At 68.4% G+C, this 57,118-nt stretch carries 43 protein-coding genes (1 of these 43 cut by a window edge); 22 read left to right on the forward strand and 21 right to left on the reverse strand.

Annotated elements, in window-relative coordinates; translation table 11 throughout:
• Positions 1 to 153: 153 nt before the first annotated feature.
• The 4 genes from J7U46_RS17705 to J7U46_RS17720 form a co-directional block, all read right to left on the reverse strand.
• A complete protein-coding gene (locus tag J7U46_RS17705; RefSeq protein WP_282828217.1) occupies positions 154 to 807 on the reverse strand; it encodes a hypothetical protein in 654 nt (217 codons plus the stop codon).
• 21 nt (positions 808 to 828) lie between these two features.
• The gene (locus tag J7U46_RS17710) at positions 829 to 1,764 is read right to left on the reverse strand and encodes an MBL fold metallo-hydrolase (protein ID WP_282828218.1); all 936 of its coding nucleotides are present in this window, start codon (positions 1,762 to 1,764) and stop codon (positions 829 to 831) included.
• Positions 1,761 to 3,464: a long-chain-fatty-acid--CoA ligase gene (locus tag J7U46_RS17715; RefSeq protein ID WP_282828220.1), complete on the reverse strand. Its 1,704-nt coding sequence runs from the start codon at positions 3,462 to 3,464 to the stop codon at positions 1,761 to 1,763. Before J7U46_RS17715 ends, J7U46_RS17710 begins: the two co-directional genes overlap by 4 nt.
• A gap of 63 nt (positions 3,465 to 3,527) precedes the next feature.
• Positions 3,528 to 4,262: a hypothetical protein gene (locus J7U46_RS17720; RefSeq protein WP_282828222.1), complete on the reverse strand. Its 735-nt coding sequence runs from the start codon at positions 4,260 to 4,262 to the stop codon at positions 3,528 to 3,530.
• A gap of 37 nt (positions 4,263 to 4,299) precedes the next feature.
• On the opposite strand from J7U46_RS17720, the gene J7U46_RS17725 reads away from it, so the two are divergent.
• Positions 4,300 to 5,181, forward strand: coding sequence for an alpha/beta fold hydrolase (locus J7U46_RS17725; protein ID WP_282828224.1), 882 nt, complete (start codon positions 4,300 to 4,302; stop codon positions 5,179 to 5,181).
• 102 nt (positions 5,182 to 5,283) lie between these two features.
• Here the strand turns inward: J7U46_RS17725 and hppD are convergent, their stop codons facing one another.
• A complete protein-coding gene (hppD, locus tag J7U46_RS17730) occupies positions 5,284 to 6,408 on the reverse strand; it encodes a 4-hydroxyphenylpyruvate dioxygenase (RefSeq protein ID WP_282828226.1) in 1,125 nt (374 codons plus the stop codon).
• A gap of 129 nt (positions 6,409 to 6,537) precedes the next feature.
• Here hppD and J7U46_RS17735 point away from each other — a divergent pair, with 129 nt between their 5' ends.
• The gene (locus J7U46_RS17735; protein ID WP_282828228.1) at positions 6,538 to 7,020 is read left to right on the forward strand and encodes an Lrp/AsnC family transcriptional regulator; all 483 of its coding nucleotides are present in this window, start codon (positions 6,538 to 6,540) and stop codon (positions 7,018 to 7,020) included.
• 16 nt (positions 7,021 to 7,036) lie between these two features.
• Here J7U46_RS17735 and J7U46_RS17740 read toward each other — a convergent pair whose 3' ends face one another.
• From J7U46_RS17740 to fusA, 5 genes are all read right to left on the reverse strand, one after another.
• Positions 7,037 to 7,879, reverse strand: a complete 843-nt coding sequence (locus J7U46_RS17740) for an HDOD domain-containing protein (protein WP_282828230.1) — start codon at positions 7,877 to 7,879, stop codon at positions 7,037 to 7,039.
• A gap of 96 nt (positions 7,880 to 7,975) precedes the next feature.
• On the reverse strand, positions 7,976 to 8,206 hold the full coding sequence (locus J7U46_RS17745) for a hypothetical protein (protein ID WP_282828231.1): 231 nt from the start codon (positions 8,204 to 8,206) through the stop codon (positions 7,976 to 7,978).
• A 54-nt stretch (positions 8,207 to 8,260) separates the two neighbouring features.
• Positions 8,261 to 8,485: a hypothetical protein gene (locus J7U46_RS17750; protein ID WP_282828233.1), complete on the reverse strand. Its 225-nt coding sequence runs from the start codon at positions 8,483 to 8,485 to the stop codon at positions 8,261 to 8,263.
• Between the two features lie 328 nt (positions 8,486 to 8,813).
• Positions 8,814 to 9,413, reverse strand: a complete 600-nt coding sequence (locus J7U46_RS17755) for a hypothetical protein (RefSeq protein WP_282828234.1) — start codon at positions 9,411 to 9,413, stop codon at positions 8,814 to 8,816.
• A gap of 60 nt (positions 9,414 to 9,473) precedes the next feature.
• Complete coding sequence (gene fusA, locus J7U46_RS17760; RefSeq protein ID WP_282828780.1) at positions 9,474 to 11,501, reverse strand: elongation factor G; 2,028 nt, start codon at positions 11,499 to 11,501, stop codon at positions 9,474 to 9,476.
• 242 nt (positions 11,502 to 11,743) lie between these two features.
• On the opposite strand from fusA, the gene J7U46_RS17765 reads away from it, so the two are divergent.
• The 4 genes from J7U46_RS17765 (at position 11,744) to J7U46_RS17780 (ending at position 16,598) form a co-directional block, all read left to right on the forward strand.
• Complete coding sequence (locus J7U46_RS17765) at positions 11,744 to 12,622, forward strand: DUF2785 domain-containing protein (protein WP_282828236.1); 879 nt, start codon at positions 11,744 to 11,746, stop codon at positions 12,620 to 12,622.
• A 129-nt stretch (positions 12,623 to 12,751) separates the two neighbouring features.
• Positions 12,752 to 14,548 (forward strand): CpXC domain-containing protein, encoded by a 1,797-nt coding sequence (locus J7U46_RS17770; RefSeq protein ID WP_282828237.1) that lies wholly within the window; start codon positions 12,752 to 12,754, stop codon positions 14,546 to 14,548.
• 89 nt (positions 14,549 to 14,637) lie between these two features.
• Positions 14,638 to 15,807 (forward strand): PQQ-dependent sugar dehydrogenase, encoded by a 1,170-nt coding sequence (locus J7U46_RS17775; protein ID WP_282828239.1) that lies wholly within the window; start codon positions 14,638 to 14,640, stop codon positions 15,805 to 15,807.
• The gene (locus J7U46_RS17780; RefSeq protein WP_282828241.1) at positions 15,804 to 16,598 is read left to right on the forward strand and encodes an alpha/beta fold hydrolase; all 795 of its coding nucleotides are present in this window, start codon (positions 15,804 to 15,806) and stop codon (positions 16,596 to 16,598) included. The genes J7U46_RS17775 and J7U46_RS17780 overlap by 4 nt, the downstream gene beginning before the upstream one ends.
• Here the strand turns inward: J7U46_RS17780 and J7U46_RS17785 are convergent.
• The 5 genes from J7U46_RS17785 to J7U46_RS17805 all read right to left on the reverse strand — a co-directional run bounded on the left by J7U46_RS17785 (position 16,595) and on the right by J7U46_RS17805 (position 22,205).
• Positions 16,595 to 18,226 carry an acyl-CoA dehydrogenase family protein gene (locus J7U46_RS17785; RefSeq protein WP_282828243.1) on the reverse strand — a complete coding sequence of 544 codons (1,632 nt, stop codon included), beginning with the start codon at positions 18,224 to 18,226 and terminating at the stop codon, positions 16,595 to 16,597. The genes J7U46_RS17780 and J7U46_RS17785 overlap by 4 nt on opposite strands.
• Complete coding sequence (locus J7U46_RS17790) at positions 18,207 to 18,776, reverse strand: GNAT family N-acetyltransferase (RefSeq protein ID WP_282828245.1); 570 nt, start codon at positions 18,774 to 18,776, stop codon at positions 18,207 to 18,209. The genes J7U46_RS17785 and J7U46_RS17790 overlap by 20 nt, the downstream gene beginning before the upstream one ends.
• Positions 18,777 to 18,791: 15 nt before the next feature.
• Positions 18,792 to 19,367 carry a GNAT family N-acetyltransferase gene (locus J7U46_RS17795; RefSeq protein ID WP_282828247.1) on the reverse strand — a complete coding sequence of 192 codons (576 nt, stop codon included), beginning with the start codon at positions 19,365 to 19,367 and terminating at the stop codon, positions 18,792 to 18,794.
• A 94-nt stretch (positions 19,368 to 19,461) separates the two neighbouring features.
• Entirely contained in the window at positions 19,462 to 20,625 is a 1,164-nt protein-coding gene (locus tag J7U46_RS17800; RefSeq protein WP_282828249.1) for a GGDEF domain-containing protein, read from the reverse strand.
• A gap of 68 nt (positions 20,626 to 20,693) precedes the next feature.
• The gene (locus J7U46_RS17805; protein WP_282828251.1) at positions 20,694 to 22,205 is read right to left on the reverse strand and encodes an AMP nucleosidase; all 1,512 of its coding nucleotides are present in this window, start codon (positions 22,203 to 22,205) and stop codon (positions 20,694 to 20,696) included.
• A 169-nt stretch (positions 22,206 to 22,374) separates the two neighbouring features.
• On the opposite strand from J7U46_RS17805, the gene J7U46_RS17810 reads away from it, so the two are divergent.
• The 4 genes from J7U46_RS17810 (at position 22,375) to J7U46_RS17825 (ending at position 32,953) form a co-directional block, all read left to right on the forward strand.
• Positions 22,375 to 25,953, forward strand: coding sequence for an alpha-1,6-glucosidase domain-containing protein (locus J7U46_RS17810; protein ID WP_282828253.1), 3,579 nt, complete (start codon positions 22,375 to 22,377; stop codon positions 25,951 to 25,953).
• A gap of 137 nt (positions 25,954 to 26,090) precedes the next feature.
• Entirely contained in the window at positions 26,091 to 27,209 is a 1,119-nt protein-coding gene (locus J7U46_RS17815) for an HD domain-containing phosphohydrolase (RefSeq protein WP_282828255.1), read from the forward strand.
• Positions 27,193 to 31,869, forward strand: coding sequence for a PAS domain-containing protein (locus J7U46_RS17820; protein ID WP_282828257.1), 4,677 nt, complete (start codon positions 27,193 to 27,195; stop codon positions 31,867 to 31,869). The genes J7U46_RS17815 and J7U46_RS17820 overlap by 17 nt, the downstream gene beginning before the upstream one ends.
• A 58-nt stretch (positions 31,870 to 31,927) precedes the next feature.
• The gene (locus J7U46_RS17825; protein WP_282828259.1) at positions 31,928 to 32,953 is read left to right on the forward strand and encodes a beta-propeller fold lactonase family protein; all 1,026 of its coding nucleotides are present in this window, start codon (positions 31,928 to 31,930) and stop codon (positions 32,951 to 32,953) included.
• A 2-nt stretch (positions 32,954 to 32,955) separates the two neighbouring features.
• Here the strand turns inward: J7U46_RS17825 and J7U46_RS17830 are convergent, their stop codons facing one another.
• Together J7U46_RS17830 and J7U46_RS17835 are read right to left on the reverse strand one after the other, a co-directional pair.
• Positions 32,956 to 33,438, reverse strand: a complete 483-nt coding sequence (locus J7U46_RS17830) for a CreA family protein (RefSeq protein ID WP_282828261.1) — start codon at positions 33,436 to 33,438, stop codon at positions 32,956 to 32,958.
• Positions 33,439 to 33,464: 26 nt separating this feature from the next.
• Positions 33,465 to 34,349: a diacylglycerol kinase family protein gene (locus tag J7U46_RS17835; protein WP_282828263.1), complete on the reverse strand. Its 885-nt coding sequence runs from the start codon at positions 34,347 to 34,349 to the stop codon at positions 33,465 to 33,467.
• A gap of 100 nt (positions 34,350 to 34,449) precedes the next feature.
• Here J7U46_RS17835 and J7U46_RS17840 point away from each other — a divergent pair, with 100 nt between their 5' ends.
• The 3 genes from J7U46_RS17840 to J7U46_RS17850 all read left to right on the forward strand — a co-directional run bounded on the left by J7U46_RS17840 (position 34,450) and on the right by J7U46_RS17850 (position 39,145).
• On the forward strand, positions 34,450 to 35,631 hold the full coding sequence (locus J7U46_RS17840) for a GGDEF domain-containing protein (protein ID WP_282828265.1): 1,182 nt from the start codon (positions 34,450 to 34,452) through the stop codon (positions 35,629 to 35,631).
• A 44-nt stretch (positions 35,632 to 35,675) separates the two neighbouring features.
• Positions 35,676 to 37,328: a hypothetical protein gene (locus J7U46_RS17845; protein ID WP_282828267.1), complete on the forward strand. Its 1,653-nt coding sequence runs from the start codon at positions 35,676 to 35,678 to the stop codon at positions 37,326 to 37,328.
• Between the two features lie 119 nt (positions 37,329 to 37,447).
• Complete coding sequence (locus J7U46_RS17850) at positions 37,448 to 39,145, forward strand: ATP-binding protein (RefSeq protein WP_282828269.1); 1,698 nt, start codon at positions 37,448 to 37,450, stop codon at positions 39,143 to 39,145.
• Positions 39,146 to 39,238: 93 nt separating this feature from the next.
• Here J7U46_RS17850 and J7U46_RS17855 read toward each other — a convergent pair whose 3' ends face one another.
• Both J7U46_RS17855 and J7U46_RS17860 read right to left on the reverse strand, forming a co-directional pair.
• Complete coding sequence (locus J7U46_RS17855) at positions 39,239 to 39,844, reverse strand: YdeI/OmpD-associated family protein (protein WP_282828271.1); 606 nt, start codon at positions 39,842 to 39,844, stop codon at positions 39,239 to 39,241.
• Positions 39,845 to 39,916: 72 nt separating this feature from the next.
• Positions 39,917 to 40,684: an SDR family oxidoreductase gene (locus tag J7U46_RS17860; RefSeq protein WP_282828272.1), complete on the reverse strand. Its 768-nt coding sequence runs from the start codon at positions 40,682 to 40,684 to the stop codon at positions 39,917 to 39,919.
• 168 nt (positions 40,685 to 40,852) lie between these two features.
• Here J7U46_RS17860 and J7U46_RS17865 point away from each other — a divergent pair, with 168 nt between their 5' ends.
• On the forward strand, positions 40,853 to 41,230 hold the full coding sequence (locus J7U46_RS17865) for a rhodanese-like domain-containing protein (RefSeq protein WP_282828274.1): 378 nt from the start codon (positions 40,853 to 40,855) through the stop codon (positions 41,228 to 41,230).
• A gap of 15 nt (positions 41,231 to 41,245) precedes the next feature.
• Here the strand turns inward: J7U46_RS17865 and icmF are convergent, their stop codons facing one another.
• Positions 41,246 to 44,536: a fused isobutyryl-CoA mutase/GTPase IcmF gene (icmF, locus tag J7U46_RS17870; RefSeq protein WP_282828277.1), complete on the reverse strand. Its 3,291-nt coding sequence runs from the start codon at positions 44,534 to 44,536 to the stop codon at positions 41,246 to 41,248.
• A gap of 188 nt (positions 44,537 to 44,724) precedes the next feature.
• On the opposite strand from icmF, the gene J7U46_RS17875 reads away from it, so the two are divergent.
• The gene (locus J7U46_RS17875) at positions 44,725 to 45,102 is read left to right on the forward strand and encodes a hypothetical protein (RefSeq protein WP_282828278.1); all 378 of its coding nucleotides are present in this window, start codon (positions 44,725 to 44,727) and stop codon (positions 45,100 to 45,102) included.
• 43 nt (positions 45,103 to 45,145) lie between these two features.
• Here J7U46_RS17875 and J7U46_RS17880 read toward each other — a convergent pair whose 3' ends face one another.
• A complete protein-coding gene (locus J7U46_RS17880) occupies positions 45,146 to 45,859 on the reverse strand; it encodes a winged helix-turn-helix domain-containing protein (RefSeq protein ID WP_282828281.1) in 714 nt (237 codons plus the stop codon).
• Positions 45,860 to 46,149: 290 nt separating this feature from the next.
• On the opposite strand from J7U46_RS17880, the gene J7U46_RS17885 reads away from it, so the two are divergent.
• The 7 genes in view from J7U46_RS17885 to ccmC are tightly spaced (at most 49 nt apart) and all read left to right on the forward strand, a layout consistent with a single transcriptional unit that may run on beyond the window.
• A complete protein-coding gene (locus tag J7U46_RS17885) occupies positions 46,150 to 47,043 on the forward strand; it encodes a hypothetical protein (RefSeq protein WP_282828283.1) in 894 nt (297 codons plus the stop codon).
• Positions 47,044 to 47,092: 49 nt separating this feature from the next.
• Positions 47,093 to 48,865 carry a cytochrome c3 family protein gene (locus tag J7U46_RS17890; RefSeq protein ID WP_282828285.1) on the forward strand — a complete coding sequence of 591 codons (1,773 nt, stop codon included), beginning with the start codon at positions 47,093 to 47,095 and terminating at the stop codon, positions 48,863 to 48,865.
• Positions 48,862 to 52,602, forward strand: a complete 3,741-nt coding sequence (locus J7U46_RS17895; RefSeq protein ID WP_282828287.1) for a cytochrome c3 family protein — start codon at positions 48,862 to 48,864, stop codon at positions 52,600 to 52,602. The genes J7U46_RS17890 and J7U46_RS17895 overlap by 4 nt, the downstream gene beginning before the upstream one ends.
• A complete protein-coding gene (locus tag J7U46_RS17900) occupies positions 52,593 to 55,070 on the forward strand; it encodes a hypothetical protein (RefSeq protein WP_282828288.1) in 2,478 nt (825 codons plus the stop codon). Before J7U46_RS17895 ends, J7U46_RS17900 begins: the two co-directional genes overlap by 10 nt.
• A complete protein-coding gene (gene ccmA, locus J7U46_RS17905) occupies positions 55,060 to 55,686 on the forward strand; it encodes a heme ABC exporter ATP-binding protein CcmA (RefSeq protein ID WP_282828290.1) in 627 nt (208 codons plus the stop codon). The genes J7U46_RS17900 and ccmA overlap by 11 nt, the downstream gene beginning before the upstream one ends.
• Entirely contained in the window at positions 55,683 to 56,429 is a 747-nt protein-coding gene (gene ccmB / locus J7U46_RS17910) for a heme exporter protein CcmB (protein WP_282828292.1), read from the forward strand. The genes ccmA and ccmB overlap by 4 nt, the downstream gene beginning before the upstream one ends.
• Positions 56,430 to 56,436: 7 nt before the next feature.
• Positions 56,437 to 57,118, forward strand: the 5' portion of a protein-coding gene (gene ccmC / locus J7U46_RS17915; RefSeq protein WP_282828295.1) for a heme ABC transporter permease CcmC. 107 nt of this gene lie beyond the right edge of the window; 682 of the gene's 789 nt are visible here — the first part of the coding sequence; its start codon is at positions 56,437 to 56,439; its stop codon lies off the right edge, out of view.

Consider the following 57,118-nt stretch of genomic DNA (forward strand, 5'->3'; position numbering starts at 1 on the left):
GTGAAAGTAGGTCATCGTCAGGCTATTTACCCCGCGAAACCCTCCAGCTCACAAGAGCTGGAGGGTTTTTGCTTTTGGGGAATTCTGGATTCAACTACGAGGCAAGGCACCGAGCATTTGAATGCTGGGATTGGGCGGGTTGTGGCAATCCTTTCAATTCCCAGGACCGCCAGTGACAGACTGCGATGGCCCCAGCAGAGGCCATTCCCTGATCCACTGATGATGGCTGAGGCCAACGTGACTGAGCAGCAGGACGAAGCGGGATGCGGTCCACTGAACTGACTCAATAGGCTGCTTAGCATCGAGCGCGCAGCCATAGAGCGCCGTCATGTGCGGCTTCGAAGCTTGCGGCTTCAGGCCGGCCTTTCGCAGAGCGACGGCCAAAGAGTTTCGCAATGCCGTGATTCGGCGCGTCGCAGGCTCATCTAGGCAAAAGACGAGTGCGCCGGTGCGGCTAGAAGCCGATATGCGGTTGATCGTGATCGTGATACCAAAGCGAGGTGCCGCGCAACTGGCCGCATTGATGACGGCGCCTATTGGCGCGCGAGGTACGAAATCGGGTTGGAACGACTCGATCGCGAGCAGCGTGACATGCAGACGATCGGCCGATTGGCGGCCCTTGGCGAGGCCGTATTGCCGGCAAACCTGGCCTGCAACACTGTCGATTCGCCGCGCATCCTCCGTCGGCGGAGCGATGGCCCGGTAGTGGTCGTAGCTCATCAGCCGGCCGTGCGGGTCGCCAACAGGGTCAAGCTCGAATGCCTCTTCGGAGACTTCCAGGCCAGGCAGCCCCAGTTGTTCTCGCATGCACATGACGGTCGGGTGCCCCTAAGTGCAGTGAATCATCTCACCGTCAAGTTGGAGCGCCGCGGCCCGCACCAGTTCCTGCAGCAACTCCTCAGTCCAGGTCTGAAGAGACTTTGCGCCAAAGTACTGCCGCCACATGACGGCATGTATGGGAGTGCGCTCCAGCCAGCTCAGCAAGTCGGCGCGCGAGCTCTCGCCGCGCTCGAGCATGTGGAACATGAGCAAGGCCTTTGCGGCATGCCTCGCGTGCCGGTCTGGATGCAGGCGGAAGAAGGCGAGGCGGCTGCGTGCCTCGGCCAGAGCCGTTCCGACCCCGCTGAATACGGCGCCATGGCCTGGGATGACAAGGCGGACGGGGAGAGATTCGATCAGATCCAGGCTCTGCTCGACTTCGTCGAAACCCGACACCCCGTCGATTTCCGGGAAGACGATGCCGAAGCCATGCTCCCAAAGGGCGTCTGCCGAGATCAGGACGCCTGAGCGCCGCTCGAACAACATGACCGCGTCCGGATCATGGCCCGGCGCCGCGAGGATCTCCCATTCGCGCCCAGCCTGCGCCAGCACCGTCCCGGGTTGCATGATGCCGTCGGCCTGGAAGCGCGGGCAGCGTTGGCCAGTGGGGCGGTAGCTGAGCCGCTCTTCGTCCCAGGACTGGACGGCATCGAATTGCCCCGGCGGGATCAGGACGGGGCAGCCATGCAATTGACGCAGCCGCGCGTTGCCGCCGCAATGGTCCGAGTGCAGGTGGGTGTTGACGATGAGGCGCAGCGATTCGCCAGCCTCGGCCAGCTCATGGGCTATCAGGGTTTCAGTTTGGTCGACGTGACTGCAGTAGCCAGTGTCGACGAGCACTGCACCGCGTGGATCGCCAGTCATCAGCACCGAGTTCGACGACAGCCAGCCGCGCTCCAGCACCCGCAGATCAGCAGGCAGCAAGGCGGCGGCGGCCGGGCTCATGCCGTGTTGCTGCGCAGCTCGCGGCGGAGGATCTTGCCGACATTGGTCTTGGGCAGGTCGTCGCGGAACTCGATGTACTTGGGCCGCTTGTAGGCCGTCAGCTGTGCTGCGCAGAAGCTGGCCAGATCTTCCTCGGCCAGCGTCGGGTCGCTCTTGATGACGAAGAGCTTCACCGCCTCGCCCGAGCGGGCATCGGGGATGCCGACGGCCGCGCACTCGAGCACGCCCGGGTGCATGTTGACCACCTGCTCGATCTCGGTCGGATAGACGTTGAAGCCCGAGACCAGGATCATGTCCTTCTTGCGGTCGACGATGCGCACATAGCCTTCGTCGTCCATGACGCCGATATCGCCGCTCTTGAAAAAGCCATCGGCCGTCATGACGTTCGCGGTCTCGTCGGGGCGTTGCCAGTAGCCGGCCATCACCTGCGGGCCGCGGATGCAGATCTCGCCGCGCTCACCCAGCGGCACATCCTTGCCATCGTCGTCGCGGATAGCGATGTCGGTCGACGGCATGGGCAGACCGATGCTGCCGTTGAAGGTCGCGATGTCCATTCGATTGATGGTGGCCACCGGTGAAGTCTCCGAGAGCCCGTAGCCTTCGACCACCGGGCAGCCGGTGATCTTCAGCCACTTCTCGGCCGTGGCCTGTTGTACGGCCATGCCGCCGCCGTTAGAGATCACCAGCTCGCTGAAGTCGAGCCGTGCGAAGGCGGGGTCATTGGCCAGCGCATTGAACAAGGTGTTCACGGCTGGGAACAGGTTGACGCGGTACTGGCGCAGCGTGCTGATGAAGCCGGGGATGTCGCGCGGGTTGGGAATCAGCAGGTTCATCATGCCGAGGCGTGCACCCAGCATGTAGCAGGCCGTCAGGGCGAAGATGTGATACAGCGGCAGCGCGCAGACGGTGGTCAACGGCTTGCCGCCCAGCTTGTTGAGCATGGGTTGGAACCAGGCTTCGGCCTGCAGGATGTTGGCCACCACATTGCGATGCAAGAGCGTGGCACCCTTGGACAGGCCCGTCGTACCGCCCGTGTACTGCAAGAAGGCCACGTCGTCCGGCCCGATCTCCACCCGTCGCAGCTGGCCGCGCTCGCCTTCCTCCAGTGCCTTGTTGAAGCGCAGGACCGTACGGCCGTCGCCGGTGGGCAGGCGGAACTCCGGCACCATCTTCTTGACGTGCCGCACCGCGAAATTGATCAAGGGTCCGCGCCACCAGCCCAGCAGGTCGCCCAGCGAGGCCAGCACCACATGGCGCACGGCGGTCGATGCGATCACCTCTTCCAGCGTGGCCGCAAAGTTCTCGAGCACGATGATGGCCTCGGCCCCCGAGTCCTTCAGTTGGTGCTCCAGCTCGCGCGGCGTGTAGAGCGGGTTGACGTTCACCACCGCGTAGCCGGCGCGCAGGATGGCGGCGATGGCCACCATGTACTGCAGGACGTTGGGCATCATGATGGCCACTCGGGCGCCGCGCTCCAGGCCCTTGCTTTGCAGATAGGCGCCGAGGGACTGGGACATGCGGTCCACATCGGCGTAGGTCAGCCGCTGCTCCATGCAGGCGGCCGCATCGCGCGAGGCATATTTGCGGAAAGCCTCTTCCAGCAGTTCGACCAGCGAGTGGTAGCCATCGGTGGCCAGTTCGGCCGGGACTTCGGGAGGATAGCTTTTCAGCCAGGGCTTCATCGCTGCGTACTGCACCATGTCTCCAATCTTTGTGTGTTTCTCTTACCGGACTGACATGGTCGGGAGCGCAGCCGGGGGCGCCTAGGGCAATTTCCCTAGGGGATCGTCACCGACGGGACAGAGCGCCTGCGGCTCGCACGCAAACAGTGCGCTGGCCAGTGCTTCCTCGCGTGAGCGCACGGTGTCGAGGAACTCAGCGGCACCTCGCATCTCCCGGAAGGTGTCGAAGCCCGATTCCAGGAACTGCTGCAGTTCCTGCATGCCGGCGGCGCTGGCCGGGCCTCGCATCATGCGCAGCGCCTGACGCAGCAGCGGCTTGCGTGTGTAGGCCTCCAGTGCCTCACCGATGGCGATGGTCAGCTCGATCTGCTGCTGCCGCTCGGCCGCCATGCCGCAGGCCTGCCAGGCCTCGGCATAGCTGCGGCGGGTGATGGCTGCAGCGCCATCCTTCATCAACCGACCCATCTGACTGTCCAGCCGCTCCGACAAGGCATGCAGCTCGGCCAGATGCGCCACCGTGCGCACCACCTCGCGCGGGAACAGGCGGGCCAGCGCCGGCACCACGCGGGCGAACTGGGCGTCGCGGCGGCTGAAGTCGCCGGGGCCGTAGAGTTCCTCGAGAAAGAAGCGCGCCGCGTGCTGGTAGCGTGTGCTGGCCAGCAGGTCGGCATAGGTGCGGGCGAAGCGCTGCTGCTGGTAGGCCTTGATCGCCTCGACGCGCTCGCCCAGCGCGGGGTCGGCGGCGCGCTGGCGCCGTTCGGCATCGACCGTGGCCAGGTGGGCCAGGATGGTGGTGGCGGTGCTGTCTTTGTCCATGCTCCGGCCCGATTGTGCCCGCCCCTACACTGGCTTCATGAACGCGCAACTGCAACGTTGGGGACTGCTCGTGAGGCTGCTGCTGGGGGCTGCCGGCTGGATGCTGGGCTGGCGTCTCGGTGGCTGGCCGTCAGCCCTGCTGCTGGCGCTGTTGATGCTGAACCTGCGCAGCCTGAGCCTGCTGCTGCTCTTCCTGAGTCTCGCGCGTATCAACCGCCAACATCGGCCTGGGCTGTCGGCGCTGCTGAAGGCCTGGTGGATCGAGGCTGGGGCGCTGGAACTCAGCTTCGGTTGGCGCCAGCCCTTCGCCGCCCAGCATCACGAGGACTATCTGCCTGCCGCGAATGCGGTGCGCGGCGTCTTGCTGCTGCACGGCTTCAGCTGCAACCGCGGGCTCTGGAATGGCTGGATGCCCGAGCTGCAGCGCCTATCGATCCCGCATGTCGCGCTGACGCTGGAACCCATTCATGGCTCGATCGACAGCTATGCCGCCGCTATCGAGCAAGCCGTCGCGCGGCTAGAGGTCGCCACCGGCCAGCCGCCGCTGCTGCTGGCCCACAGCATGGGTGGGCTGGCGGCGCGTGCCTGGTGGCGGCGCCATGGGCGCGAGGGGCGGGTTGCCGGACTGATCACCTTGGGCACGCCGCATGCAGGCACCGTGATGGCCTTCGCCGCACCGATGCTGAACGCCCGGCAGATGCGCCGCCACAGCACCTGGCTGCAGGAGCTGGCTGGCGGCGAGGGACGGCTGCCGCCGCTGCATTGCTTCTTCAGCGATTGCGACCAGATCGTCTGCCCGGCCGAGACGGCCACGCTGCCCGGCGCGCGCAACGTCCACCTGCCGGGGCGCGGCCACCTGCGCCTGGTCGACGACCCGCAAGTCCGCGCTGAGGTGCTGGCCCTGCTGCAGGCGCGCTGAGTCGCCGAAGGCGGGCGACAAAAAAGGCCCCGGGCCTTGCGACCCGGGGCCCCTGGTCTGCCCCGTCAGCAGTGCGACCAGTCCCTCGTCAGGCTTCGGCCCTCACGCCTCGGCCTTCAAGACTCCTCGGCGGATCTGGTCGAGCTCAATGCTCTCGAACAGTGCCTTGAAGTTCCCCTCTCCAAAACCTTCGTTGCCCTTGCGCTGGATCAGCTCGAAAAAGATCGGGCCGATCACTTCCTTGGTGAAGATCTGCAGCAGCAGCTCGTGCGGCGCGCCTTCATGGGCGGCACCGTCGATCAGGATGCGCAGCTCGCGCAGGCGTTCCAGGTCTTCGCCATGCTGGGGCAGGCGCTTGTTGACCAGGTCGTAGTAGGTGGCGATGGTGTCCTGGAACACCACGCCGGTCTTGCGCATGCCCTCGACCGTGCCGTAGATGTCGTCGGTGCCCAGGGCCACGTGTTGGATGCCTTCGCCGCTGTACAGATCCAGGTATTCGGCGATCTGGCTCTTGTCGTCGCTGCTCTCGTTGATCGGGATGCGGATCTTGCCGCAGGGGCTGGTCATGGCCTTGCTCTTCAGGCCGGTCAGCTTGCCCTCGATGTCGAAGTAGCGCACCTCGCGGAAGTTGAAGAAGCGCTCGTAGAACTCGGCCCATTCCTTCATGCGGCCGCGGAACACGTTGTGCGTCAGATGGTCGATGTAGGTCAGGCCATGGCCGACCGGGTTGGAATTGATGGGCTTGCCCTCGGCATCGCGCAGTGGCACGAAGTCCACGTCGTAGATGCTGATGTTGCCGATCTCGCCGGCGCCCGCGCCGTTCTTGCCCTGCCAGCGGTCAACAAAGTAAATCAGCGAGTCGCCGATGCCCTTGATCGCCGGGATGTTGAGCTCCATCGGGCCGGCCTTGTTGTCAAAGCCCCAGGCGCCCAGTTCCAAAGCGCGCTTGTAGGCGAAGGCGGCGTCCTTGACGCGGAAGGCGATGGCGCAGATCGAGGGGCCATGCAGGCGGGCGAAGCGCTGAGCGAAGGAATCGTGCTCGGCATTGATCAGGAAGTTCACATCGCCCTGGCGGTACAGGGTGACGTTCTTGTGCCGGTGCTGGGCCACGGCGGTGAAGCCCATGGTCTCGAACAACTGGCCCAGGGCAGCGGGATCGGGGGCGGCGAACTCGATGAACTCGAAGCCGTCGGTGCCCATCGGGTTGTCCCAGGGGGTGAATGCCATTGCGTGAATCTCCTGCTGTCTAGCGGTCTTGAGCTAGGGCAAGACTGTAGGGGGGCGCTGTCGCAGGAATCCTGCTAATTCGAGCGCCGTCTCTGGCGGTGGCGCAGGAATCCTGCAAAACTATCGGCCATGCAAGCCGATCCCCAGCTGGAAACCATTGATCGACGCATTTTGAGGGCGCTGCAAATCGATGGCCGCGTGACCTACGACGCGCTCGCGGCCGAGGTGGGCTTGTCGCCCTCGGCCGTGCTGCGTCGCGTGCGCCGGCTGGAGGAGAGCGGCGTGATTGCCGCCTATGTGGCCCTGGTGCCGCCCGAGAAGGTGGGCCTCGGCCTCACGGCCTATATCAACGTGCGGCTGGAGAAGCACACCGAGAGCCACAAGCGCAATCCGATGGACCTGTTCCGTGCGGCTGTGCAAACCTGGCCGGAGGTGGTCGAGTGCGTGGCACTGACCGGTGAGATGGACTACTTGCTCCGCGTGCTGGTGCAGGACATGGCGCATTACGCCCGCTTCATCAGCGAGACCCTGCTCAAGCATCCCAGCGTGCAGGACTGCAAGACCAGCTTCATGCTGGACCGCGTGAAGGGCACGACGGCTGTGCCGCTCTGAGCCTGCCTCGGCGCTTTCAGTCGAACTCGTGCAGCAGCCGCTCGGTGGCGGCCACGTCGAGGTTCAGCAGGTGGGCGATGTCGCGGAAATCGTCCGGCAGGGCCGCGTTGTCCCAGCCATCGGCCGAGTGCCGGGCCAGGCGAACAGCCAGGCGCACACTCAGCACGCGCGCGTCGTTGCCATGCTTGTCGTCGGTGATCTGGGCCAGCAGCTCGGGCAGGCGCCAGGCCTGCATCAGCGACTGCTCCAGGTCATCGAGCTCGATGTTCAGCACCGCGCGCTGCACCTCGGCGCTGCGCAGCGTTCGGTCGGCGCGCTGTCGATTTCGGATCTCGAGCGCCAGGTCGGGGGCATGCACCCACAGCAGCATCTCGGCAAAGTCGTGCAGCAGGGCAGCGCTGTAGATCACAGCCGCATCAGGGTCCATGCGATGGGCCGCAAAGCCCAGCGCAAAGCGGGCCGAGCGATCAGCCCGGCGCAGCACGCGCTGCAGGCCTTCGAGGGCATCGGGCCGCTCGGCCAGATGCGCCTCCACCGTGGGTTGCGGCCCGAAGGCGCGGAAGAAAGGCGGTATGCCCATCAGCACCAGCGCGGCCGTGACCGTCTCGGCATCGGTCACCAGCCGGCTGCTGCGATGGGCAGCTGCATAGGCCAACAGCTTCAGCGTCATCAGCGGATCGGTGGCGATCAGCTCGCCCAGCATGTTGGCGTCGACCTCGTCCTCGTTGGCCCGCATCTCCTCAAGCGACTCGGCGGTCGCCGACAGCACAGGGATTTCGGCCTGGCGGAAATAGCCTGTCCAGCGTGCCAGGTCCGGCAAGGCCTGGCGCAAGGGGGCGGCAGAGAGGGGCGTGGTCATGACGCGGCATTTGGAGCTTGGCTTGATCGTATATCGGCGTCTGCGCCCCGAGCTTGAAGGTGGCTAGAAGCAGGGCGAGCACGAGCATGAACTGCTTCACAGCGGCCCCCTGTCTGGATGGCCGGGCAGTGGCCCGGGGACGTAAAGCGCACCTTCTGGGGCTGCGGCCTCGGCATAGAAGGCCAGCTCGGGTGGGCTGCTCCGGTGCGGGCGCAGGCCGCTGAAAGCGCGGGCGGTGAGGGCCAGCAGCGCGGCGATGCGCTGTCTCCAGGCCCGGTGGGTTTCGGCAGGGTCGGGGGCGCCCTGAAATTCATCCAGTCTCAGCATGAGGGGTCTCCTTGGCGACCCCGGCGGCGCTGCGGCCCGGGGTCGGCGATCTGTTCATGGGCTGCGGTCGGGCTGTCCGAGCTGCAGCAACTCCTTTCGCAGGCGTGCCTTGGCCTGCTGGCGCTGGGCGCCGGCGCCGTGGCGGCCGGCCTGGCGCATCAGCGCCGGCGCAATCAGTGGATTGCGCGGTTTATTCAGGCGCAGCACATTCGGGCGGGGCGAGGTGAACTGGGGCATCTGGATCTCCTTGTGCGAGCGGACTCGCTTCGTTTTGGCCATGCGGCGGCGCCACTGTGGGCGTCACAGCGTTTCGGGAATGCAGCGGCTCCAGGGGCGAGCCGGGTCTATCAGGGTGCAGGCCCGGACGCCGGCAGATGGCGCGGGCGGGTCTTGCGGCAAAGGGGTGCTGGCCTCGGGTCTCGCGGCTGGCCTTGCGCCGGTTCAGACGCAAGTCATCGGAGGTCTCGGCCGGGCAGCCCCGGGGTTGAAGGTGGGAGGTCTTGCTACGCCACGGTGAACCAGGCCGCGACTTGCGCAGATGATAAACAATTGATTATCTTGCGCAAGTACTTTTTATCTAACTTGATAAACAAGTTAGGGGGCGGTGTCAGCGCTTTTTGGGCTTCAAGGGCGCGATGCCCTGTTGCAGGCGGCGCCATTCGTCCACGTCCGAGGCCTGGACTGCGGTTGCGCTGCGCGTGGCCGGTGGTGGCAGGGGCTTGCCGGCGGCAGCCGCGATGGCTGCTGGGCTTGCGGCCAGCGAGGGGGCTGCCGAAGCAGCGGGTGTGAGCACCTCGCCGAGCAGGTCCAGCAGGCGCGTGCGGGCGCGCTGCGGGTGGCGGCGGTAGTAGGTCAGCACCAGGCCGACGATGAAACGCTCGTCGTCGTCTTGTGGCAGGTTGGGCAAGTTGTCTTGCTCAGAAAGGGCAAGAGCAGCCGACGCCTGGTGCTCCTGGTCCATCCAGCCCTGCGGCTTGTGGCACAGCTGCTCGAACTGCCGCGCGAGGCGCTCGCCGATCTGGCGCGAGCGGCCCTTGATCTGGCTCCAGTAGCTGGGCTGGATCTGCAGGCGCTCGGCAAAGCGCCGCTCCAGGCCGCGCAGGGCGGCGGCATCGGGGTGCTTGACGGTGGCGGAGACGAACTCCTCGAACAGGAGCAGGGCGTTGTCCAGACGGATCTGGGCAACGTCGCGGTGCGCGGTTGACATGGGGCGCAATGATAAAGCTCCCTGATAAAGCTTCCTTGAGCAGGAGCTAATCCGGGCCCATCAGTCCTCGTCCTGTGTGCGGTGGGCCGCCACCAGGGCCGCCTGCGTGTTGGGTGGCACCGGCTGGTAATGGGCGAGCGCCACCGTGTAGCGGCCCTGGCCGCTGGTCATGGCGTTCAGCCGGGTCTGGTAGCTGGCCAGCTCGGCCAGCGGCGCGAGGCCTTGCACGCTGATGATGCCGGGCACATTGGCGCGCGTGCCATTGACCTGGCCACGCCGCGAGGCCAGGTCGCCGGTGATGTCGCCCATGGCGTGTTCCGGCGCGCTGATCTCGATCTGAACGATCGGCTCCAGCACCAGCGGCCTTGCTTCGCGCACGGCGGCCATCAATGCCCGCTTGCCGGCGGTGAAGAAGGCGATTTCCTTGCTGTCGACCGAATGGTGCTTGCCGTCGAACACCGTGACCCTGATGTCCACGAGCGGGTTGCCCGAGACCACGCCGCTCTCGAGTGCCGCGCGCACGCCCTTCTCGACGGCCGGCATGAACTGCCCCGGTATCGTGCCGCCCTTGACCGCGTCGACGAACTCGAAGCCCGCGCCGCGCTCCAGCGGCTCGATGCGCAGGTAGACCTCGCCGAACTGGCCCGCGCCCCCAGACTGCTTCTTGTGCCGGTAATGCCCTTCGGACGGGCTGGAGATGGTCTCGCGGTAGGCGATGCGCGGTGGCTGGGTGTTGACCTCGAACTTGTAGGTGTCGCGCAGCCGCTCGAGCAGCATGCGCAGGTGCAGTTCGCCGAGCCCATAGACCACGGTCTCGTTGGTGGAGGCCGTGCGCTCGACCTTGAGGCAGGGGTCTTCATCGATCAGCCGCGTGAGGATCTCCCACATGCGCTGCTCGTCGCCATGGCGTGCGGGGCTGATCGCGAGGCCATGCACGGGTACTGGGAATTCCAGCGGTTTCAAGTGGATGTGCTCGTCTTCCGGCGCATCGTGCAGCACGGCGTCGTAGTGCAGCTCGTCGACCTTGGCGATGGCGCAGAGATCGCCGGGCAGAGCTTGTTCGATCTCCATATGCTCCTTGCCCTGCAGCATGAACAGATGACTCACCTTGAAGGGCTTGCGCGCATGGCCCACCAGCAGCTGTGCGCCCTTGCGCAGCGTGCCCTGGTGCACGCGCAGGATGCCGAGCTTGCCGAGGTAGGGGTCGGCATTGATCTTGAAGACATGGGCCAGCACATGGGCCTCGGGATCGGGCGCGGCCTGCAGGGGCACGGCTTCCGGCCCCTCGCCTACGAGGAACTGCGGCGGGTTCCCCTCGGTCGGGTTGGGCAGCAAGCGCTCGATCACGTCCAGCAGTTCGGCCACGCCCGCGCCATTGCGAGCCGAGGTGAAGCAGACCGGGATCAGATGGCCTTCGCGCAGCGCCTGCTCTAGCGGCGCGTGCAGCTCGCTGGCATCGACGTCGCCTTCATTCAGGTAGCGATCGACGAAGGCGGCATCGACCTCCACCACCTGCTCCACCAGCGCCTGGTGCGCCTCCGCCACCGAGGAGAAATCGGCCTCGCCCGTGCGGCTGAAAAAGCAGTCCTGCACGCGGCTATTGCCTGCTGCGGGCAGGTTCAGCGGCAGGCACTCGCGGCCGAAGGTCTCGCGCAGTTGTGCCAGCAGCTCGGGCAGCTTGACACCGGGCGCGTCGATCTTGTTGATCACGATCAGCCGGCACAGGCCGCGCGCGGCGGCGGTTTCCATCAGGCGCGAGGCCATCAGCTCGATGCCGTTCTGCGCATTGATCACCACCACGGCCGTGTCCACGGCCTCCAGCGCCGGCAGTGACTGGCCGGTGAAATCTGGCGCGCCGGGGGTGTCGATGGCATGGATGCGAAGGCCGCCATGCTGCATGTGGACCAGGGAGGCCTGCAGCGAGTGCTGCATGCGCTTTTCGAGCGGGTCGTGATCGCTGACCGTGTTGCCGCGTTCCACGCTGCCGGGGCTTTGCAGGGCGCCGGCCTGGTGTAGCAGCGCTTCCACCAGGCTGGTCTTGCCCGCGCCGGCCGGTCCCACCAGGGCCAGGGTGCGGAGGGCCGCCATCCCCGGGTGGTTGCCGCCGGCGCCGCCTGGGCTGCCGGTGCTGGCGCTCCCGCGGGAGCCGTTGCTGGGGTTGGACATGGTGTGCTCCTTTGCCTGCGGACCCAAGCTGTGCGGGGCGCGCGGCCCGGCTTGCGGCCAGCGTAGGGCATGCGCGCGGGCCGCACAAGAGGATCAAGCCGTGTGCCGCCGGCGCTCCATCACAATGCCTGCCGGCCCTGCTTTCACCGTTGGAGATCCCGCCGATGCATCGCCTGCTGATCCTGCTTGCCTGCCCGCTGCTTGCTGCCGCTGCGCAAGCGGCCTGTCCCGCCGCCTCGGCCTCGCAGTTGCGCGAGGCCTTGAAACCCGAGGCCAACGAGGCCGAACGGGCGGTGCTGCAGACCCATGCGCTCAACCTGGCCAGTTGCCTGGCCAACCCCGACCCGGCGCTGCGTGACGGCCTCGGATTCGAGCTGCTCTCGACCTGGATGCGAGCCAAGGCCTTGAAGCCGGAGACGCTGCAAGTCCTGCGCGCGCGGCTGCTGCCGGTGCTGAGCGGGCCCGACATCACCTCCGGCTTTCACGCGCCCTTTGCCGCGCTGACGCTGGCCGAGATCGCGCGGGTCGACCGCCTGCAGCCCTTTCTGAGCCCGGCCGAGCGTCTTGACCTGCTGGAGCGCGCCTGCGCCTACCTGGCCGGTGTGCGGGACTATCGCGGCTTCACCCAGGATGAGGGCTGGCGCCATGGCGTGGCCCATGGCGCCGACCTGCTGATGCAACTGAGCCTCAACCCCGCGCTCGACGCAGCGGCCCAGCGCCGCATCCTGCAGGCCGTGGCCAGCCAGGTGCTGGCTGCAGGCGGCCAGGCCTACCAGTTCGGCGAGGGCCAGCGGCTGGCGCGGCCGGCGCTGTTCGCGGCCGCGCGCGGTGAGATCTCGGCCGAGGACTGGCAGCATTGGCTCACCAGCGCGCTGGCGGCAGCTACCCCGAACGCCAACCCGGACGCCGCCCTGCTGGCCCGCATCCACAACGCCCGCGAGTTCCTGTGGCCGCTCTATGTGAGCCTGAGCGAATCGCGCGACGAGACGCTCAAGGCGCGGCTGCTGCCGGCGTTACGCGCCGCTCTGCAGAAGCTGGGCTGAAGCAGGGCCCAGGGACCCTTCACCGGGTCTCACGCTTCCTGGGGATGGCGGTTCCGCCGGCCTTGTCTATCTTCGGTCGCGCCGGGCGCGGGCCCGGCTGCCCCAATCCGACCCCACACCGAGGATGCCATGGCTGTCTTTCACTCCCTCCAAGTCCAGTGTTCCTGCGGCCACGCCTTCAGCGCCGATGCCGCGCGCAGCGTCAACATCCGGCGCAACCCGGCGGCTCGAACGCTGATCCTGGAGGGCAAGTTCCACCGCGTGAATTGCCCGGCCTGCGCCAAGCAGCTCGTCATCGAGCGCCCGTTCTATTACTCGGATCCCGGACGCAGCGCCGTGTTCCTGGTGTTGCCGCGCGGCGAGCGCGTCAACCATGGGCGCGACGGCCAGACCCTCACCGCGCAGAAGCGCAGCTGCCAGCTGATCAATCGTGGCAAGCTGCCCAAGCAGCTGCGCGTGATCTACGGCCTTGACGAGCTGCGCGAGAAGCTGGTGGCGCAGGACGCCGGCCTCGATGACCGCCATGTCGAGCTGCTCAAGCTCTTCGTGCTGCAGGAGCATCCCTTCCTGATGCGCACGCCGCGGCTGCAGCTCGTGCTGAGCGAGAGCACGCCCACGCAGCTCGGCTTCACCGCCTACCACCACAACCAGCCGCGCAACTACGCGGTGCAGCTGAGCCGCTTGCTGGCCGACAGCTTCCTGAGCCAGCCGAATGAGCTCAAGCAATGGTTGGATGGCGCCGGACACAAGGCCAAGCTGTTTGCACCCGAACGGCGCTGGGTCAACTTCCGCCGCTGGACCACCCGCTACTCCGCGCTCGACGCCCTCAAGGCCTACGCCGCCACCGTGCGCGCCGGCGGCAAGATCGACCTGAAGTCGGCCGACTTCGCCACCATGTGCGCACAGCTGCCGCACGCCGCCAGCCTCTCCGGCTCCGCCAAGGCTGACCTACAGATCCTGTTCACTTACGCCAAGCGGGTGAACGACGGCGCTGCGCAGGACCAGCTTCTCGAGGTGCGGTACGGCATCAAGCTGGAAGACGAGTGGGCCACCAACCAGAACAAGACCGACATCGACACCATCTGGAACCTGCTGCGCAACGTGCCACCCAACAACATCGAGGGCAATGTGAACTTGAAGGAGATCGAGCTGGTGCCTGGCGGTGGCGGCACCTACCAATGGTCCGGGGTGATCCAGATCGGCAGTGCCGAGCTCTCGCAGAAGGAGCGCTTCGAAGATGTGCTGCGACACGAGGTTGGCCATGCCGTGCATGCCGACAAGGCGGCCGTGGTCGACCCCTGGCTGCAGGCCGAGTTCGGCTGGCAGCGCTTCAAGCCGACCCGGGCCTCCATCGACGCCTGGGTTGCCCTGATGGGAGGCTGGAACGCCTGGGGGCCGGTCACGGCCTCGCAGCGTGTCGAGATGAGCAACGCCGTAGTGCAGGCCCTGGGTGATGGCGGCAGCTGGGATCCCGGCGCGCGCCCCTCGTTCCCGGCCGCTCACCCCTGGAACCGCCCAGGCTTCGGCCCCCGCCTGGCGGTGGAGGGCAGCCTCGCCAACTGGTACTCGACTTTCGACCAGTGGTACCGGGTCAATGGCCTCGCCTTCTTCCTCAACTACTGGTACGCCGAACCGCTGGTGGTCAAGGCCTCCACGCTGGACCTGATTCAGCAGATGCCCGACCGCTACGCCGCCATGTCGCACTTCGAGTTCTTCGCCGAGCTGTATGCGCTGTACTACGACGTCGACGATCCGGACCGCAAGCTGATCCCCAAGAAGGTGGCCAATTGGCTGGATGCCAACATCGGCAAGCCGGTGGCGAGCGCGCCCCCAGCGCCCAAGCCAAAGAGCAAGCCGGCCGCCGCGAAGACGGTCACAAAGAAGGCGGCCGCGAAGAAGACGGTCAAGAAAGCGCCGAAGAAGTAGAAAGGCCGCCGCGCTACGCTTGGTCACCAACCAAGGCAGGCAGCTCGCCTAGACTGCCGCATCGCCTCCCGGCTTTGCTGCATGCCGCCATGAAACAAGCCCGCCGATCTGCCTGGACCTTGTTGCTCAGTGCCCTCTGGTTGTTCGCCGGCTGCGGCGGCGGTGGTGGCGCAAGCGCCGGTACGCCGCCCACACCTACGCCGCCCACGCCGCCGCCCCAGCTCAGCACGCTGCGCAGCGACCTGCAAAGCCCCTGGGGCCTGGCCTTCCTGCCCGACGGCCAGATGCTGGTGACCCAAAAGGGCGGCAGCCTGGTGCGACTGCCGGCCAGCGGCCAGGGGACTGCCGTCGCCATCAGCGGCTTGCCGGCCGTGGCTTCGGCCGGGCAGGGCGGCTTGCTGGACGTGGCCATCGACCCCGACTTCGCCAGCACGCCCTGGGTCTATCTCAGCTTCTCCGAGCCCGGCGTCGGCGCCGAAGCCGGCAAGGCCGGCACCTCGGTGGCGCGCGGCCGCCTCGTGGGCACTGCGCTGCTGGATGTGACCGTGATCTTCCGCCAGGCGCCCAAGGTGGCGGGCAGCGGCCACTTCGGTTCGCGCCTGGTGTTCGGCCGCGACAAGACGCTGTTCGTGACCCTGGGCGAGCGCCAGCTGGGCTCGCCCGCGCAAGACCTGGCACAGACGCTCGGCAAGGTCGTGCGCATCAACCGCGACGGCAGCCTGCCGAATGACAACCCGGCCTTCGGCGTGGGTGCTCGGCCCGGCATCTGGAGCCTCGGCCACCGCAATCCGCAGGGCGCGGCCCTGCACCCCACGACCGGCGAGCTGTGGGTCAGCGAGCATGGGCCGCAGGGCGGCGACGAGATCAACATCGCGCGGGCCGGTGCCAACTACGGCTGGCCTATCAAGAGTTATGGCTGCAACTACGGAGACCCGGTCGGCGATGCCTGCCGGCTCGGCAGTGGCGTGCATGCACCGACCTATGTGGAGCCGCTGACCTACTGGGTACCCACGTCGATTGCGCCGGCCGGTTTGGCCTTCTATACCGGCCCCATGTTCCCCGAATGGCAGGGCCAGCTGTTCTCCGGATCGCTGGCCGGCCAGGCCTTGTGGCGCCTGCAATTGAGCGGCAACACAGTGACGGCACGAACCGCCATGTACGCGGATCTCGGCGAGCGCATCCGCGACGTGCGGCAGGCGCCGGATGGTGCCCTGCTGCTGCTGACCGACAGCGGCAAGCTGCTGCGCATCTATCGATGACCGCCTGGCTGCTGCGCATGGGCCTGGGGCTGGCCCTGCTGTTGCTGGCGGCGCTCACCTGGGTCTGGCTGCGCCAGGAGCGATTGCTGTTCTTCCCGGAGCCTTTGCCGGCGGAGCATCGTTTCGACTTCGGCGCCGATGTGCAGGAGCTGCAGATTCCGGTCAGTGGTGGCGCGGTGCTGTCGGCCCTGCATCTGCGCCATGCCGAACCCAAGGGCCTGGTTTTCTACCTGCATGGCAATGGCGGCAATCTGCAGAGCTGGTTCGCCACGGCCGATTTCTACCGCCGCGCCGGCTACGACCTTTTCATGCTGGACTACCGGGGCTACGGCAAGAGCAGCGGCCGCATTGAGAGCGAGGCGCAGCTGCGTGCCGATGTGCGCGCTGCCTGGGACGCCGTGGCGCCGCGCTACGCGGGCAAGCGCCGCGTGATCATCGGGCGCTCGCTGGGCACGGGCCCGGCGGCCGAGCTGGCGCTGCAGGTGCAGCCCGAGCAACTGGTGCTGGTCTCGCCCTACCTGCGCATGGTGGCCCTGATGCGCCAGCATTTCCCGCTGCTGCCGACCTGGCTCCTGCGCTATCCGCTCGACACAGCCGCCTCGCTGCGGCGATGGCAAGGCCCGCTGCTGCTTCTGCACGGCGAGCGCGACGAGCTGATCCCCGCCGAGCACAGCAAGCAGCTGCAGCAGCTCGCGCCGCAGGGCCGGCTCGTGCTGATACCGGGCGCCGGTCACAACGACCTGCAGCTGCACGAGCCCTATCTGCAGGCGATCAAGCAGGTTCTGCCCTAGCCTGGAAAGGCTCGCTGCAGCAGCGGCGCGATGGCGGCCGGGTCGAGCTGAAGGGCGCCGTAGACCCGGCCGCTCGGGGCGGCGATGCGGCTGGCGATGAAGGCATCGGCCACCACCGCCGGCGAATGCCGGCGCAGCAGCACGGCCTGGGCCAGCAGCACCAGGCGCTGGCAGAGCAGACGGGCCTGCGGCTCGAGCAGCGCCGGGTCGCCGGTCAGCAGCGTCTGCAAGACATCGGCCTCGGCGCGCAATACGGGCTCGGCATCGCTGCGCCAGTCGTCCAGCAGGGCCAGCAAGGCCTCGGGTTCGCGGGCGAAGGCGCGCAGCACGTCCAGGCACATCACATTGCCCGAGCCTTCCCAGATCGAGTTGACTGGCGCCTCGCGGTAAAGGCGCACCATAACGCCGTTATCAACATAGCCATTGCCGCCGAACACCTCGATGGCCTCGCCGGTGAATTCAATCGCCCGCTTGCAGACCCAGAACTTGGCGGCCGGCGTGAGGATGCGCTGCCAGCCGCGCTCGCCGTTCTCGAAGCCTTGCGCCAGGCGCAGCATCAGCACGGTGGCGGCTTCGCTTTCCAGCGCCATGTCGGCCAGCACCGACTGCATCAGCGGCTGCTCCGCGAGCCGGCGGCCGAAAGCCCGGCGGTGGCGCGTGTAGTGCAGAGCCTGGACCAGGGCCTGGCGCAAGATCGCCGCGCTGCCGATCACGCAGTTGAGCCGCGTGTAGCCGGCCATCTCGATGATGGTCGGTATGCCGCGACCTTCCTCGCCGACCAGCAGGCCGTGGGCGTCCAGGAACTCGACCTCGCTGCTGCTGTTGCTGCGGTTGCCGATCTTGTCTTTGAGGCGCTGGATCTGAACCGTGTTCTTCGTGCCGTCGGGCCGCCAGCGCGGCACGAAGAAGCAGCTGACGCCGGCCTCGGTCTGCGCCGTCACCAGGTGGGCATCGCTCATCGGCACCGAGAAGAACCACTTGTGGCCGCGCAGGCTGTACTCGCGGCCACCGAGTGGCGTGGCGCGCGTGGTGTTCGCCCGCACGTCCGAGCCGCCCTGCTTCTCGGTCATGCCCATGCCTATCCACAGCGAGTGCTTCTGGGCCATCGGCAGGTCGCGCGGATCGTGCAGGGTCGAGCGCAGCTGCGGGAGCAGGGCGGCGAGTTGCGGGTCGCGGGCCAGCACGGGGATGGCGGCCTGCGTCATCGTCGCGGGGCACAGCGTGCCGGCCTCGACCTGGCCATGCAGGTAGAAGCCGGCTGCAAAGGCGCTCCAGCGGCCCGCGCGCTCTGCCTCCTCGAAGCTCCGCGAGACCAGGCCCTGGCCGCGATACAGCGCGAGCAGTTGGTCCCAGGCCGGATGGAAGTCGACACGGTCAATGCGGCGGCCGCGCGCATCGTGCGTGCGCAGCTCGGGTGTGTGGCGGTTGGCCTGCTCGGCCAGGGCATAGGTTTCGGCGCGGCCCAACTGTTCGCCATAGGCTTGCAGCTGGGGCAGGGCCCAGGCTGCACCCTGGCGCTCCAGGCCTTGCTGCAGCGCCGGGTCGGTGGCCAGCAGCGAATAGCCGCTCAGCTCATCGACCTGGTTCGTGACCTCGTGCGTGCGCCCTTCATCGTTGCTGCTGCTCACTGCCCACTCCAAGCTTCAGGAGCTTGAAGTAGAGCGCAGTCGTGCGCAGCTCGCCATCCGGGCTTGCGGCAAAGGCTGGTATCTCGCCGGCGTGGCTCCAGCCGAGGCGGCGGTAGACGGTCTCGGCCAGCGAGCCGGCCTCGGTGTCCAGCACCAGCAAGGTCCGGCCTTCGGCGCGGGCCTCGGCTTCCACGGCGCGCATCAGGCGCCGGCCATGGCCCTGGCCGCGTGCGCTGCTGTGCACGAAGAGCTTCTGCACCTCGGCGCGATGCCGGGCATTGGCGCGGCTGCACAGGCTCAGCTGCACCGAACCCAGCAGCCGCTGTCCATCGATCAACAGCACCAGGCGCTGCTCATGACCGAGCCGGGCCAGCACGTCTTCCCAGTAGTCGTTGGCCTCGTCGAGGCTCAGCGGCGCCATGAAACCTATCGAGGCACCTTGCTCGACGGCATCGACCAGCAGTGCATTCAGCCGGGGCAGCCAGGCGCGGCCCAGCTTGCTGCCGGCGATGCTCAGCAACTGGGGTGTGGTGGATTTCAGGTCTTCCATCGAGGGATTCATCATTCAATTCGGGTGCTGCAGTCGCTTGTAGTACAGGGCGGCGGCCAGCAGCTCACCATCGGCGCAGGCGCTGTGGCCGGGGATCTCGCCGGCGCGCTGCCAGCCCAGGTGCAGGTAGACGGCCTCGGCCTGGGTGCCGGCCGGTGCATCCAGCACCAGAAGCGTGCGGCCCTGGGCCAGGGCGGCGCATTCGACCCGGGCCATCAGGCGACCGGCCCAGCCCATGCCGCGGGCGCGGCTGTGGACCATCAGCTGCTGGACTTCACCCCGGTGATGGGCGTTGGCGCGCGGGCACAGCGAGAGCTGCACGCTGCCTTGCAGGCGCTCGCCCTCGCAGGCGATCCAGAGCTGCTGGTGCGGGCCCAGGCGGGCCAGCACCTGGTGCCAATAGTCCTGGGCGGCAAAGCGCGACATCGGGGCCAGAAAACCCAGGCAGGCGCCCTGATGGACGTTGTCCACCAGCAGCTCGGCCAGGGCCGGCACCCAGTGCTCGTCGGCGGCGCCGAGCTTGAGGATCTGGGCCGGCTGGGTGTCTCGTGAGACGACAGGAACTTGCTGAGGGCTGGCGAAGTGCAGCATCGGGACTCCCGGGATTCGATGAGAACCCCCGTGCAAACCCCATGCCAGGCCCGCCCTGCTTGGGCGAGCAGCGCCTGTTTCTTGCCTGCCTTGCTTACTCTTCCAGGCCCGGCTCGGCCATCAGCCGGCCCTTGCCGGCCTCCTTGGCCGCATAGAGGGCGGCCACGGCGCGCGGCATCAGGTCCTCGATGCTGCGGTCGCCCGGGCGCAGCTTGGCCCAGCCGGCGCTGAAGGACAGGGCAAAGCCCAGCTCTTTGGGCGCGCGCTCCTCCAGTGCCTTGCGCATGCGCTGGTCCAGGGCCTGCGGGCCCTGCGCGTCGCAGCGCGCCATCACCACGGCGAACTCCTGGCCGCCGACGCGGGCCGCCAGGTCACCGAGGCGCATCTGCTCCTGCAGGCAACTGCCGAACAGCGCGATGGCCTGCTCGCCCGCCGCCTCGCCATGCTCGGCATTGACGGCCTTGAAGTTGTCCAGGTCCAGCTTCATCACGGCCAGCGGTTCGTTGTGGCGGCGGGCCATGGAGATCATGTCGACCGAGCGCTGGCCGAAGGCGCGGCGGTTGCACAGCCCGGTCTGCGCATCGGTCTGGGCCAGGCGCTTGAGGGCCATCTCGGTCTCGGCGCGCCAGGCCACCAACACCGACATCGCGCAGGCCAGCAGGGCCACATGGCTCAGCACGGCGGCGGTGATGTTGAGCGGATGCTCGGCGTTCAACTCCAACGGCATCTCGGGCGACTGCAGGCCCAGCACCGCGCGCCACGCGGTGAGGGCGCCCACGGCCAGCAAGGCGAGCAGCAAGAGCGTGCGCCAGCGCCGGCTGGAGCGCTCCAGGTTCTTGGCCGGCCAGGCCAGGGCCAGGCAGATCAGGCCCAGCTGCAGGGCCACCACGCCATTGGCCCAGAGCAGGCGAAAGCCGTGGTGCTCGTAGCCGATCCCATAAAGCACGGGCAGCGCCACCGGCAGGCCCATCATCAGCCAGCGTCCGGGCCGCTGGCCCACCCAGGCCTGCAGTGCCCACCACAGCGCGCTGAAGCCGGCGCTCAGGAAGAGCAGCGAGCCGCCATAGACCCAGCGCCCCGGCCATTGCCCGGCCAGCACGATGCCGGCCCAGCCCAATGACTGCAGCACCGCCGCCGCCTGCACATAGCGGGCCGCCAGGCTCACCGCCCGCCAGCCCATCAGCACCGGCAGCATCACGGCCAGCATCAGGGCCTGGATCAGCAGCAGGCTGAAGAGGGTGTTGACGTCGAATTGCATGGAGGGCGTTGTCGGCGGCTGGGGTGCGGCGATTGTGGTGGCAATCCGGCCCGCCGCCTATGGCGCAATCACTGAAACGCCACCTCCGCAAAGCTCCTCAGCTTGCGGCTGTGCAGGCGGCTCAAGGACGCGGCGCGCAGCAGCTCCACCGTACGCAGGCCGATGCGCAGGTGCTGGTCGACGCGCTCGCGGTAGAAGTGGTTGGCCATGCCGGGCAATTTGATCTCGCCGTGCAGCGGCTTGTCGCTGACGCAGAGCAAGGTGCCGTAGGGCACGCGGAAGCGGAAGCCGTTGGCGGCGATGGTGGCGCTCTCCATGTCGAGCGCGATCGCCCGGCTCTGGCTGAAACGGCGCTCGGGGCCGCCCTGCGCATTGTTGGGCAGCAGCTCCCAGTTGCGGTTGTCGGTCGAGGCCACGGTGCCGGTGCGCAGCACGCGCTTGAGCTCGAAGCCTTGCAGCTGGGTCACTTCGGCCACGGCGGTCTCCAGCGCCACCTGCACCTCGGCCAGCGGCGGTATCGGCACCCACAGCGGCAGCTCCTCGTCCAGCACATGGTCCTCACGCACATAGCCATGGGCCAGCACGTAGTCGCCGAGCTGCTGGCTGTTGCGCAGGCCGGCGCAGTGGCCCAGCATCAGCCAGGCGTGGGGCCTCAGCACGGCGATGTGGTCGCTCATGGTCTTGGCATTGGCCGGGCCCACACCGATGTTGACCATGGTGATGCCGCTGCTGTCGCGGCGCAGCAGGTGGTAGGCGGGCATTTGCGGCAGGCGGGGCGGCGGCGTACCTGCGGCATCGCCGGGTTCGGCCGCCAGTCCCGCGCGGCGGGTGATCACATTGCCGGGTTCGACAAAGGCGATGCAGTCGTCCAGCGGGTCGGGTCTCGCCGGGTCGGGCGGCGCGGCCATCAGGGCGCGGCCCATGCGCACGAACTCGTCGATGTAGAACTGGTAATTCGTGAAGAGCACGAAGTTCTGGAAATGCGCCGGCGAGGTGCCGCTGTAGTGGCGCAGGCGCTGCAGCGAGTAGTCGATGCGCGGCGCGGTGAAGAGCGAGAGCGGCTGCGGCGCGCCGGGCGCTGCTTCGTAGGTGCCGTTGGCGATGCCATCGTCCATGGCGGCGAGGTCGGGCAGGTCAAAGATCTCGCGCAGCCGCGCGCGCTGCGCTGCCGTCAACTCGCCTTCGATGTGGGCCTCCTCGCCGAGCGCGAAATGCAGCGGGATCGGCTCATGGCTGCTGCCCACCTCCAACGGCGCGCCATGGTTGCTCAGGAGCAGCTGGAACTGCTCGCGCAGGTAGTTGCCGAACAGGCGCGGCTCGGTCAGCGTGGTCTCGAACACGCCGGGCCCGGCCACGAAGCCCCAGGCCAGGCGCGCGTCGGTGCGCTGCACGCTGGCGGCGCGCAACCGCACGAAGGGGTAGCAGGCGCGCACCCGTCCGGGGTCCTGTCCCCGACCAAAGGCGCGCAAGGCCTGCCTTAGGTGCTGGACGCCGGCCTCGTAGATCTGCTGGACCTGGGCCAGGGCGGCCTCGGCATCGCCGAAGGACTGGGGCGGGAAAAAGGGGGCGGCTGGGCTCATGTCAGCCATTGTGGCGCCGCTTGATGATGTAGTTTAGGTACTGAAATATTGGGTGTTACGAGTGAGTTTCAAGAAATTCAGCGGGTAAATCCGATCTATTGAATGTAGTTTTGCTTCACTACGATGCGAGCAAATCAAACCAGGATGACCTGGAACGGAGACATTCCCGATGCTCGCCACCCCCACCCGCTCGCCTTGCTGGGCCCGGACAGCCCGCCGTCTGGCCCTGCTGATCGCCACGACCGCCTGCCTCGCTGCCTGTGGTGGCGGAGGCGGGGGCAGCAGCAGCGGCACGACCACGCCGGTCACACCGGCGCCGGTGGTGGACCCGTTGCTGGCCCAGGGTAATGGCGAGGGCTTCCAGACGCTCTTGCAAGCCCAGGCCGCCAACCCGGCCAGTGGTGGTGGCAGCGGTGGCGGCAGCACCGAGACGCCCACGACCCTGACCGTGCACTACCGCCGCACGGCGGCCGACTACAGCGGCTGGCAATTGCACAGCTGGGGCGCGGCCAAGGACCCGGGCTGGGGCTTGGGCAACAACTACGTCAGCACGGATGGCTTCGGTGCCGTCTACGAGGTGCCGCTTGCGGCCAGTAGCGGCGAGGTCGGCTATCTGTTCCACAAGGGTGACGACAAGGACCACGGCGGGACCGACCAGAAGTACACGCTCAAGGCCGGCAAGAACGAGATCTGGCGCATCCAGGGCGATGGCGCCACCTACGCGGCCAACCCGCTGGGTGCGGCCGCACCGGACCTCACCTCGATCCGCGTGCACTACAAGCGCTTCGACGGGACCTACACGGCCTGGGGTCTGCATCTGTGGAATGGCAGCGGCCTGGATGCGACCAAGCTGCCCGGCGTGGCGATCGAGCAATGGGGCGCGCCGGTCGCTTTCAGCAAGTTGCCGTCCTACAGCGCCGGCACGGGCGAGGTGGTGTTCGACATCCCGGTGCTCAATCCCAAGGCGGACGCCAGCCGCAAGTCGCTGGAATTCATCATCCACGGCCTGGCGCCGAACGAGAACGACAAGGACGGCCGCAGCGACAACATTCGCATCGATTTCGGCGGCCTCGTGATCAAGAACCAGCAGGCCGAGGTCTGGCTGGTCCAGCAGGACGCCACGGTCTACCTGGCCGCGCCGGATACCCGCTCGGTCTCGACCACCGACGCCCGCGCTTTCTGGCTCAACAAGCAGCTGATCCAGTGGCCGCGCGTCGACGGCAGCGGCACGGTCAAGCTGTACTACTCGGCCACCGGCCAGGTGGTGGCGCCCAAGGACGGCAAGGTCGCGGGCGCCGAGGGCTCGATCACTCTGGAGCGCCATGCCAGCGCCGTGCCGGCGGCCGTGGCCGAGCGCTTCAAGTGGATCGCACCCGGTGCGGTGATGAGCGTGAAGGCTGTCGATCAGGCGCAACTGCCCGAGCTCCTGAAGAAGCAGCTCGTGCTGGTGCAGGAAGACGCCAGCGGCAACGTGCAGAACGCGACCACGGCGCAAGCGGCCGGCGCGCTGGACGATCTCTATGCGGCAGCAGCGAACGTGAACGACTTGGGTGCGCGCATTTCCGGTGGCAACACGAGCTTCAAGCTGTGGGCACCGACGGCGCAATCGGTCACCGTGTTCACCTATGCCAACGGCACGGCCGATGCGAGCACGGCCGACAAACTGAGCTTCGACGCTGCCACCGGCGTCTGGAGCGTGAGCAAGAGCGGCGATCTCTCCGGCAAGTACTACAAGTTCGCCGTCGAGGTCTTCGTGCGCGGCGTGGGCCTGGTGCGTAATCTGGTCACCGACCCTTACTCGCTGAGCCTCTCGGACAACTCGCGTCGCAGCTACATCGCCAACCTCGACGCCGCAGCGCTGAAGCCCGCCGGCTGGGACCAGAGCGTGCCGCCCGCCAAGGTGGCGGCCTCGCCCGACATGACGATCTACGAGCTGCACCTGCGCGACTTCTCCGCCAACGACGCGACGGTCAGCGCCGTCAGCCGCGGCAAATACCTGGCCTTCACCGAGGCCAGCAGCAACGGCATGAAGCACCTGAAGGCGCTGGCCGATGCGGGCCTGACCGACATCCACCTGCTGCCCGTGTTCGACCTGGCCAGCGTGCCCGAGCTCGGCTGCACCACGCAGAGCCCCAGCGGTGCGGCCGATGCCGAAACCCAGCAGGCCGCAGTGGCCGCCACGGCGAGCGGCGATTGCTTCAACTGGGGTTACGACCCCTATCACTACACCGCGCCCGAAGGCAGCTATGCCAGCGACGCGAGCGATGGCGCGAAGCGCATCGTCGAGTTCCGCCAGATGGTGCAGGCGCTCAATGCGGCGGGCCTGCGCGTGGGCATGGACGTGGTCTACAACCACACGACGGCCTCGGGCCAGAACGCGAAGTCGGTGCTGGATCGCATCGTGCCCGGCTACTACCACCGCTACAGCGCGACCGGTGCCATCGAGACCTCGACCTGCTGCGACAACACGGCCACCGAAAACCTGATGATGGGCAAGCTGATGACCGACTCCACGATCGTCTGGGCCCGTGACTATCACATCAGCAGCTTCCGCTTCGACGTGATGGGCCACCAGCCACGCGCGGTGATGGAGCAGCTGAAGACCAAGGTCGCGGCCGCTTCTGGCCGCCCGGTGCAGCTGCTGGGTGAGGGCTGGAACTTCGGCGAAGTGCAGGACGGTGCGCGCTTCGTCCAGGCCTCGATGTGGAGCCTCAACGGCACCGGCATCGGCAGCTTCAATCCCTTCATCCGCGACGCGGTGCGCGGCGGCAGCCCCTTTGATGCCGGCAATACCCTGATCGCCAACCAGGGCTGGATCAACGGCCTCTGGTACGACCCGAACGCGCAAGGCACGGGCAAGAGCAAGACCGACCTGATGTGGCAGGGCGACCTGATCAAGGCCAGCCTCGCCGGCTCGATCCGCAGCTTCCCCTTGAAGACGCACTGGGATGCCAGCGTGACGCTGGATCAGCTGAACAGCGCCGGCTTCGTGACCGACCCGTCCGAGGTCGTCAACTACGTGGAGAACCACGACAACCAGACCCTGTTCGACACCAACGCCTACAAGCTGCCGCTCTCGACCAGCCGCGAGGACCGGGCGCGCGTGCAACTGCTGGGCGCGGCGCTGACGATGTTCAGCCAGGGCATCCCGTACTTCCATGCCGGTGTCGACACCTTGCGCAGCAAATCGCTGGACCGCAACAGCTACGACGCGGGCGACTGGTTCAACCGCCTGGACTGGAGTTACCAGGACAACTTCTTCGGCACCGGCCTGCCGATGAAGGCCGACAACCAGGACAGCTGGGCCGTCATGAAGCCGCTGCTCGCGAATGCCGCAATCAAGCCGACGGCGACCGAGATCGCCTGGACCCGCGATGCCTTCCGCGACCTGCTCAAGATCCGCGCCAGCTCCATGCTGTTCCGCTTGCGCTCGGCCGAGGACATCAAGGCGCGCCTGTCCTTCCTCAACACCGGCTCGGGCCAGGTGCCCACGGTGCTGGCCGCGCGCCTCGATGGCTTGGGCCTTGCCGGTGCCGGCTTCAAGGAGATCGTCTACCTGGTCAATGCCGACAAGCAGGCGCAGAGCCTGACGGTCGATGCCCTGAGAGGGCGCGGCTATCAGCTGCATCCCGTGCACCTCGCGGCCACGGCCGCCGACAGGCGGATCGCCGCCGAAGCCCGCTTCGACGTGGCGACCGGCCGCTTCAGCCTGCCGGCTCGCTCGGCCCTGGTCTGGGTGCTGAACTGAAAGGATTGGTGCGGTATTCGCCCATTCGACGAGGGCATGCGGGACTTGAGCGCAGTCAAGGCCTAGGCTAGTCGCTCATGCTCTGATGCGTTGGCTTCAAGACGCCCGGGTGGCGCGATGAGGCTGGGAGGAACGCCATGTTCAAGAGCCAGCGCCCCTTGGTGCTGATCGTCGACGACAACGCCGAGAACCTGACGGTCCTTGGAGAACTGCTGCAGCCGCTCTATCAGGTGCGCGCCGCCAATGGGGGCGAGCGCGCGTTGCAGCTGATGCAGCTGGATCCCTGCCCGGACCTGGTGCTGCTCGACGTGATGATGCCGGACCTGGACGGCTACGAGGTGCTGAGACGCCTGCGCGCCGATCCCGCCACGGCGGAGGTGCCGGTGATCTTCGTCACCGCCCTCGGGGCGACCGACGACGAGGAGCGCGGCCTGGCCCATGGCGCGGTCGACTACATCACCAAACCTATCCGTCCGCAGGTGCTGCTGGCCCGCGTGGCGGCCCACATCGAGCTGCGTCGCGCACGGGTCCGCCTGCAGGATCGCAACCACGATCTCGAGGCCGAGGTGAGCCGGCGCATGCAGGAGAACGAGCGCATCCGCGACATCAGCATGCATGCACTCGCCCGCCTGGCCGAGACGCGCGACAACGAGACCGGCTTTCACCTGCTGCGAACGCGCGAATACATGCGTCTGCTGGCCGACGAGCTGCGGCGCCAGCGCCTGTTCGCTGACGAGCTGGATGCCGCCGCCGCCGACCTGATGGTGCGCTCGGCGCCGCTTCACGACATTGGCAAGGTCGGCATCCCGGATCGCATCCTGCACAAGGAGGGCCGGCTCGACGACGAGGAGTGGGCCATCATGAAAACCCATGCCCGCCTGGGCGCAGATGCCATCGTTCAGGCGGAGCGCGATGCCGGTTCCGATGCAGGAATGGACTATCTGCGTTATGCCAAGCAGATCGCCATGAGCCATCACGAGCGCTGGGATGGCCGGGGCTATCCGCAGGGACTGGCCGGCGAGGCCATCCCGCTGGCGGCGCGGCTGATGGCGCTGGCCGACGTGTTTGACGCGCTGACCTGCCGGCGCGTCTACAAGGAGGCCTGGAGCCTGGAGGCCGCGCGCGAGTTGATCGTGAAGGAGCGCGGTCAGCACTTTGACCCGCGCGTGGCCGATGCCTTCCTGGCCTGCTACGAAGATTTCTGCCGCGTGGCCACGCAGTTCCGTGACGAGGCGACCGATGACCGGCGCAGCTGAGGCGCAAACCCAGCGCTGGCGCGGTCAGCAGGCCGCGCTGAACGTGGTGCTGCTGTACGCCATGCTGGCGGTGCTGTGGATTGTGGGATCGGACTGGCTGCTGTTCCAGCTGGTGCAGGATCCCAACTGGGTGGCGCAACTGGCCACGCTGAAGGGCTGGTTCTTCGTCGCCTGGAGTGCGCCTCTGATCTATTGGGGCATGCGCCGGGCCCAGGCAGGTGCCGGGCTCGCGGCCCCTGGGCTCAAGGGAGCCGCCGGGGCCCGCCGACGCGGCCTGCTGATGCAGGCCTTGGGGCTGCTGGCGGTGCTGCTGCTGGGGCTGGGCGCTATGGCCCTGGCCTTGCGCGAGCAGCGGCAGGCCGAGGGCGCGCGGCTGCAGGCGGTGGCCGGCCTGCACGGCGATCAGGTCGAGCGCTGGCTGGCCCGCCATGCCCTGGCCGCGCAGCGGCTGCAGGAAGACCACGAGCTGCCGGGCCTGGTGGCCCAGGCCCAGCGTGGCGATGCCCGCGCGCTGGCCAGCCTGCAGACCTCGATGGGCCTGTTCGGTGCGGCGCGCTACCTGCAGTGCGTGCAACTGGTCGACGCAAACGCCGAGGGTGCGACGCTGTGGCCGGCCGCGGCCCATCCGCCCGGCCCGGCAGCGCCCGAGCTCAAGCTGGCGCTGCAGCGGGCCTTGCGCAGTGGCCAGGTGGAGCGCACCGACATCCATGTGGGCGCCGGCCCGGACCTGCCTCTGCGGCTGGACTTCGTCGTGCCGCTGAGCGGCGCCGCGGCCGGCCGCGCCCTGGTGCTGCGCCTGGACCCACGCCAGCAATTGATGCCGCTGCTGAGCAAGTGGCCGCTGCCAACGGGCAGCGGCGAGACCTCGTTGTGGCGGCCGGAGGGTGCAGACGCGCTGGCGCAGAGCGACTTCCGCCAGCGCCCGGATGCCGCCGGCCGCCTGCGCCTCGCCCTGAAGACCAGCCCGGCGCTGATCAGCCGCGTGATGCGCGGCGAGCTGCCGGCCAATGGCCTGATCGATGCGCTGGACTACCGTGGGGAGCCGGTCCTGGGTGTGGCACGCCGCATTGCCGGCAGCGATTGGATCCTGGTGTCCAAGGTGGACCGGGCCGAGGTCGATGCCCGTGCCGTGCCCACGCTGGCCTGGATCGCCGCCTGTATGGCCGCAGCCGTTCTCGTGCTCGCGGTGAGCCGTCGTTTCGGCCTGCAGGCGGCGGCCTTGCGCGATCTGCAGGCCGAGCGCAGTGCGCGCGAGCAGCGCATGCATGGCCTCGAGATCCTGCTGGCCGTGGCCGACGCTTCCAGCGACGCCATCTTTGCCAAGGACCTGCAGGGGCGCTACCTGTTGTTCAACCGGGCGGCCGAACGCATCACCGGTCTCAGCGAGGTCGAGGTGCTGGGGCATGACGACCGCGCTGTCTTCAATCCGGAGGTGGCGGCCCACGTGATGGCCCGGGATGCCGGTCTGCTGGCGCGCGGCGAGATCGACACCGCCGACGAGGCTGTCAATACGGCCGATGGCAGCCTGCGCGTGTTCCAGGCCACCAAGGGCCCGCTGCGCGATGCGCTGGGGCAGGTGGTGGGCCTGTTCGGTGTGTCGCGCGACGTGACCGAGCAGCGGCGTGCGCAGCAGGCGCTGGCCGACAGCGAGCAGCGCAACCGCACGCTGCTCGAAGCCCTGTCGGACGGTGTTTTCGTGGCGCAGGACTGGCGCTTCGTGTTTGCCAATCCGGCCCTGCTGGCCCTGTTGGGCTATGGCATGGACGAACTGGCGCAACTGCCCTTCGAGAGCGTGGTGGCGCCAGCCTGGCAGCAGCGCTGGAACGAGCGCTACCTGCAGCGTATCGGCCCCGGCCCGGAGCCCGAACGTCGCTACGAGCTGGAATGGCGGGCCCGCGGTGGCGCCACGCTGCAGATCGAGCTGCATGCCACCCGCATCAGTTACCAGGGTCGGCCGGCGGTGCTGGGCGTGGTCAGCGATGTCACTGCCAAGCGCAGCGCCGAGCGGGCCCAGCGCCAGTCGGCCGAGCTGCTGCAGGCGGTCGAGGACTCGCTGCTGGACCATCTGGCCGTGCTCGATGCCGCGGGCCGCGTCGTTGCGGTCAATGCCGCCTGGCAGCAGTTTGCTGAGGTCCAGCATCCGGGCAGCGAGCCGGCCCTGCATTGCGGCGTGGGTACCAACTATCTGGAGGTGTGTGATCGCGCACAGGGACCGGGTGCCGGCCAGGCCGCCGAGGTGGCGCGTGCCTTGCGGGAGGTGCTGGCCGGCCAGCGTCAGCGCTTCCTGCTCGAATACCCGTTTCATTCGACCAGCGAGCAGCGCTGGTTCCGGCTGTCAATGACGCCGCTGCGCACGCAGGAGGGCGGCGCCGTGATGGTGCTCAGCGACATCAGCGAACAACGGCAACAAGGCCAGGAGCTGGACCGTCACCGCCATCACCTGGAGGAACTCGTCGGCCTGCGCACGCTCGCCCTGGCGCAGGCCGAGGCCTTCACCCGCCTGGTGGCCGACAACATCCCGGGCATGGTGGGCTACTGGGACAGCGAGCGCCGCTGCCGCTTTGCCAACCAGGCTTATGCGCGCTGGCTGGGGCGCCAGATGTCCGACATGCTGGATGTCCGCATGGACGAGGTGCTGCCGGCGGCCCTGCTGAAGCAGGTGGGTCCTCGTGTCGAGGCAGCGCTGGCCGGCGAGCCGCAGCAGTTCGAGCTCGAGGCCCAGGACGCGGCCGGCCAGTCGCACGCCCTGTGGGCCCACTACGTGCCCGATGTGCGGGACGGCCGGGTGCATGGCTTCTTCGTGCTGGTCAGCGACGTCAGCGAGATCAAGGGAGCGCAGGCGCAGCTGCAGCGGCTCAATGCAGAGCTGACCGAGGCCCGCGACCGTGCCGATGCGGCGAGCCGCGCCAAGAGCGCCTTCCTGGCCAATATGAGCCACGAGATCCGCACGCCGATGAACGCCATCATCGGCCTGAGCCGCTTGCTGGAGCGCGACAGCCGCGACCCGCAGGCGCTGGAGCGGTTGGCCCGGCTGGGTACGGCGGCCCAGCACCTGCTGCAGGTGATCAACGATGTGCTGGACCTGTCCAAGATCGAGTCCGGCAAGCTGGTGATGGAGGAGCAGGTCTTCTCGCCGCAGGAACTGGTGGCGCGCTGCTGCTCGCTGATGGCCGAGCGGGCGCAGGAGAAACAGCTGGCCCTGATCCGCGACGTGGCGGGCCTGCCGGCCCTGGTGCGCGGCGACCCGACCCGGCTCTCGCAGGCCCTGCTCAACCTGCTCAGCAACGCGATCAAGTTCACCGCCGAGGGTGAGGTGCGCATCGCGGCGCGGCAGGTGGCGCAGGACGGGCAGGCCCTGCGCCTGCGCTTCGAGGTCAGCGACACCGGCATCGGCATCGCGCCGGAATTGCTGCCGCGTCTGTTCAGCGATTTCGAGCAGGGCGACAGCTCGACCACGCGCCGGTATGGCGGCACCGGCCTCGGCCTTGCCATCACGCGCCACCTGGCTGAGCTGATGGGCGGTGCCGTGGGTGTCAGCAGCCAGCCCGGCCAGGGCAGTTGCTTCTGGCTGGAGGTGCAACTGAGTGAGCCCCCCGCCGACGCGGAGGCTCAGGCCAGCCTGCTGCCGCCCGCCGGCCCGCCAGCGCTGCAGCGCCTGATGGCCGAACAGGCGGGTGCTCGCGTGCTGCTGGTCGAGGACAACCCGATCAACCAGGACGTGGCGCAGGAGCTGCTGCGCAGCGCCGGCCTGGCTGTGACCCTGGCCGGCGATGGCCGCCAGGCGCTGGCGCTGCTGGCCGAGCAGCCGTTCGACCTGGTGCTGATGGACGTGCAGATGCCGGTGCTGGATGGCTTGCAGGCCACGCGCCTGCTGCGCCAGCAGCCAGGCCTGGCGCAGTTGCCGGTGATCGCGATGACGGCCAATGCCTTCGCCGAAGACCGCGCGCAATGCATGGCCGCCGGCATGAGCGACCACGTGGGCAAGCCGGTGGACCCGGAGCAGCTCTATGCCTGTCTGCTGCGCTGGCTGCCTGAGCGCGCAGCACCCGTGGCCGCGCCGGCGGTGGTCGCGAGGGCCGATGCGGGCGAGCTGCCGGCCTGGCTGTCGCAGGTCGCCGGCCTCGACCCGGTGCTGGGGCTGCACTACGCAGGCGGCCGGCTCGAGACCTACGAGCGCGTGCTCGATCAGTTCCAGCAGCATTTCGGCAGCCGCTCGCCGATGCCGGCCGCTGGCGAAGGCCTGCACCGTTGGGCGCATTCGCTGAAGAGTGCGGCGGCGGCCATTGGCGCCACGCTGCTCAGCGAAAGCGTGGCGCGTCTGGAGTCCGCCGCAGCCGTACAGGCTGCAGAGCTGCCAGCGCTGCGCGAGCAGGTGGCCGGTCAGCTCGCTGCGCTGCTGGCCTCGCTGCAGGCCCTGGCACCGGAGGAGGAGACCCGGCCGGCCTCGCTGGACGAGGTCGAGACGCTGGCCCCCGAGCAGGTGCAGCAACTGCTCGAGCTGCTGGCTGCCGGGGACTTCCAGGCCCAGGCCCTGTACCGCGAACTGGCCGGCAAATTGCGTGCCCGTTTCGGACCCGGCGCGCACCAGGTGGGCGAGGCGATACGAGCCTTCGACTACGAGGGTGCACTGCGCCGGCTGCAGGCCCTGAGGATGGATTGAGGGTGGCTTGAGCGAGGCTTGAGAGGGCCTTGCGACAGCACGGCGATACTGCGCGGCGATGAACACCTCGACCGCCGTGATCGCCCACCTGGGCTGCTATGCCGAAGCCGGCCACTCCTTGCTCAGTCTGGTGCAGGAGCCGCAGAGCGGCGCCCTGCGTCCGGTGGCCAGCAGCGCCTGTGCGGCCAATGCCAGCTGGTTGCTGGTCGACCCGCAGGCACGCCGCCTCTACGCCGCCCATGAGGAGGCGCGCGGCAGCATCAGCGTCCATGCGCTCGATGCTCAAGGCCTGCCGCGCCTGCTGCAGCAAGTCGGCACGGGCGGTGCCGGTCCGGTTCATCTGTGCCTCGATGCCGCGCGCCGCCGCCTGTGGGCCGCGCATTACGGCGACGGAACGCTGGGCTGCCTGCCGCTGCAGGCCGATGGCGGGCTTGATGCCGCGCTGCCAGCGCGCTCGGTGCGCGCGCTCGTGAGCCAGCCTGAGACGGCCCCATCGCACCCCCACATGCTGCAGCTCTCCAGCGACGGTCGCTGGCTGCTGGCGAGTGATCTCGGCCTCAACCGCCTGCTGGCCCTTCCGCTCGATCATCAGGGGCCGGCCGTGCAATCGCTGGTCCTGCCAGCTGGCAGCGGGCCGCGCCATTTCGTGCAGCAGGGCGGGCTGGTCTACCTCTTGAACGAGCAGCGTTCGACGCTGGCCTGGCTGAGCTTCGATGCCGCCAGCGGCGCGATGCAGCTGCGAGGCGAGACCAGCAGCCTCAGCCCCGGCTACGCCGGCCGCAGCTATGCCTCGGACCTGCGCCTGTCAGCGGACGGCCGCCATCTGTATGCACTGAACCGCCTGCACGATTCGATCGCCATCTTCGAGCTCCAGGCCGATGGCACGCCGCGCCTGCTTGGCCATGAATGGACGCGCGGCTCCTACCCGCGCAGCGCCACGTTCGACCCGGCCGGCCGCTTCTTCTACGTCTGCAACCAGCGCAGCGAGCAGCTGACGGTGTTCGAGCGCCAGAGCGATGGCGGCCTGCGCTTCACCGGCCTGTACCTGGCCACGCCGTCACCGGCTTGCCTGGTGTTTGGCTGAACTCACTTCAGCGGTATCGGCGTTGCCCGGTCCACCGGCACGGCGGTCACGCTGTTCTGAGGCGAGCCCTCGATCAAACGGTCGGAGTAGGTCAGGTAGACGAGGGTGTTGCGCTTGGCGTCGACCATGCGGACGATGCGCAGCTTCTTGAACACGAGGGAAATGCGCTCGTTGAACACCTCGTCCTGCTTGGGAAGCGGCTTGGCGATGCGGATGGGGCCGACCTGACGGCAGGCGATGGAGGCCTCGCTCTTGTCTTCGGCCAGGCCCAGTGCGCCCTTGACGCCACCGGTCTTGGCGCGTGAGACATAGCAGGTCACGCCTTCGACGGCCGGGTCGTCATAGGCCTCGACCACGATCTTGTGGTCCGGGCCTATCAGCTTGAACACGGTGTCGACCGCGCCTATGCGCTCGCCTTCGGCAGCGGCAAGGGCAGGCAGGAGCAGCAAGGACCAGGAGAGCAGAGAGCGGCGCATGGCAGGCATGGGTAGCGGCGATGCCGGCAAGCGTATCAGCCGCCGCGCACCACCCGCAGCGCCAGCGGCTGCACCTCGATCTTGAGTTCGCGGGCCGGTGCGACGGGCTCGCCGTCGAGGGCCAGGGGCAGCGGTGCCGGACTCGTGATCTGCAGGCCCTGCACGCGCCGCATGAAGATCGCGGGCAGGCGCAGGTGCTGGCCCATCAGCAGGGCCGGCATCGCGGCCAGTGCGCCGATGCGGCCATAGCGGCCGACGCAGACCAGCTCCAGCCGGCCGTCGTCGATCAGGGCACCGGGCGCCACCGGCATGCCGCTGGCGTAGCTCTCGGTGTTGAGGCTGGAGGCGAACAGCACCTCGCCCTCGTGCAGCAGCTGGCCCTCGCTGCGGATGCAAAGCGGATAGCGTCTCAGCCGGCTGATCTCGGCCAACGTGGCCCAGACATAGCGCGGCTGGCCGCGCAGCCAGCGCGGCGCCGCGAGAGCGCGTTGGCTGACTGCCGCGTCAAAGCCGAGGGCCAGGCTGGACATGAAGAAATGGCGCTGGCCGTTGGCCTCGATGCGACCGAGGTCCATCGCGCCGGCCAGGCCGTGGTGGGCGCGGGCCAGCGCGCTGCGCAGGTCGAGGCCGTGCAGGCCCAGCGCTCGCGCCAGGTCGTTGCCGGTGCCGCCGGGCAGCAGGGCCAGCTCCAGCTCGCGCTCGACCAGCGCCGGCAGCAGCTGGTGCACCGTGCCATCGCCACCGGCCACGATCACACGGCTTCGCGGTGGCAGGGCGAGAAGCCGGTCCCGGGCGGCCGCTACATCGTCGGGCAGATAGAGAGGCACGCGGTCCAGCGCTTCGCGCAGCGGGGCGGCCAGGGCGGCACAGCGGCCGCCGGCGGCATGGGGATTCAGGAGGCAGAGGGCAGGGGCGTGCACGGGAGGGAAGGGCTGTCGCTCGAAAGAGCGGCCAGCGTAGCGGCGTGCCCACGCTTGCCAAGGCGGGTTGACCCGGGCGACCACCTAAACTGTGCGACCCATGACTCTCGACATCCCCACCCTGCTGCTGGCCCTCTTGAGCGGCTACCTGATGCTGGGTCTGCAACTGCTGGTGGCGCGCCGGGGCGCCCTGCGCCAGCCCGAGCTCGCGCTGTGGACCTGGGGCAGCTGGGGCTTTGTGCTGGGCTTCGGGCTCTTTGGGGCGCGCGTGGTCATCCCGGTCTGGGTCTCGGTGCTGGCGGGCAATGCCTTCCTGTTCGCCGGTCTGCTGCTGTATGTGATCGCCTTGCAGCGCTTCGTGCGCCGGCCGAGTCCTGCCGCACCTTACTGGCTGGCCTGGATGGCGGCCGTGTCGGCCACCGGCCTGATGCTGGAGATGCCACTGTCGGAGCGCACAGCCTGGCTGTCCCTGGTCTACGCCGCCATGCTGGCGCCCGGGGTCTATCTTGTGTTCCGCCATGGCTGGCGCGGCGAGGCCTCGCTGCGTGCCGTGGGGCTGACCCTGACCGTCGCCACGCTGGCCTTGACGCTGCGGGCCTGGCACGCCTTTGTGCAGCCCGATCAATACACCGACCTGCTGCGCAGCAGCCTGGGCCAGGGCCTGACCTTTCTGTGTGCCTTCCTGAGCCTGATGGGCGCCGGCTTCGGCTTCGTGCTTGCCAGCTTCGAGCGGGCCGCGATCCAGATGGAGCGCCTGGCCAGCCACGACGGCCTGACCGGCTGCGTCAACCGCAGCAGCACCGACGACCTGCTGGCCCACCTGCTGGAGCGCGGCCGCCGCGAGGGCTCGCCGGTGTCGTTCGCGATGCTGGACCTGGACCACTTCAAGCAGATCAACGACGAGTACGGTCACCAGTCCGGCGATGCGGCGCTGCAAGCCTTTGCCAGCGAGGTGCGCGGCCGCCTGCGCGGCTCCGATGTGCTGGGGCGCATGGGTGGCGAGGAGTTCGGCCTGATCCTGCCGGCCACCGACGAGCCCGGCGCGATGCGTCTGCTGGAGCAGATCCGTGAGGCCGTGGCCGCGCTCAAGGTGCCGACCCGCGACGGCCGCGAGTTCGGCATGACGGTCTCGGCCGGCCTCGTGGTCGTGGCCTCGAACAGCGGCCTCTCGGCCGACCGCGTCTATGCCAAGGCCGACAAGGCGCTCTACCAGGCCAAGCATGGCGGCCGCAACCGCATCGAGCGCAGCCTGCCCCCGCAGGCCCTGGCCGCCGCCGGGTGATTCAGGCCTAGACTGCGCCGATCAAGGCAGCTCGCGGAGGCGCAATGAGCAGCGAGGTTGGCAGCAACAAGCCCTTGGCGCCCCAGGTTCAGCGCCTGCACCAGATCCTGCTGTGGCCGCTGCGGCTGATGCCCTTGCCCGGCGCCGATGCCGCACCGCGCCGGCCCTGGGAATTGCTCGCCCAGCAGGGCGGGCCCTGGGCACCGGTGGTCGACGAGTACACCGGAGACTCGTCCAGCTTCCACGAACGCCATTACCAGGAGTTCGTCACCTTCCTGCCCTTTGTCCAGCGCTTCCTCTACGGCGAGGGGCAGGCGGCGGCCCAGGCGCGCGGCGATGCGCCGGCCGAGGCCGGCATGAAGGTGTTCCGCCGCCACGACGTGGCCTCGCTGCGCGCCTGCACCCGGGCCGGCCATGCGCCGATCTCGCTGCAGGTCGTGCACATCGACCTGTATTTCTTCTTCGACGTCGATGTGGTGCTGCTCAATGTGGAGCTGGCTGGCGGCGCGCTGGCGCTCGATGAGACGCAGGAGCTGCTCTACCGCCTGGGCCGTGCCTACCCGTCCGGCTGGGATGCGGAGGGCCTGCCGCTGCACACGCTGGCCAGCGCCGAGTGGCTGGACAAGGAAGGCCGCGTGCTGGCCGCGTCCGACAGCGGCGAGCGCGAGCGCTTCATCCAGCATGTGCATGCCGAGCGCGCGCCGCGCATCGCCGCGCACTGGGACTTCCTGCTGCGGCCGCTGGTGGCCGATGCCTCGTCCGAAGCGGGCCCCTTGCGCTACCGCCAGATCGAGTACTACCGCATGCCGATGATGGCCTGGCTGGCGCTCGATGATCCACGGGCCCTCTCGCGCGCCGATTTCGTGCGCCTGGGCCTCGTTACCGGCGCTGGCGCCTCCGACCAACTGCCCTTTGGCGATGCCCACCTGGCGGACTTCGAGCAGCGCCATTGCTACGACCGTTTCTGGCAGGGGGGCGGCGCCGCACCCGACACGCGCTACATGGGCTCGGGCCATGCGCTGGTGGTCGTGGGTCGGGCCGATGCCGAGTTCTTCTGCTGCCGCGACCGCGGCGTGCTGGCGCAGTTCCGGCATCAGCATTTCCTCGTGTTCCTGATCGCGCATTTCCAGAAGGCGACAGTGCTGATGTTCTCGGACCGCCTGGTGGAGGCGCTGCGCCGCCTCAATGTGCAGGACGCCGACAGCGTGCGCCGCTTCAAGCGCGCGATCCGCAGCGCCTTCGAGGGCTTTCTGCGCTTCACCCACCGCTACTGGTTCCATGCGGTGGCCGAGCAGGCCCAGGCGCGCGCGCTGTTCGCGCTGTGCCAGCGCCATCTGGGCACCGAGGCGCTCTATGCCGAGGTGAAGACCCGCATCAGCGACATGGCGGCCTACCTGGAGACCGACAACCTGCGCCGCCAGGCCAACACCGTGGTGCGCCTGACCGTGGTCACCATCTTCGGCCTGATAGGCACGATCACCACCGGCTTCCTCGGCATGAACCTGCTGGCCGAGGCCGAGGCGCCGATGTCGCGCCGGGTCTGGATCTTTGTGCTGACGCTGATTGTTACGGTGGCGCTGACCGTCTACACCATGGCCAAGTCCAAGCGCCTGTCGGATTTTCTGGACGTGCTGTCCGACGAAAGACTCTCTGCCTGGACCAAGCTGCGCGCCTTCGTCGGCGTGTGGCTGCCTTGAGCATCCTCAAAACGCGGGCTTGCAGCCGCTCCGAATCAGGGGCAGCATGCCTCTAGCCATTGCCGCTCCCAGGGCCCGATGAGGTCAAAAGCGGCTGCAGGTGAAGGGGAGTAGCGGCTATGCAAGCAGAGCAGCAAGGACCGAAGTCGCCCGAGCGGCGCAGCGTGGCACGAGGTAGCGCCGTGATCAGCCGGCGCCAGCGCAGCCACCAGCATGGCCTCGCATTGGCCAGGCAGGCCCAGGCACAAAGCGAGTTGGTGGCGCGGCTGATCGCCGACCACGTGCCTGGCCGCATCGGCTACTGGGACGCCCAGCTGCGCTGCCGCTTTGCCAACAGCGGCTACCACGAGTGGTTCGGCCTGCCGTCCGACCAGATCCTCGGCAAGCGCATGAGTGAGCTGTTCGCGCCGGAAGACTGGGCCCTGATCGAACCCAATGTGCGGGCGGCGCTGCGCGGCGAGGCCCAGTCCTTCGAGCGCGAGGTGCGCGGCCGCGCGCCCGACTGGCAATGGGTGCAGTACCTGCCCGACGTGCAGGACGGCCTGGTGCGCGGCTTCGTGGTACTGGCCCTCGATATCAGCCAGCGCAAGCGCGCCGAGCTGGCCCAGCGTGTGCTGAATGCCGAGCTCGAGCACTCGCGCGACCGGGCCGAGGCTGCCAGCCGGGCCAAGAGCGCCTTCCTGGCCCACATGAGCCACGAAATCCGCACGCCGATGAATGCCATCCTCGGCCTCACGCACCTGCTGCGGCGCGAGGCCCGCGACGAGCTCTCGGCCCGCCGCCTGCGCGACATCGACGGCGCCGCCCAGCACCTGATGCAGATCATCAACGACGTGCTCGACATGTCCAAGATCGAGTCGGGCAAGCTGGAGCTGGAGGAGGTCGAGTTCGAAAGTGCTGCGCTGATCTCGCGCAGCGTGGCCCAGCTCGCGGATGCGGCCACGGCCAAGGGCCTGGCGCTGCAGGTTGACATGGGCAACCTGCCGGCGCGCCTGCGCGGCGACCCGACACGGCTGATGCAGATGCTCCTGAACCTGCTGTCCAACGCAGTCAAGTTCACCGAGCAGGGCGCGATCAGCCTGGCGGCCCAGTGGCAATCGACCGATGCCCAGGGCCTGCACCTGCGCTTCGAGGTGCGCGACAGCGGCATAGGCATCAGCGCCGAGGCCCTGGGCCGGCTGTTCACGCCATTCGAGCAGGCCGACACCTCGAATGCGCGCCGCTATGGTGGCACCGGCCTCGGCCTTGCCATCACCCGCCACCTGGCGCGCAAGATGGGCGGCGAGGCCGGTGTGCACAGCGTGGTGGGGGCGGGCAGCCTGTTCTGGTTCACCGTCTGCCTGAGGCCGGCCGCGCTGCAGCCAGTGGCCCAGGTGCTGGTGGCCCGGGAGGCGCCGCCGCTGGGCGCGCTGGCACCGAGCGAGGCAGAGCGCCTGCTGCGCGAGCGCCATGCCGGCCGCCGCGTGCTGCTGGCCGAGGACGACCCGGTCAATCAAATGGTGGCCTGGTCGCTGTTGCAGGCGGCGGGGCTGGATGTCGACATGGTGGACAACGGCGCCGAGGCCCTGCGCCGCGCCAGCCTGCGGCACTACGACCTGATCCTGCTCGACATGGAGATGCCCGAGATGGACGGCCTGGAAGCGGCCCGCGCGATCCGCCGCCAGACGGCCCATGCGCTGACGCCCATCCTCGCCCTGACCGGCAATGCCTTCGAGGCCGACCGCGAGGCCTGCATGGAGGCCGGCATGGACGACTTCCTGCCCAAGCCGGTGGCGCCCGAGCTGCTTTACAGGAGCTTGCTCAAGCAGCTGGGCTGAGGCCGCACACAGGGCCCGGAAGGGGCCTGTGGCTGCCGAAGGCCCGGACTCGATACAAGAGGCCGGGCCGGGGGAAGCCGCACACAGCCATTCTCAGCACTGCTCGTACTTCCAGTTGCGCCGCTTGCCTTCGGCGATCCACTCGACCGCCTGCACGAGGCGCTTGAGCCGCGTGTCCTCGCGCTTGGCCTCGGTGATCCATTCGATGTATTCGCGCTGGGCGCCGGGCGGGAAGGCGGAAAAATGGGCTGAGGCCTCCTTGTTGGCCTTCAGCGCGGCGGCCAGGTCGCTCGGTACCTCGGCGGGCGGCTTGCGCTCGGCGGGGCGTGCCATGCGGGTGGGCTTCACCCCCTCGTCGATGAGCGCGGCCGCCCGTTTGATCATGGCGCGCAGCTCGCGCTGCGGCGGCAGGTCCTTGAGACTCGCGATGCGGCCGAGCTCGCCCATCGCGCCTTCCTTGCGATGGGCCGGGTCGACCGCCTCGTCGTACCAGAAGCCGAAGGCGCAATGCGCCTTGAAGGCCGACATGCCGGAGAGGATCTTGCCGCCGTAGACCCAGTGCGGGCGGCTCCACTTCATCGTCTCCTCGGCCGTCGGGCAGGCGGCGTGGACCTGGGCGCGCCAGTGGCGCAGCAGCGGCTGGGCGAACTCGGGCGCGGCCTCGATGTAGGCATCGACCCGGGGATCTGTTTGCGGCATGGCGGCGCTTCCGGCTGGTACGACGGCGCCAGCATAGACGCACGGGCCGCGCCGCCCCAGCGTGGGAACCCGCTAGGGCCGGGCCAGGCTGACGGCGCCGTCCACCACCAAGGTGGCGCCGACCACGTAGTCGCCGGCGCGCGAAGCGAGGTAGATGGCGGCGCCGGCCATGTCTTCTTCTGTGCCGATGCGGCCGGCCGGAATACGCGCCGCCACCTCGGCCTCGTGGTCGCGCGCGGCGCGGTTCATCTCAGAGGCGAAGGCGCCGGGCGCGATCGCGCTGACCACGATGTTGTTCTCGATCAGGCGCAGCGCCATGCGCCGGGTCAGGTGGATCAGGCCGGCCTTGCTCGCGGCATAGGAATAGGTCTCCAGCGGATTGACCGAGAGCCCGTCTATCGAGGCGATGTGGATGACCTTGGCCGGCCGGCTCCCGGCCGCGCGAGCCAGCAGGCCATGCAGTGCCTGGGTGAGGAAGAAGGGGGCCTTGAGGTTGAGGTCGACCACCTTGTCCCAACCGCTCTCCGGGAACTCGTCGAAGGGCGCGCCCCAGGCGGCGCCGGCGTTGTTGACCAAGATGTCGAGGCCGTCTTCGCGGCGCGCCAGTTCGGCCGCCAGCGCCTGGGCGCCGGCCACGGTGGACACATCGGCCGGCAGCGCGATGCACTCGCCCAGGTCCGCCAGCTCCGCTGCCGCCGCCACGCAGGCCTCGGCCTTGCGCGCCGAGATGTAGACCTTGGCGCCTTGGCGCAGAAAGCCGGCCGCGATCATCCGGCCTATGCCGCGTGAACCGCCGGTGACCAGGGCCACCCGGCCCTGCAGGGAAAACAGATCGCTCATGGGCTGCACCTCAAGTAGAGCCTGCAGGCTAGCGCCGGGGAAGGCGTGCTGCAGTCGCAAGGGGGACGGGGCGTCGCCTCTGCGACGCGCTGGCGCGGCGCGGCAAACAGGCGTAGAACTGCGTCCAGGGAGTTACACACTGACCGTTTCTCGCCAAGGAGCGCCGCCATGCTCTGGAACGCCAATCTCCTGCCGGCCGAGGGCTTCCAGCCCCTGCCGGACCCTCCCCATCACCACGCCGACCGTCCGGCCGAGCCCGAGCCGCTGCCAGCCCATGCCCTGGTGCTCGATGTGCGCTCCTATGCCGAGTTCATGTCAGGCCATGTGGACGGCGCGCGCTGCCTGCCGCTGCCGCGCCTGATGGAAGACATCGTCCACCTGGTGCCCGATCCGGCCCAGCCCATCGTGCTTTATTGCTCCAGCGGCGCGCGCGCCGAGCAGGCCCTGGGCCAGCTGCGCCGCATGGGCTATCAGGCCTGCAGCAATGGCGGCACACCGCAGCAGCTGGCAGGCCGCATGGGGCGGGAGATGCGGCGCGGGATGTAGGCGCCGCGCCGCCGCTCACATGCTGCGCCGGTACTGCCCGCCCACCTCGAACAGCGCCGAGGTGATCTGGCCCAGCGAGCAGACGCGCACGGCGTCCATCAGCACGTCGAAGACGTTCTTGTTGTCGATCACGGCCTGCTGCAATCGCTTGAGCATGGCCGGCGCGGCGGCGGCATGGCGTTCGTGGAACTCGGCCAGGCGCTTGAGCTGGCTCTGCTTTTCCTCGTCGGTCGAGCGGGCAAGCTCGATCGTCTCCGGCGTGGCATCGCCATGCGGGTTGCGGAAGGTGTTGACGCCGATGATGGGGTACTCGCCGGTGTGCTTGAGCATCTCGTAGTGCATGCTCTCTTCCTGGATCTTGCTGCGCTGGTAGCCGGTTTCCATGGCACCCAGCACGCCGCCGCGTTCGGCGATCTTCTCGAACTCGGCCAGCACCATTTCTTCCACCAGCTCGGTCAGCTCTTCGATGATGAAGGCACCCTGGCTCGGGTTCTCGTTCTTCGCCAGGCCCCATTCGCGGTTGATGATCAGCTGGATCGCCATCGCGCGGCGCACCGATTCCTCGGTGGGCGTGGTGATTGCCTCGTCGTAGGCATTGGTGTGCAGGGAGTTGCAGTTGTCGTAGATCGCGATCAGCGCCTGCAGCGTGGTGCGGATGTCGTTGAAGGCGATCTCCTGTGCATGCAGGGAGCGGCCCGAGGTCTGCACGTGGTACTTGAGCTTCTGCGAGCGCTCGTTGGCGCCGTACTTGTCGCGCATCGCCACGGCCCAGATGCGGCGTGCCACGCGGCCCAGCACCGTGTACTCAGGGTCCATGCCGTTGCTGAAGAAGAACGACAGGTTGGGCGCGAAGTCATCGATGTGCATGCCGCGCGCGAGGTAGGCCTCCACGAAGGTGAAGCCGTTCGACAGCGTCAGCGCCAGTTGCGAGATCGGGTTCGCGCCGGCCTCGGCGATGTGATAGCCGCTGATCGACACCGAGTAGAAATTGCGCACGTTGTGGTGCACGAAGTACTCGGCGATGTCGCCCATCACCTTCAGCGAGAACTCGGTCGAGAAGATGCAGGTGTTCTGGCCCTGGTCTTCCTTCAGGATGTCGGCCTGCACCGTGCCGCGCACATTGGCCAGCACCCAGTCCTTGATCTTGGCGGCTTCGTCGGCCGTCGGTTCACGGCCGTTGTCGGCGCGGAACTTCTCGAGGTTCTGGTCCACGGCCGTGTTCATGAACATGGCGAGGATCGAAGGCGCCGGGCCGTTGATCGTCATCGAGACCGAGGTGGTCGGGCTGCAGAGGTCGAATCCGTCGTACAGCACCTTCATGTCGTCCAGCGTCGCAATGCTCACGCCAGAGTTGCCGACCTTGCCGTAGATGTCGGGCCGCGGTGCCGGGTCGGCGCCGTACAGCGTGACCGAGTCGAAGGCGGTGGACAGGCGCTTGGCCGGCATGCCTTCGCTGACGAGCTTGAAGCGGCGGTTGGTGCGGAAGGCATCGCCCTCGCCGGCAAACATGCGGGTGGGGTCTTCGCCCTCGCGCTTGAAGGCGAACACGCCAGCGGCATAGGGGAAGGAGCCGGGCACGTTCTCCAGCATCAGCCACTTCAGCAGTTCGCCATGGCATTCGTAGGCCGGCAGCACGACCTTCTTGATCTTGGTGCCGGAGAGGCTGGTCGAGACCAGGGCCGTGCGGATTTCCTTGTCGCGGATCTTCACCACGTACTCGTCGCCGGCATAGGCCTTCTGCATGTCGGGCCATTGCTTGAGCAGCTGGTGTGCGTCGGCATCCAGGCGCTGGCTGCGGCTGTCGGCCAGTTCCAGCACGGCGTTGCGGGCGTTCTGCTTGTCGGGGTTGGCTTCCAGCAGCATGCGGGCGCTGGCGTTCAGCTGCTGGATCTCGCGGGCCAAGGCCGCCTGGGCGCGGGCACGCTTCTTGTAGCCGCGCACGGTGTCGGCGATCTCGGCCAGGTAGCGGGTGCGGGCGGCCGGCACGATGGGCGTCTGGTGCGTGCTGTGGCGGGTCGCGGCGATGGGCAGACGGCCTTCCTTCAGCGTGAGTCCCAGCTCGGCGAGGCGCGGCTTCAGCGCTTGGTAGAGCGCGGTGACGCCGTCGTCATTGAAGCGGCTGGCCATGGTGCCGAACACCGGCATCTGCTCGGGGCGGATGGTCCAGGCTTCCTTGTTGCGCTGGACCTGCTTGGCCACATCGCGCAGCGCGTCGAGCGAGCCCTTGCGGTCGAACTTGTTGATCGCCACGAACTCGGCGAAGTCCAGCATGTCGATCTTCTCGAGCTGGCTGGCGGCACCGAACTCGGGCGTCATCACGTACATGGGCACATCGACATGCGGCACGATGGCCGCGTCGCCCTGGCCGATGCCGGAGGTTTCGACGATCACGAGGTCAAAGCCGGCCACTTTGGCGGCGGCGATCACGTCGGGCAGGGCGGCCGAGATTTCGGAGCCGAAGTCGCGCGTGGCGAGGCTGCGCATGTAGACGCGCGGGCCCTGGCCCCAAGGCGAGATCGCATTCATGCGGATGCGGTCGCCCAGCAAGGCGCCACCGCTCTTGCGGCGCGAGGGGTCGATGGAGATGACGGCCACGCGCAGCGCGTCGTCCTGGTCCAGGCGCAGGCGGCGGATCAGCTCGTCGGTCAGGCTCGATTTGCCGGCGCCGCCGGTGCCGGTGATGCCTAGCACGGGGGTCTTGATGCCCTTGGCGACCGATTGCAGCTGGGCGATGACGCCGGCATCGGCCTTGCCGTTCTCCAGTGCCGTGATCAGCTGGGCGAGCGAACGCCAGGCGGCCTCGGTATGGCCCTGGATCGCAGCCACGAAGGTGGGCGCATCGGCCGTGAAGTCCTGGTCGGACTTCATCACCATCTCGCCGATCATGCCGGCGAGGCCCATGCGCTGGCCGTCCTCGGGGCTGAAGATGCGCACGCCGTGGTCCGACAGGTCACGGATCTCGGCCGGCACGATCACGCCGCCGCCGCCGCCGAAGACCTGGATCTTGTCGCCGCCGCGTGCTTTCAGCAGCTCGACCATGTACTTGAAGTACTCGACATGGCCGCCCTGGTAGGAGCTGATGGCGATGCCTTGCGCGTCTTCCTGCAGGGCGGCGGTGACCACCTCGTCCACCGAGCGGTTGTGGCCCAGGTGGATGACCTCGGCGCCCATGCTCTGCAGGATGCGCCGCATGATGTTGATCGCCGCGTCATGGCCGTCGAACAGGCTGGCCGCCGTGACGAAGCGAACCTTGTTCTTGGGGCGGTACTCAGCAAGCGCCTTGTATTCGGCGGACAGGTCGGTCATGGGGCAGTCTCCGTTGTCGGCGCAGGCGGGCGCTGTGCCGGTTCTATCAGCAAGTTGGGCGCGATTCTAGGGTTGATTGACGTTTACGTAAACGTAAGCTGGCGACAAGGCCTGCGCCGGAATGGGAGGGAGCGGGGCTTGGTTCTCGGCCAGAATCGCCGCACTTCACTTCATCCCAAGGACCGCCCATGAAGCTCGCCCGCCGTCACCTGTTCGCCCTCGCCACGCTGTTCGCTGCGGCCTTGCCGGCCCAGGCGCATGAGGTTGATTGCAAGGGCAGCACCGGCATCGAGCTGGCCCGCTGCGAGCGCCATGCCAAGGTGGCGGCCCAGTGCGGCAAGTTCACGGGCGAGGCGCACCATGCCTGCGATCGCGACTACCTGCTCGCCAACCCGCTGGACTGCAAGGCCTTCACCGGCGACGAGGTTCAGCAATGCAAGGCCGAGATCGGGGCCATCGAGACCTGCAAGGCCAAGCCGGCCGGCCGCGAGTTCATGCAGTGCGTGAAGGCCGATGCCAAGGCCAGCCCGATGGGTGGCAACAAGCCGGCAGCAACCAAGCCGTGATGCGGCCCCGCGCCGCGCGTATCCGGGGCTGAACGCCCGAAGCTCAGAGCGTGGTCGGGGCGTCGCCCGTCGGGCAAAGCCGGTAGCCGCGCGCGCGGAGCGTTTCTATCCAGCCGGGGCCGATCTTGCGTCGCAGTGCGTGAATGTGCACGTCGATGGCATTGCTGCCCAGCTCTTCGCCCCAGCGGTACAGCTGGTCCTCGATCTGCGCGCGCGGTACCAGGTCGCCCTGGGCCTCGACCAGCATGCGCAGCAGCTCCAGTTGGCGGCCCTGCAATGGGGTCACGCGGCCCTGGCAGATCGCGCGGCCCTGCGAGAGGTCCAGCAGCATGGGCCCGCAGCGCTTCAGGGCTTGCAGATTGCCGGCCTGTCCCGCCTGCAGCGACTCGACCCAGTCCGCCAGCTGGCAGGTCTCGTAGGGCTTGAGCACAAAGGCGTCACCGCTCGGCCAGCTGCGGCAGTCGAGCAGCAGGGGCAGCTCGACGGCATCGCACCAGTGCACCGTGGGCAAAGGGGCGGGGCGGTAGTCGGGCCAGGCTTCCAGCGTCCACTGGCTGTCTATCACCTGGACACTGGCCGTGGGCGGCGGCGGGCTGAAGGCATGAAACCAGCTGTTGGCGTGGCTGACGATCCAGCCCTGCGCGGCCATGCGGTCGCCCAGCGCCAGGCCCAAGGAGGCATCGGGGCTGGCGATCCAGACATGCTGGGCACGCCGGCTGGCGGCGGTGGCGGGAGGAACTGCTTCGGCAGGGGGCATGGTCGGCCAAGCCTGATGGCCATGCCTTAAGTCAGCATGAAGTTCGGCGCCGGGTGTTTTCCCGGGCGGCGCGGCTTCAGCCGGGCTTCAGCTGGCGGGCCAAGCATCGCCGCCAGGCGTTCCTGGGCTCGCCGAGCCGCGCCTGCAAACCTGCATGCCCCTCGTCCCACTTTGTACAGCCGACTGCGTCGCCGCTGCCTATCTCCTTGCTGCGGCGCGAGTGCAACGCGGTTTTACATCTGCTCACGCGCTTAATGCAGGCCGCGTCGGTCGTCTTCAGACTGCCTGACATGTCCAGCAAGTCCAGTCTGCTCCTCTCTGCCGCGCCGCTGCGCACGGCTGCCGTGTCGCCGCGCCAGCGCGAGCGCCTGCTCTATGCCGCCATCGCCGCCTTGGTGCTCGGCGCCTGGTGGCTGGTGCGCAGCACCGGCCTCAAGGCCGCCTCCGACCTGGGCTACTGGCTCGGGGTGGCCGGCGGCGTCAGCATGCTGCTGCTGTTCGCCTATCCGCTGCGCAAGCGCGTGAAGCTGATGCAGCGCTGGGGCGCGGCCAAATGGTGGTTCGCGGTCCACATGGTGCTGGGCATTGCCGGGCCGGTGCTGATCCTCGTGCATTCGACCTTCCAGATCGGCTCGCTCAACGCCGGCGTGGCGCTGTACAGCATGCTGATCGTGGCCGGCAGCGGCGTGGTCGGTCGCTTCCTCTACCTGCGCACGCACCGCGGCCTCAGCGGCGAGCTGGAAGGCCTGGCTGCCTTGCAGCGCGAGCTGGGCCTGCAGCACGACGGCCTGCACCAGTCGCTGGCCTTTGCGCCATCCGTGGAGCAGGCGCTGATTGACTTCGAGCAAGGCGCGCTGCGCACGCCCGGCCCCTGGCAGCGCCACTTGCAACCCTTTGTGTGGATGCCCTGGCGGCGTTGGCAAGTCCGGCGCGCCTGTCTGCGGGCCTTGAAGCAGGCGCTGCGCGAGCGCGCACGCGCCAAGGACTGGGGCCCCAACCGCCTGCGTGCCGAGTACCTGCCACTGCGCGAGCGCGTGCAGGCCTATCTGGCGGCCGTGCAGCGTGTGGCCCAGTACGACAGCGCCACGCGGCTGTTCTCGCTCTGGCATGTGCTGCATGTGCCCTTCGTCTACCTGATGGTGCTGTGCGCGATCGCGCATGTCATCGCCGTTCACGCCTACTAGAAGAGATGCACGATGCAGCAGTCAGGCATCGAGGACCGGAGCAGCGCCCATGAGCCGCCTGGCAGTGTTCATGGCGCTGCTGCTCGCGCTGTGCTGGCCAGCGCTGGCCGGCGCGCAGAGCATGGAATCGGTGCTCTCGCCCGGCACGCTTTCCAAGGCCCACGCCAAGTGGGACGAGAGCTGCCGCAGCTGCCACACGCCCTTCGACCGCAAGGCCCAGGACAAGCTCTGCGCCGACTGCCACAAGGACATCGCCCGCGACCTGGGCGAGCACACGGGCTTGCACGGCCGACTCAAGGCCGGGCAGAGCTGCCGCGGCTGCCACACCGAGCACCGGGGGCGTGAGATGAACATCGCGCCGCTCGACACCAAGGCCTTCGACCACAAGCAGACCGACTTCCTGCTGCGGGGCAAGCACGCCGACACCGACTGCACCAAGTGCCATGCACCAGGCAGGAAGTACAGCGCCGCCGCCCATGACTGCCTGAGCTGCCACAAGAAGGACGACGTCCACAAGGCGGCCCTCGGCGCCAAGTGCGAGAACTGCCACGACGAGCGCAACTGGCGCGACACCCGCTTCGACCACAGCACGACCCGCTTCGCGCTCAACGGTGCCCATGCGCCGGCCAAATGCGAGTCCTGCCACAAGACGCGCGAATACAAGGAGACGCCGCGCGACTGTGTGGCCTGCCATCGCAAGGACGACAAGCACAAGGCCCAGTTCGGCGACAAGTGCGAGAGCTGCCACGGCGAGAAGCGCTGGCGTGACATCGGCTTCCGCCATGACGTCGACACCAAGTACCTGCTGCGCGACAAGCACCGCGACGTGCGCTGCACCAGCTGCCACACCGGAGCGCTCTACAAGGAGAAGACGCCGACCGACTGCGCCAGCTGCCACAAGAAGGATGACAAGCACAAGGGCACGCTCGGTGCGGACTGCAGCAGCTGCCACAGCGAGAAGGGCTGGAAGGAAGTGCAGCGCTTCGACCATGACCGCACGGCCTTCCCGCTGCTCGGTCGGCATGTGAAGCCGCGCTGCAACGACTGCCACCAGAGCCTCGTGTATCGCGAGGTGCAGACCACCTGCGTGGGCTGCCACAAGAAGGACGACAAGCACGAGAAGACGCTGGGCGAGCGCTGCGCCGACTGCCATACCGAGAGCGACTGGAAGGCGCCGCGCTTCGACCATGGACGCACCCGCTTCGCGCTCAAGGGCGCCCATGCCAAGACCGAGTGCCGCGACTGCCACCGCGATGTGCGCAGCTACCGCGACACGCCGAGCAGCTGCATCAGCTGCCACAAGAAGGACGACAAGCACGAAGCCCAGCTCGGCGAGCGCTGCGACAGCTGCCACGATGAGCAGCGCTGGAAGCTGGCGCGCTTCGACCACAACCGGGCCCGCTTCGCGCTGGCCGGTGCGCACCTGGCCGTCGAGTGCAAGGCCTGCCACCAGAGCCTGCGCTACCGCGACACGCCGCGTGACTGCCTCAGCTGCCACAAGAAGGACGACCGCCACAAGGCGCGTCTCGGCCCGGCCTGCGACAGCTGCCACAACGTGCGCGCCTGGCGGCTCTGGCGTTTCGACCATGAGCGCCAGACCGACTACCCGCTGACCGGCGCCCACCAGAAGGTGGCGTGCGAGGGCTGCCATCGCGAGCCCGCACCGGCAGGCCGCAAGACGGCGCCGCTCGGCCGCGACTGCATCAGCTGCCACCAGAAGGACGATGTCCACGACCGCAGCTTCGGACCCCGATGTGACAGCTGTCACCAGACCACGCGCTGGAACCAGGTCCGCCACACCGCACCAGGAGCCCGCCAATGAAAGCCCTGCATTGGATCCTCGGCCTGCTGCTGTGGCTGTCGCAGACGCTCGCTGGCGCGGCCAGCAACGACTTCGACCACCTGCGCACCGGCTTTGCGCTCACGGGTTCGCACCAGAACCAGCGCTGCGAAAGCTGCCACATCGGCGGTGTGTTCAAGGGCACGCCGCGCGATTGCGACTCCTGCCATACCAGCGGCGCCCGCTTTGCCAAGACCAACACGGTCAAGCCCGCCAATCACATCCCGACCAGCCAGAGCTGCGACAGCTGCCACAACACCCGCAGCTTCACCGGCGCCAAGATGAACCACAGTGGCGTCGGCAGCGGCAATTGCGCCAGCTGCCACAACGGCGCCATCGCCAGCGGCAAGCCCAGCGACCACGTGCTGACCAGCCTGTCCTGCGACAGCTGCCACCGCACCAGCGCCTGGAAGCCGCTGTCGGCCTTCAACCATGCCGGCGTGGCGCCCGGCACCTGCGCGACCTGCCACAACGGCAGCAAGGCCACGGGCAAGCCGGCCAATCACACGCCCTACACCGGTGTGGCCTCGCTCGCCTCATTGGCCTGCGACAGCTGCCACAAGGCCGGCTTCACGGCCTGGACCCCCGCCAAGCTGCACACCAGCGTGGCGGTGACCGAGGGCTGCGCCAGCTGCCATGCGGCCCTCAAGCCAGCCAATGCGGTGCATGCGGGCCAGACCGTCTGCGAGAGCTGCCACAAGAGCACCAGCAGCTGGGGCGGCGCCAAGGTCGACCATGCGAGCTTCAATGCCTCGACCAACTGCGCCAGCTGCCACAACGGCAGCAGTGCCACCGGCAAGCCCGGTCAGCACATTCCCACGGGCAGCGCCAATTGCAGCAGCTGTCACAGCACCGGCAGCTGGAAACCGAGCAAGTGGAACCACACGCAGCTGCCCGTCAGCAACCAGTGCGCCAGCTGCCATTCGGGTGCCTTCCCGCCGGCTGACGGCAAGCCCGCCGCGCACACGCCCTACACGGCCGTGGCCTCGCTCGCGGCACTGAACTGCGACAGCTGCCACAAGGCCGGCTTCACCGCCTGGGCGCCGGCCAAGCTGCACACCAGCGTGGCGGTGAGCGAGGGCTGCGCCAGCTGCCATGCGGCGAGCAAGCCCAACACGGCGATCCACGCCGGCCAGACCGTCTGCGAAAGCTGCCACAAGAGCACCAGCAGCTGGAACACGGCCAAGGTCGACCACAGCACGTTCAACGCCTCAACGAACTGCACCAGCTGCCACAACGGCGCCAGTGCGACGGGCAAGTCCGCCACCCACATCCCGGTGGCCTCGACCAACTGCATCAGCTGCCACACGACGTCCAGCTGGAAGCCGAGCAAGTGGAACCACACGCAGCTGCCGGTGAGCAATCAATGCGCCAGCTGCCACACGGGCGCCTTCCCACCGGCCGATGGCAAGTCGGCCAGCCACACGCCCTACCAGCTGGTGCCTGCCCTCGCGGCTGCGAACTGCGACAGCTGCCACAAGGCGGGCTTCGTGGCCTGGGCGCCGGCCAAGCTGCACAGCAGCGTGGCGGTGACCAGCAACTGCTCGACCTGCCACTTGAGCGTGCGGCCGAGCAATGCCACGCACAGCGGCCAGACCGTCTGCGAGAGCTGCCACAAGAGCACCAGCAGCTGGAGCACGGCCAAGGTTGATCATGGCACGTTCAACGCGGCCACCAATTGCGCCAGCTGCCACAACGGCAGCGGCGCGACCGGCAAGTCGGCCAACCACGTCCCGGTGGGCTCGACCAACTGCATCAGCTGCCACAGCACGGGCAGCTGGAAGCCGAGCAAGTGGAACCACACGCAGTTGCCGGTGACCAGCCAATGCGCCAGCTGCCACAGCGGCGCCTATCCGCCGGCCGATGGCAAGCCCGCCACGCACACGCCCTACCAGCTCGTGTCCACGCTGGCCTCGGCGAACTGCGACAGCTGTCACAAGGCCGGCTACACGGCCTGGGCACCGGCCAAGCTGCATGCCAGTGTCTCCGTCACCACGAGTTGCTCGACCTGCCACCTGAGCGCGCGCCCCGGCAATGCCACGCACGCCGGCCAGACCGTTTGCGAGAACTGCCACAGGAGCACCAGCAGCTGGACTGGCGCCAAGGTGGACCACAGCGGCTTCACCGTGGCCACCAATTGCGCCAGCTGCCACAACGGCAGCAGTGCGACCGGCAAGCCGGCCGCCCACATCCCGGTGGCGGCCACCAACTGCATCAGCTGCCACTCGACCAGCAGCTGGAAGCCGACGAAGTGGAACCACACGCAGCTGCCGGTCACCAGTCAATGCGCCAGCTGCCACACGGGTGCCTTCCCGCCGGCCGATGGCAAGCCGGCCACGCACACGCCCTATCAGCTGGTGGGCACGATCGCGGCCTCCAACTGCGACACCTGCCACAAGGCCGGCTATGCCTCGTGGACGCCGGCCAAGCTGCACAGCAGCGTGACCGTCACGAACAGCTGCTCGACCTGCCACCTGAGCGTGCGCCCGGCCACCACGATCCATGCGGGCCAGACCGTCTGCGAGAACTGCCACAAGAGCACCAGCAGCTGGGTCGGTGCCAAGGTCGATCACAGCGGCTTCACCACGGCCACCAACTGCTCGACCTGCCACAACGGCAGCAGTGCGACGGGCAAGCCGGCGGTGCACATCCCGGTGGGCACGACCAACTGCATCAGTTGCCACACCACGGCCAGCTGGAAGCCGACGAAGTGGAACCACACGCAGCTGCCGGTGACCAGCCAGTGCGCCAGCTGCCACAGCGGGGCCTATCCGCCGGCTGATGGCAAGCCGGCCACCCACACGCCCTATCAACTGGTGGGCACGATCGCGGCGGCCAACTGCGACACCTGCCACAAGGCCGGCTATGCCTCGTGGACACCGGCCAGGCTGCACGCCAGCGTGACGGTCACGAACAGCTGCTCGACCTGCCACCTGAGCGTGCGCCCGGCCACGACCATACACGCCGGCCAGACGGTCTGCGAGAACTGCCACAAGAGCACCAGCACCTGGACCGGGGCCAAGGTGGATCACAGCGGCTTCACCGTCGCCACCAACTGCGCCAGCTGCCACAACGGCAGCACCGCCACCGGCAAGGCCGCCAGCCACATGCCGGTGGGCACGACCAACTGCATCAGCTGCCACACGACCGCGGCCTGGAAGCCGACCAAGTGGAACCACACCCAGGTCACGGTGGTGAACCAGTGCGGCACTTGCCACAGCGGCGCCTACCCGCCGGCCGATGCCAAGCCTGCCGGCCACATCCCCTACCAGTCGCTCAGCGGCGCCGTGATCACCAACTGCGACACCTGCCACAAGGCTGGCTATGCCAGCTGGGCCGGCGGCCGTTTCCACGCCAACGTCAGCATCACCGGCCAGTGCAAGACTTGCCACAACGGCAGCTACACCTCGCAGGGCGCCACGGCCAAGCCGAGCAACCACATTCCCGAGAACCAGCTGCTCAACGGCGCGGCGATGGAATGCAGCGCCTGCCACACCAGCGTGACCACCTGGACCCAGAAGATGAACCACAACGCCTCGATGGGCAGTGGCGCCGGCTGGTGCAAGAGCTGCCATGCCACCGGCACGGCCTACCTGGGCAACATGGAGCGCAAGTCCCTGACCCACCGCACCAAGACACCGGTGCCCACCGACTGTTCCGAGTCCGGCTGCCATCGCCCGCTCGGCAACAAGGGCACCCCCTACACGAAATGGGACTGATGAACGCCATGACGATGCGGCGCCTGCTGGCGGCCGCCACCCTCGCCCTGTGCAGCGCCGCGAGCCAGGCCCAGCTGATCGACGACGTGGAGCTGCGCCGTCAGGGCGACGATGCCCTGGTTGTCGTGCGCTTCGTGACGCCACTGCAGTTCCAGCGCAATGTGGCGGCCCGCAGCGGCGACCTGGGCCAGGTCTATTACGAGCTGCTGCCCACGCGCGACGCGCTGAACCTGATCACGGCCGAGCGCCGGCTCACCACACCGGCCGGCGCGCCGCTCCTGATCGTGACCGACGAGAGCGCGGGCGGCACCGAGCGCAGCCGCAAGCTGGTGCTGCGCTTCTTCGGCGAGACACCCTACCAGGCCCGCGCCGGCGCGGGCAACCGCAGTATCGAGCTGCTGCTGCGTGGCAAGGGCAGCCTGCTGGCCGAGTCGGTGGCGCCCGCCGCCGCACCGCGACCGGCGGCATCGGCGGCATCAGCGGGATCCGCTGGATCAGCCGGCGTGACCCTGCTGCTGCAACAGCTGGCGGGCGACGATGCCGGCCAGGCCGTGCCCGTGCTCTTGCAGAGCTACACCGTTCTGGTGCGCAGCCGCCAGGTCGAGGGCCGACCGCTGCGCGAGACGCTGGTGACTGGCATTGCCAGCGAGGCCGAGGCCCGCTCGCTGATCGCTGCCCTGAAGTCGCGCTTCCCGCAGGTGGCCATCGATACCGCGCCGTCCAACGCCGAGACCCAGGCCGCCACCGCGCCGCTCGCCACCGCACCGCAAATGCCTGCGGCGCTCGGCGAGGCCGATGAGGCCCGTTCCGCCGCGCTGCTGGCTGCGGCCCGCAAGCACAGCGAGGAGGGCGACCACACGGCCGCCATCGTGAGGCTGGAAGAAGTGCTGGCGATGCCGCCGCATGGCCGCACGGCCGAGGCGCAGGAGCTGATCGCCCAGGCCCGCTGGCGCCAGGGCGACACCGAGCGAGCGCGCGCCGAGTTCGAGCTGTACCTGAAGCTTTATCTGAAGGGTGAGGGCGCCGGCCGGGCAAGGGAGGCGCTGCTGACGCTGGCGCCTCCACCGACGCCGGTGCTGGCGCCGGTCGGTGCGGACGGCAAGGCCGCAGCAACGACCACGCTCAGCGGCTCGCTGTCGAGCTTCTATTACGGGGGGCAGTCCAAGATCCGCACGCAGGACTTCCAGGACTCGCCGCTGGGCGGCCTGCCCGAGCTGGTCAGCGACGCCTCGCTGTCGGGCACCGACCAGAAGCAGATCATCTCCAGCGTCGACGTGAACTGGCGCCGCCGCGATGCGGACAGCGACCTGCGCCTGGTGCTGCGAGATACCTACAGCGCCGACCTGCTGCGCAGTGATCGCAGCAAGAACAAGCTGTCGGCCCTCTATGCCGACTACCGCCTCACGTCGATGGGCCTGAACCTGCGCCTGGGCCGGCAATCGCCCACCGGCGGCGGCGTGATCGGCCGCTTCGATGGTCTGCAGCTGGGCTACAAGTTCGCGCCCAAATGGCGGCTGAGCGGCGTGGTCGGTCAGCCCTCCGATCACCTGCTCGACGCCAAGCGCTACTTCTACGGCACCTCCATCGAGGCCGATGAGTTCCTGGTCAAGGGCCTGGGCGGCAGCCTCTATGCGATCGAGCAGCGCGTCGATGGCCAGGTCGATCGCCGCGCCATCGGCAGCGAGCTGCGCCTGCTGGCCGGCCCGGTCACGGCCCTCGGCCTGCTCGACTACGACCCGCTGCTCAAGGGCCTCAACATCGGCTCGCTGCAGGCCACCTGGCAATGGCAGGACAACACGGTGGTCAATGTGCTGTACGACCGCCGCTCGACGCCGATGCTGATGCTGGGCAACAGCCTGTTCTTCCAGAACCCGGTGCTGCAGGTGCAGGCGCGCACCCTCTACGAGCTGCTGCTGACGCAAAGCCTGCCGCTGCTGCGCCAGCAGGTGCGCGACACCACGGCCTTCAGCACGCAAGGCATGGTTTCGATCACGCGGCCGCTCACGCCGAGCTGGCAGCTGGGCCTGGACCTGCGCCTGACCAATGTCGGCGCGCTGCCGCCGGTGGCCGACATCCTGCCGAGCGGCCAGCCCGGCACCGGCAACATCTGGAGCAGCGGCCTGCAGCTGATCGGCACCAACCTGTACTCGGCGCGCGACACCCATGTGCTGCTGCTGACCCTGCTGCGCGGCCCGAGCTACCGGGGCGAGCTCCTCTCCTACAACAACAGCTCGGCCGTTGGCGAGGGTTGGCTGATGGAGCCCTCGCTGCGCCTGTACCGCCAGCGCGACGACACCGGCACCGACAGCCGCCGCTGGGCGCCGGGCCTGCGTCTGAGCAAGCGCAGCACGGCCAAGCTGGTGCTGGAAGGCGAGCTGAGCATGGAGTTCAGCAAGACCGACGGCCCGCTGCGGCACGAGTCCTCCAACCGCAGCTTCTACTACCTGGGCCTGCGCTATGACCTCTGAGGCGGGTTTGCTGCTGCGCGCCTGCGAGCTGGCCTGCGAGCGCGGTGGCCGCCTGGTCTGCCGCGACCAGAGTCTGACGCTGGCGGTGGGCGGCTCGGTCTGGCTGCGCGGTCGCAATGGCTGCGGCAAGACCAGCCTGTTGCGCGTGCTCGCCGGCCTGGCCCGCCCGGCCCGTGGCGAGCTGTGGCTGGCGCCGCAAGTGCGCAGCCTTTTCGTCGGCCATCAGAACGCCTTGAAGGACGAGCTCACGGTGGCCGAGAACCAGCGCTTCCTCGCGCGGCTGTGCCGGCTCGAACGTGGCGAAGCGGCACTCGATCAAGCACTCAAGACCTGGGGCCTGTGGAGCCGCCGCCACCTGCCGGCGCGTGCCTTGTCACAGGGCCTGCGCCGGCGCCTGTCGCTGTCGCGGCTGAGCCTCGCGGAGGACGCGCGGCTGTGGCTGCTCGACGAGCCTTTCGATGCGCTGGACGGCGAGGGCGTGGCCACGCTGGGCGCGGCGCTGTACGGCCATCGCGCGATGGGCGGTGCCTGTGTGCTGAGCAGCCATCTGCCGCTGGGCTTTGACCGCCTGCCGCAGCTGGAGCACTGGGTCGAGGCGCGGGGAGCGGGCGCATGAAGCGCGACGAAGCCCTGACGCTGAGGATGCCGGCACCCATCCGGCCCGCCCGACCCGAGCCGCACCCATCCCGCGAGCCCTCGCTGGCCTGGGCGCTGCTGCAGCGCGACCTGCGGCTGGCGCTGCGCCGCCGCGGCGAGGCGCTGTTGCCACTCGGCTTCTTCGGTGTGATCGCCGGCCTGCAACCGCTGGGCATTGGCTCGGATCTGGTGCTGCTGCGCCAGATCGGGCCGGGCCTGATCTGGATGGCGGCCCTGCTCGCGGCCCTGCTGCCGCTGCCGGCCCTCTTTGCCACCGACCAGGCCGACGGCACGCTGGACCAGCTGATGCTCAGCGGCGAGCCGCTGTGGCTGCTCGCGCTGGCCAAGTCTGCTGCCCATTGGCTGGTCAGCAGTGCGGCGCTCGTGCTGCTCGCGCCGCTTCTGGGCCTGCTCTATGGCCTGAGCGGCGAAGCCCTGCTCGTGCTGGTGGCCGGCCTCCTGATCGGAACGCCGGTGCTGAGCCTTGTTGGCACGCTCGGCGCGGCGCTGACCACGGGCGTGCGCAGCGCCGGTGCGCTGATCCTGCTGCTGGTCCTGCCGCTGCTGGCGCCGGTGCTGATCTTCGGCGCGGGCGCCGTGCAGGCCGTGCTGGCCGGGCAGAGTGCTGCACCCCATCTTTCGCTGCTCGGTGCCGAGGCCTTGTTCGCCCTGGTCGGCAGCCCCTTTCTGACGGCGCAGGCCCTGCGCATCGCCCAGGAGTGAACCCACGATGAACACCTCCGCCACGCTGCGCCCGCCCTGGCGCCTCTTCAGCCTCGCGGCACCGTCCAGCTTCTACCGCGCCACCGAGGCGCTGGCGCCGCTGCTCTGGGCTGCCTGCCTGGTGCTGGCGGCCGTGGCCCTGTGGATGGGCTTCGTCGTCGCGCCCACCGATGCCACACAGGGCGAGGCCTACCGCATCATCTACCTGCATGTGCCGGCGGCCTGGCTGTCCATGGTGCTTTACGTGGCGATGGCCTTCTGGGCCCTGCTCGGCTGGGCCTGGAACGTGCGCATGGCGGCGATGCTGGCGCGCGCCATCGCGCCCACCGGCGCGCTGTTCACCGTGATCGCGCTGTGGACCGGCGCGGCCTGGGGCAAGCCGACCTGGGGCACCTGGTGGGTCTGGGATGCGCGGCTGACCAGCGAGCTGATCCTGCTCTTCCTCTACCTCGGCTACCTGGCCCTGGTTGCCAGCATCGAGGACACGCGCCGCGCCGACCAGGCCGGCGCTCTGCTGGCGCTCGTCGGCGCCATCAATGTGCCGGTCATCTACTTTTCGGTGCGGTGGTGGAACACGCTGCACCAGGGGGCCACGATCAGCGCGACGGCCGCGCCCAAGATGGCCAGCACCATGCTCACCGCCATGCTGCTGATGACGCTGGCCTGCTGGGCCTATGCCTTTGCCGTCG

This window comes from Pelomonas sp. V22, assembly GCF_030014915.1.
Lineage (GTDB): Bacteria > Pseudomonadota > Gammaproteobacteria > Burkholderiales > Burkholderiaceae_C > JAUASW01.

Bases quoted from the DNA above. Each gene is read 5' to 3' on its own strand.
- J7U46_RS17705 (WP_282828217.1), bottom strand. From the start codon at position 807: ATGCGAGAACAACTGGGGCTGCCTGGCCTGGAAGTCTCCGAAGAGGCA.
- J7U46_RS17710 (WP_282828218.1), bottom strand. From the start codon at position 1,764: ATGAGCCCGGCCGCCGCCGCCTTGCTGCCTGCTGATCTGCGGGTGCTG.
- J7U46_RS17715 (WP_282828220.1), bottom strand. From the start codon at position 3,464: ATGGTGCAGTACGCAGCGATGAAGCCCTGGCTGAAAAGCTATCCTCCC.
- J7U46_RS17720 (WP_282828222.1), bottom strand. From the start codon at position 4,262: ATGGACAAAGACAGCACCGCCACCACCATCCTGGCCCACCTGGCCACG.
- J7U46_RS17725 (WP_282828224.1), top strand. From the start codon at position 4,300: ATGAACGCGCAACTGCAACGTTGGGGACTGCTCGTGAGGCTGCTGCTG.
- hppD (WP_282828226.1), bottom strand. From the start codon at position 6,408: ATGGCATTCACCCCCTGGGACAACCCGATGGGCACCGACGGCTTCGAG.
- J7U46_RS17735 (WP_282828228.1), top strand. From the start codon at position 6,538: ATGCAAGCCGATCCCCAGCTGGAAACCATTGATCGACGCATTTTGAGG.
- J7U46_RS17740 (WP_282828230.1), bottom strand. From the start codon at position 7,879: ATGACCACGCCCCTCTCTGCCGCCCCCTTGCGCCAGGCCTTGCCGGAC.
- J7U46_RS17745 (WP_282828231.1), bottom strand. From the start codon at position 8,206: ATGCTGAGACTGGATGAATTTCAGGGCGCCCCCGACCCTGCCGAAACC.
- J7U46_RS17750 (WP_282828233.1), bottom strand. From the start codon at position 8,485: ATGGCCAAAACGAAGCGAGTCCGCTCGCACAAGGAGATCCAGATGCCC.
- J7U46_RS17755 (WP_282828234.1), bottom strand. From the start codon at position 9,413: ATGTCAACCGCGCACCGCGACGTTGCCCAGATCCGTCTGGACAACGCC.
- fusA (WP_282828780.1), bottom strand. From the start codon at position 11,501: ATGGCGGCCCTCCGCACCCTGGCCCTGGTGGGACCGGCCGGCGCGGGC.
- J7U46_RS17765 (WP_282828236.1), top strand. From the start codon at position 11,744: ATGCATCGCCTGCTGATCCTGCTTGCCTGCCCGCTGCTTGCTGCCGCT.
- J7U46_RS17770 (WP_282828237.1), top strand. From the start codon at position 12,752: ATGGCTGTCTTTCACTCCCTCCAAGTCCAGTGTTCCTGCGGCCACGCC.
- J7U46_RS17775 (WP_282828239.1), top strand. From the start codon at position 14,638: ATGAAACAAGCCCGCCGATCTGCCTGGACCTTGTTGCTCAGTGCCCTC.
- J7U46_RS17780 (WP_282828241.1), top strand. From the start codon at position 15,804: ATGACCGCCTGGCTGCTGCGCATGGGCCTGGGGCTGGCCCTGCTGTTG.
- J7U46_RS17790 (WP_282828245.1), bottom strand. From the start codon at position 18,776: ATGGAAGACCTGAAATCCACCACACCCCAGTTGCTGAGCATCGCCGGC.
- J7U46_RS17795 (WP_282828247.1), bottom strand. From the start codon at position 19,367: ATGCTGCACTTCGCCAGCCCTCAGCAAGTTCCTGTCGTCTCACGAGAC.
- J7U46_RS17800 (WP_282828249.1), bottom strand. From the start codon at position 20,625: ATGCAATTCGACGTCAACACCCTCTTCAGCCTGCTGCTGATCCAGGCC.
- J7U46_RS17805 (WP_282828251.1), bottom strand. From the start codon at position 22,205: ATGAGCCCAGCCGCCCCCTTTTTCCCGCCCCAGTCCTTCGGCGATGCC.
- J7U46_RS17810 (WP_282828253.1), top strand. From the start codon at position 22,375: ATGCTCGCCACCCCCACCCGCTCGCCTTGCTGGGCCCGGACAGCCCGC.
- J7U46_RS17815 (WP_282828255.1), top strand. From the start codon at position 26,091: ATGTTCAAGAGCCAGCGCCCCTTGGTGCTGATCGTCGACGACAACGCC.
- J7U46_RS17820 (WP_282828257.1), top strand. From the start codon at position 27,193: ATGACCGGCGCAGCTGAGGCGCAAACCCAGCGCTGGCGCGGTCAGCAG.
- J7U46_RS17825 (WP_282828259.1), top strand. From the start codon at position 31,928: ATGAACACCTCGACCGCCGTGATCGCCCACCTGGGCTGCTATGCCGAA.
- J7U46_RS17830 (WP_282828261.1), bottom strand. From the start codon at position 33,438: ATGCCTGCCATGCGCCGCTCTCTGCTCTCCTGGTCCTTGCTGCTCCTG.
- J7U46_RS17840 (WP_282828265.1), top strand. From the start codon at position 34,450: ATGACTCTCGACATCCCCACCCTGCTGCTGGCCCTCTTGAGCGGCTAC.
- J7U46_RS17845 (WP_282828267.1), top strand. From the start codon at position 35,676: ATGAGCAGCGAGGTTGGCAGCAACAAGCCCTTGGCGCCCCAGGTTCAG.
- J7U46_RS17850 (WP_282828269.1), top strand. From the start codon at position 37,448: ATGCAAGCAGAGCAGCAAGGACCGAAGTCGCCCGAGCGGCGCAGCGTG.
- J7U46_RS17855 (WP_282828271.1), bottom strand. From the start codon at position 39,844: ATGCCGCAAACAGATCCCCGGGTCGATGCCTACATCGAGGCCGCGCCC.
- J7U46_RS17860 (WP_282828272.1), bottom strand. From the start codon at position 40,684: ATGAGCGATCTGTTTTCCCTGCAGGGCCGGGTGGCCCTGGTCACCGGC.
- J7U46_RS17865 (WP_282828274.1), top strand. From the start codon at position 40,853: ATGCTCTGGAACGCCAATCTCCTGCCGGCCGAGGGCTTCCAGCCCCTG.
- icmF (WP_282828277.1), bottom strand. From the start codon at position 44,536: ATGACCGACCTGTCCGCCGAATACAAGGCGCTTGCTGAGTACCGCCCC.
- J7U46_RS17875 (WP_282828278.1), top strand. From the start codon at position 44,725: ATGAAGCTCGCCCGCCGTCACCTGTTCGCCCTCGCCACGCTGTTCGCT.
- J7U46_RS17880 (WP_282828281.1), bottom strand. From the start codon at position 45,859: ATGCCCCCTGCCGAAGCAGTTCCTCCCGCCACCGCCGCCAGCCGGCGT.
- J7U46_RS17885 (WP_282828283.1), top strand. From the start codon at position 46,150: ATGTCCAGCAAGTCCAGTCTGCTCCTCTCTGCCGCGCCGCTGCGCACG.
- J7U46_RS17890 (WP_282828285.1), top strand. From the start codon at position 47,093: ATGAGCCGCCTGGCAGTGTTCATGGCGCTGCTGCTCGCGCTGTGCTGG.
- J7U46_RS17895 (WP_282828287.1), top strand. From the start codon at position 48,862: ATGAAAGCCCTGCATTGGATCCTCGGCCTGCTGCTGTGGCTGTCGCAG.
- J7U46_RS17900 (WP_282828288.1), top strand. From the start codon at position 52,593: ATGGGACTGATGAACGCCATGACGATGCGGCGCCTGCTGGCGGCCGCC.
- ccmA (WP_282828290.1), top strand. From the start codon at position 55,060: ATGACCTCTGAGGCGGGTTTGCTGCTGCGCGCCTGCGAGCTGGCCTGC.
- ccmB (WP_282828292.1), top strand. From the start codon at position 55,683: ATGAAGCGCGACGAAGCCCTGACGCTGAGGATGCCGGCACCCATCCGG.